Here is a 57671-nt window from a genome sequence, read left to right on the forward strand (position 1 = left end):
GGCGGCGGCGGCGGCGGCGGTGGTGGCGGCGGCGGAGCGTCGACCAGCGTCACCATGACATTGCGTTCCTTCTCCGCAGCGGCCTTCGGGGCCACGGCAGGAATCAGAAGCATCATCAGGGCTGCCAAGTGCAGTGCGATTACAAATGCGATACCAGCGATACGGGGCCAGCTCAGACCCTTATCCTTCTGGCTGTCGTCATACCTGTGGTGGAAGACCAGTTGTTCCGTCATGCGCCAAGAACTCTTTAGTGGGGTCGGGGTGGTGGTGGTGGCCACCCCTGATTCAGCGGTGCATGACACCGCAGGAACCTCCAAGCTTATACCAATCCTGACCAGCTGCGCATCTTAAATACAGCTGTTCAGGCGTTATTCCTGCTTACTTCAGGTTGATGATTTTGTTTGCATCTGCCGGGTTTTTGACACCCTTGGCCAATGCGTCACGGGCTGCCTGCTTGGCTTCCGGGATGCGCCCTTCCGAGTGCAGCACCTTGGCCAGATTCAGGTAGGTTTCACCATCCTTGGACAGCGGTGCGGCCTGACGCCATGCCTCGATCGCCTGCGGGATCTGCTCGCTGTAATAGTACGACTGTGCCAGTGCCAGGTAGGTCTGGTAATCCGGCTTGAGGATGCCCTTGGACATGCCCTCGTTGATCACCGCAATGACGTCCCGTTCCTTGTTGTCGGTGTTTGCGTAGATCGAGTACAGCTGCTTGTACTCGCGCTCTTCGGTGAGCTGTCCAGCCGCGCGCAGCTTGTCCATCACTGCTGCAGCCTTGTCCATCTGGTCGGCCTGCATGTACATGCTGGCCAGGTTGAGCTGGGCCTTCTTGTCCGCCGGGTTCTTGGCGGCCAGGGCCTCGGCTTCCTTGACCGCTTCACCGGTCTGGCCGGCTTCGGCATAGGAGGCCATCAGCAGTTGGTTCCAGTTGTCCTTGGGCTCGGGCGAGGCGGCGATGGCCGCCTTCAGCACCGGGATGGCCTCGGCGTACTTTTCGGTCTGGTACAGGGCCTGGCCCTTGATGATCAGTTCTTCCGGCTTGTTCGACTTGGACTCGGCGAAGTACTTGTCCAGGTTGGCCAGGCCTTCGGCGTACTGCTCGTCCTGCAACTGCAGCTGGGCCAGCATCAACAGCGCCTGGTAGTGGCCGTTGTTGTCCAGCTGGTTCAACGTCAGCGCCTGCTGCAGGTACTGCTTGGCACCGGCGTTGTCATCCAGGTTGTAGGCGGCCTGCGAAGCCAGCTGGTTGGCAACGGCCTTGTCGTAATCGTTGGCATCAGCGGCAGCGATGATTTCATCGGCCAGCGTGCGGGTTTCTTCGAATTCCTGCTTGTTGTAGGCGGCGAACAGCTTGTTGAGCTTGCTGCCCATCTTGGACGAAGCCTTGCCCTTGGGATCTTCACGGGTTGCTTCCGGGAACAGCACTTCCGCCTTCTCGCTGCCACGGTTGCCACGGCGCTCGCTACGGTCGGAGGAACGCGACTGGGCCACGGCGTCGGCCACCACCACACCACCCAGGGAGGCGGCGATGAGGACAGAAAGCACGGCTTGCTTATGGCTGCGGAAGATCATGGTTCACCTCGATGGAACCGCCGTGGCGGCAGAATTCGGACTATTCGGAAAGAAACCGAGCACGCAAACGTAGCAGAAATTATTTGACGGAGAAATCACTTCCGTTGGTGTACTGCAACATTTTCCGCTGTTCAACCACACCGAGGCACGATGCCGGACTGCCTAGCCTGCTGATAGACAGGCTGCAAAGCACCTACATCGCGCTGCAATTCGCGGATACGGTTGGCGGGATCCGGGTGGGTGGAAAGCCATTGCGGGGAGCGATTTCCGCTGGCGGCCATCATGTTCTGCCACAGGTTCACCGCCTGTGAGGGGTCGAAACCCGCGCTGGCCATCAGCCGCTGGCCGACCACGTCGGCCTCGCTTTCCTGGGTACGCGAGCCCGGTAACAGGAAAGCCGCCTGCGCGCCCATGCCACCCAACTGGTTGACCGCGCTGGCAGCGGTGTCGCCATAGGCCGCGCCTGCGAGCGCTCCCAGCACGGACAGACCTGTCTGGGCACCCATCTGGCGGGTGATGCGTTCTTCGTGGTGACGGGAGATGACATGGCCGATCTCATGGCCAATCACCGCAGCCAACTGGTCCTGGTTCTTTGCCACGGTGAAAATGCCGGTATTCACTCCCACCTTGCCGCCAGGCAGGGCAAAGGCATTGGGTTCCTTGTCGGCGAAGACCGCCGTTTCCCAACGTACGCCACGGTATTGTTGCGGCAGCTGTGCCACCAGCGCGTTCACCACGCACTGCACATAGGCATTCTGCTTGCCGTCACGGCTGAGGGTTTCCTTGGCCTTGGTTTCCGCGAACGCCTGGGCCCCTAGCTGGTCGAGCTGTTGCTGGCTCACGCCGCCGACAACCTGCTTGCGCCCGGTGGGCGAGGTGGTGGTCGCACAGGCGGCAACCAGCAATGTCATTGCAATGGCCAAGCCAACTGTCTTCATGGCGGATCCCCCAAGGTTCATGGCTGCAGTGTGCGATTGCCTTGCTTAATTTTTCGTCAATCGCTGAACGGGCCTACTGCATGCCGAACAGGATCAGCGCAGCCAACGCGATGGCGTTGTTGATGGCATGCGCGGCAATGGCCGCCCACAGCGTGCCGGTCTTGCGGTAGACCCATGCGAACGCCGCGCCCATGCCGCCGTACACCAGCCAGAGCTGCAGCATTTCCGGCAGGCCATTGGGGCTGGTACCAGGGATCTCATGCACCAGCGCAAATGCGGCGCTGCTCAGCACAATGCCCAGCCCCGGCTTGCCTGCCGCCCATAGGCGCCCGAACAACACACGGCGGAACAGCAACTCTTCGTAGGCAGGCGCCAGCACCACCGCAAACAGCAGCAGGAACAGCGGATAGCCCGCCCAGGCCTGCTGCATCAGATGCAGGTTGGTCGGTTCGGGCTCTATGCCCAGTTGCTTGGCCAGCAGGCTTGCGCCACTGGTGCCGGCAAACACGCAGCCGGCCACCAGCACGATCCAGCCCCAGGTCGAGGCGCGCCGGATGGCCTGCAGCGACTGGCTGCGCTCGGCCGCGCTGGCACGGCGGCGCAGGAAATACAGCGCCAGCGCCGCTCCGCCGGTGGCCACAAGGGCGATCAACATCTGCGCCAACGCACCCGGCGCCCCCATGGCTGAAACCAGCGCCTCGCCGGCCGGCATTGGCAGGCCGTTCTGCTTGGCCTCGCGCACCACTTCCACGCCACGCCACATGCCCCAGACCAGGCTGGAAGCCAGGCTCAACGCCAGCAGGATGCCGACGCCCATCACCAGGTCAAGCAGGAATCCCCCTATCGGCGAACCCGGGCGGGAAGGTGGCAGTGCAGGGGATGCGGCGGTAGCGTTCTGGAGGGGAGTGGAAATCGGCGGAGGTGTGGACATCGCGGATCCGGAGGAGAACAGCAGTGAAAAGAAAACGGGCGCCGGTTGAGGGCGCCCGCTTCGGCTCTTGCCTGGCTCAGATATCCAGGTTCATGACCTTCAACGCGTTGGTTTCGATGAAGTCGCGGCGCGGCTCCACCACATCGCCCATCAGCGTGCTGAAGATCTGGTCCGCTTCCACCGCATCTTCGATGCGGACCTGCAGCAGGCGGCGCGTATCCGGGTTCACCGTGGTATCCCACAGCTGCTCCGGGTTCATTTCACCCAGGCCCTTGAAGCGCTGGATCTGCCGGCCCTTCTTGGCTTCTTCCATCAACCAGGCCTGGGCCTGGGCGAAACCGGTGATCTCACTGCTCTTGTTGCCGCGGTTGATGGTGGCGCCTTCGCGCACCAGCCCATGCAGCAGCTGCGATGCCTGGTGCAGGGCACGCAGTTCACCGGATTCGAACGCGGCCAGCGGCAATACCTGGGTGTGCTCCTCGCCCATGTGGCGACGGGTGACCAACACGGCGGCCGGGCGATGGTCGTTCGGCTCCTGCAGGACCAGGCTGAAACGCGGCGTGCCCAGGCTGCCCTGATTCAGGCGTTTGGCCAGCGCGTCTAGGCCTTCACCTTCACCTGCATTGCGAAGGTGTTCCAGGTCCATCGGGGTGAAATCGACCAGCGCTTCAAGCAGGTTGCGGTCATAGCGGTGGGCGTTGCGCTCAATGGCATCCTGCGCCGAAGCGTAGGTCATCAGCAGCTTTTCCAGTGCCACGCCTTCGATCGGCGGTTCACCGGTGGCCGGGATCAGCGCTGCGTTCTCGACCGCGTTGTTGGCCAGGTAGGCGTCCAGCGCCGGGTCGTCCTTCAGGTACAACTCGGTCTTGCCCTGCTTGATCTTGTACAGCGGCGGCAGGCCGATATACACGTAGCCACGCTCGATCAGCTCCGGCATCTGCCGGTAGAAGAACGTCAACAGCAGCGTACGGATGTGCGCACCGTCGACGTCGGCGTCGGTCATGATGATGATCTTGTGGTAACGCAGCTTGTCCGGGTTGTACTCGTCACGGCCGATGCCGGTGCCCAGCGCGGTGATCAACGTACCCACCTGGTCGGAAGACAGCATGCGGTCGAAACGCGCACGTTCCACGTTGAGGATCTTGCCGCGCAGCGGCAGCACCGCCTGGTTCTTGCGGTTGCGGCCCTGCTTGGCCGAGCCACCTGCCGAGTCACCCTCGACGATGAACAGTTCGGACAGCGCGGGATCCTTTTCCTGGCAGTCGGCCAGCTTGCCCGGCAGGCCGGCGATATCCAGCGCGCCCTTGCGGCGGGTCAGGTCACGCGCCTTGCGCGCGGCTTCGCGCGCACGGGCGGCATCGACGATCTTGCCGGCAATGGCCTTGGCTTCGTTCGGGTTTTCCTGCAGGAACTCTTCGAGCTTCGCGCCGAAGGTGCTTTCCACCGCCGGTTTGACGTCGGAGCTGACCAGCTTTTCCTTGGTCTGGCTGGAGAAGCTGGGGTCGGGCACCTTCACCGACAGCACCGCGATCATGCCTTCGCGCATGTCATCGCCGGTCAGGCTGATCTTGGCCTGCTTGGCCACGCCGTTCTGCTCGATGTAGTTGTTGAGCGTACGGGTCAGCGCGGCACGGAAACCGGCCAGGTGGGTACCGCCGTCCTTCTGCGGAATATTGTTGGTGAAGCAGTACATCGTTTCCTGGTAGGAATCGGTCCACTGCAGCGCCGCCTCGACCACGATGCCGTTGGTTTCGCCGGTCACCGCGATCACGTTCGGATGCAGCGGGGTCTTCACCTGCGCCAGGTGCTCGACGAAGCTCTTGATGCCGCCTTCGTAGTGGTAGTCGTCGCGACGGCCTTCGCCGCGCTCATCGATCAAGGTGATGTTGACACCGGAGTTCAGGAACGACAGCTCGCGCAGGCGGCGGGCAAGGATCTCGTACTGGAACTCGGTGTTGCCGTGGAATGCTTTCTCCGACGGCCAGAAACGCACGGCGGTACCGCGCTTGTCGGTGGCTTCCAGCTTGTTCAACGGGGTGCGCGCTGCACCGTCGCCGTATTCCTGCTGGTAATGCGAGCCGCCCTGGTAGATGTCCAGCATCAGCTTCTGCGACAGCGCATTGACCACGCTGACACCCACGCCGTGCAGGCCGCCGGAAACCTTGTAGCTGTTGTCGTCGAACTTGCCGCCTGCGTGCAGGACGGTCATCACCACTTCGGCAGCAGAGACTTCGCGGTCGAGCTTCTGGCTCATCTGCGCATGCTTGCCGACCGGGATACCACGGCCGTTATCGGACACCGACACCGAGCCGTCAGCGTGGATGGTGACCACCACGTTGTCGGCATGGCCCGCCAGGGCTTCGTCGATGGAGTTGTCGACAACCTCGAACACCATGTGGTGCAGGCCTGTGCCGTCATGCACGTCGCCGATGTACATACCGGGACGCTTGCGAACAGCCTCCAGGCCTTCCAAGGCGGTAATGCTGTTGGCGTCGTAATTGCCGTTGTTGACCGGGGTGTTCTGTTCTTCGCTCATTGCGCTTGCCGTAGGCTCCGCAGGTCATGCGCCGTTCCGTGGAACGGGCATGAGAGATAGGGGATGACGTTCCGATTATACCTGCCGGGGGAACTTCCGCCCTGAAGGCTCAGTTCACCGCCGTGATTGCGCCATGTTCCACGTGGAACACTGCCGCCGGACGCAGTTCGTCCTGCAGCGCGGCCGGGGTTTCAGTAGCGGTGATGAAAATCTGCGCAGGCGTCGCCGACAGGTAGTGCAGCACGCGCTGCTGGTGGTTGCGGTCCAGCTCCGAGCCCAGGTCGTCCAGTGCAATCACCGGCCATTCCCCACGCTGGCTGGCGTAGTCATCGGCCTGGCCCAGCAGGCAGGCGAGGGCCGTGAGCTTGGCTTGGCCGCGCGACAGCGCATCCCGACCGGGAATGTGGGCGAAACCCACACTCCAATCGGCCCGGTGCGGTCCTACCGAGGTGTAGCCGGCATTGCGGTCCCGTTCGCGGGCCAGCAGCAGGGCGTCGCCCAGGGACATTTCGTGCCGGCGCCAGCCGGGCTGCAGCTCCAATGCGTTCAATTGCAGCCCCGGCGCCAGATCCGCCGCAATCGCGACCGCCCGGTCCTGCAGCCGCTCCAGATAGTGCTGGCGGCGGGACGTGAGGGGAGCGCCTGCTTCAGCCAGCTCCCAATCCCAGGCATCGAGCTGTTTTCCGGGCGCGCCCATCTTCAACAAAGCATTGCGTTGCTTCAAAGCGCGGGTATAGCGCCGCCACAGGGGAAGAAAGTCAGGTTCCACGTGGAACAATCCCCAATCAATGAAGCGGCGGCGCGGTTCGCTGCCCCCACTGACCAGGGCGTGGCTGCCGGGTTCAAAGGTCACCACCGCCAGCGCTGCGCAAAGATTGCCCAATTGCGGCACATCTTCCCCGTCCAAGCGGCCTTTCCAGGCCTGTCCGCTGTGGCGCAGGCCCGCCCGCCGGGTGGAAACGCCCAGTTCTGCGTCGTTGCGCTCCTGCCATTCGACAAAAACGTCCAGATCGTCGGCGCCATTCTGCACCAGGCCATCGCGAACGCGGCCGCGAAAGCTGCGGCCATAGGCCATCAGATGCAGGGCCTCCAGCACGCTGGTCTTGCCCGCGCCGTTGGCGCCGGTGATCAGATTGATGCCGGGGCGTGGAGCAAGCTCCACCGAATCGAACCGACGCAGGCGGTTCAAGGCAACACGGACGATATGCATTGAGGCTCGACAGAAAACGACGCAAGCACGGAGGCATGGCTGGCCCTGCGCAGCTTAAAGCATCCGTCGCCATCCATCAGCGAGCGTGCCACGTGGAACAAGCGCTCATTTCTTCAAATCTGAAGCGCGCACAGGGGGACTGCCCTGCAGATTTCAAGAAATCCGCGCTGTTTTTAGAACGGGATAGGTCGGGGCACAAACCCTGTGTATAAGTGGGGCAATCTGTGGATAAAAAGGGCTCATTTCTTCCAGAGCGTTCTTATCCCGAGATATCCACAGGCTGGAAGCCCACTTTTACAGGGGGTTTCAGCAACAATAATTCAAAGTAAAACAATAACTTAAGCTAGTTTTACATAAAATCTGCTCCTACCATCACCACCAAGCTTTTGATTTATTCTCAGATTTAAAGCATAGAGCTGAGAAAAACGGCAGCCAGAAACGGCCAAAAGCCGGGGCTTGGATTTCTCGAATTCTGGAGACGAGACGGCTGCCCTGGGTTTCAGATTTCACGAAATTCGCAGTGTGCTGCCGCCGGCTGACCGAGGGAGTGTGCTCACGCGTCTGGACGGTTGGCTCGCCAGGCCAGATTTCTTGAAATCTGATTAGCCTCCCAGGGATTAGTGCCGTGGATTTCACGGTTTGAACGCTGATTCCCATGCCCTTGATCCGTTGATGGCATGGATTCAAGCCAAGGACTGAGCCAACTGGGCCAGATGCAGGGAAGCCCTGGCCGCGGCGAAGGTGTTCAACAGCGCCGGCAACGAAAACCGTCACGAACTTGGAGGGCTGAAGCAAACCCGAGATAGCGAGACCCGCTGGCGGACAGGTGACTGGGATCTGGCAGATCTCCGAAAACGGATCCGAGATTCTGCCGGGCCTGCGTTATCCGAAGGGCAGGGCAGCCTTGGACTACGCGCCAGACTGCGGCATTGCCGGAAAGTCGAACGTACCCCGGGCTTTGCGCAGCAACTGCTTTCAACAGCTGCCGGCCCCGCTTCGCCAGAAGCTGGGAAACGCGGATAGGGAATACAAAGATCATGGCGCGACATGGTGGTTCCACGTGGAACCTGGCGCAGGATAGAGGCCACAAAAAAGCCCGGCATTGCGCCGGGCTTTCGTGTTCCACGTGGAACCTGCAGGTCAGAGACGCAGCGGCATCACCACATGACGCGACTTCTCGCTGCTGGCTTCGCGCACCAGCGCCGAGGAGTTGGAGTCGCGCAGCTGGATGACCACATGCTCGTCGCGCAATGCCGACAAGGCGTCCAGCAAGTAGTTCACGTTGAAGCCAATGGCCAGATCGCTGACCTGGGTGTCGGCTTCGATTTCTTCCTGGGCTTCTTCCTGCTCCGGGTTGTGCGCGCTGATCTTGAGCTGGCCCGGGGTCACTTCGACGCGAACGCCGCGGTACTTCTCGTTGGAGAGAATTGCCGCACGCTGTAGCGAAGCGCGCAGGGTTTCGCGCTCAACCTTCACTTCGCGATCGGCGCCGATCGGAATCACCGCCTCGTAATCCGGGAAACGGCCGTCGATCAGCTTCGAGGTGAAGGTGACATCGTCGCGCTTGACGCGGACATGGCTGCGGCCGACTTCCAGTTCGACTTCGCGGTCGCCGCCTTCCAGCAGGCGTTGCAGCTCGGTAACGCCCTTGCGCGGCACGATGATCTGGCGCTTGCCGGTGCCGTTTTCCAGTTCGGTCTCGCACAACGCGAGGCGGTGGCCATCGGTGGCCACGCAGCGCAGCGTCTTGTCGCGCAGATCGAACAACAGGCCGTTGAGGTAATAGCGGACGTCCTGCTGCGCCATTGCAAATGCAGTGCGCTCGATCAGCTCCTTCAACGCGGACTCGGCAACGGCCACACGCTCGGTGGCTTCAACCTCGTCTACCGACGGGAAATCATTGGCCGGCAAGGTGGCCAGGGTGAAGCGGCTGCGGCCGGCCTGGACGGTGATCTTTTCGCCCGTCTGCGAGACGGTGATGCGGCTGCCGTCGGGCAGGGCGCGGATGATCTCGAACAGCTTGCGGGCCGGAATCGTGGTTTCGCCATCCTGGGCATCTTCGACCGCAATGCGGGAGACCATTTCAACTTCCAGGTCGGTACCGGTCAGCGAAAGCTGGCCGCCCTGGACCTGGACGAGGAAATTGGCCAGAACCGGCAGAGTCTGGCGGCGTTCAACCACGTTGACGACCTGGGCCAACGGCTTGAGAAAGGCTTCGCGCTGCAGTGTGAAACGCATGTGGTTTCGTGCCCCTATGCTTTTAAAAGATGTGGGTTAAATCAAAAGCTTGGTGGTGCTGGTAGAGCCAGATTTGGTTTAAAACACACCCAAGTGTTTGTTTTCAAAGGGTTTAAATGCATCGAAACCCTCTGTATTACTGCCCCGGAAGGGGTGGGTGAAGCTGTGGATAAGTTTTCCGGTTTTGCAGGCCGCTTTTTTATCCACAACTTTCCCAACGTCTACCCCCGAATGATGCACCGTTTTGTGCGATGACGCCTGTGTGGCGTCGATGCATCATTCGTCCGGCTTCTTCCCACCCCGGTGTACCGATGGCTTATTCGCTGAGCTTCCTGATGAGCTTGTCCCAGTCCTCGCGCAGCTTGCCGTCGGTTTCCATCAGCGTGCGGATCTGGCGGCAGGCATGAAGCACCGTGGTGTGGTCACGGCCAGCAAAGGCGTCGCCGATTTCCGGCAGGCTGTGCTCGGTCAGCTCCTTGGTCAGCGCCATCGCCACCTGGCGCGGCCGCGCCAGCGAACGGGTGCGGCGCTTGGACAGCAGATCCTTGATCTGCAGGCCGTAGTAGTCGGCAACCGTTTTCTGGATGTTGGGGATACTGATGGCCTGCTGCTGGGCACGCAGCAGGTCGCGCAGGGTTTCCTGGGCAAACTCGGTGGTGATCGCGCGGCCGGTGAAATTGGCGCGGGCGGTCAGGGTGTTGAGGGCCCCTTCCAGGTCACGCACGTTGGAGCGCATCTTCTTTGCGATCAGGAAAGCCACGTCATCCGGGATCTCGGCACCGCGCTCGCGGGCCTTGGCCAGCACGATGGCAGCACGGGTCTCGAAATCGGGCGGCTCGATCGCCACCGACAGGCCCCAGGCCAGGCGCGATTTCAGGCGTGCTTCCAGACCTTCGACCTCACGCGGGTAGCGGTCGCAGGTCAGGATGATCTGCTGCTTGCCGTCGAACAGGGCATTGAAGGTGTGGAAGAACTCTTCCTGGGTGCGGTCCTTGCCGGCGAAGAACTGGATGTCGTCGATCAGCAGCGCGTCCACCTGCTGGAACTGGCGCTTGAACTGGTCCATGGTTTTTTCCTGCAGCGCACGGATCATCGCGCTGAAGAACTGTTCCGAACGCAGGTACAGCACCTTGGCCGCCGGGTTGGCCTGGCGCATCGCATTGCCGGCTGCCAGCATCAGGTGGGTCTTGCCCAGGCCGGTGCCGCCGTACAGCAGCAAGGGGTTGTGGGCACGGTCGCCGGGTTTCTGTGCCGCCTGGAAGGCAGCGGCCAGGCCCAGCTGGTTGCTGCGGCCTTCGACGAAATTGGTGAAGGTGTAGTGGGCGTCGAGGTTGCCGTTGAACGGCACCACCGGCGCCGATACCACAGCACTGCTCGAGGGGGCCGGGGCCGGCGGCGCCGGTTCGGGCGCGCGCGGTCGCGAACCGATTTCCAGCATTACCTCGCTGAAACCGGCGAAATGGGCAAGCAGTTCACTGATGCGGGACAGGTAGCGCTCGCGCACCTGCTCGACAATGAAGGCATTGGGCGCGTACAGCACCAGACTGTCGGCGCGTTGGTCGGCCTGTAGCGGCTTCAACCAGGTGTGGACATCTTCGGGCGGGAATTCCGCCTCGAGACGTTCTAGGCAAAGTGACCAGGCATCCATCAGAAATAATCGTCAAAGGCCTGTGCGCCGGGCGCGGAACGCCGCCTGGCCACAAGCCGGAAAAGGAAAAGTGGATGGCGCAGACTACCACCGCCGGGCCAAACCGGGAATGCTTGTCCCGAATTTATTCACAGGCTCATCCACAAGATGTACACCGGCCTGTGGATATCGTCCTCAGCCAATAGTTGACGGCACCCCGGATGGGTCTATAGAATTTCCGGTTCTTTCCGTCCACTTCATACAGGTGCCCCAATGGCCACCAAGCGCACGTTCCAGCCCAGCAACCTCAAGCGCAAGCGCGATCACGGTTTCCGTGCTCGTATGAAGACCGCCGACGGCCGCAAGATCCTGTCGCGTCGCCGCGCCAAGGGCCGCAAAGTCCTCAGCGCTTGATTGCGTTGCCGCGTGAAGCGGCAAGCGCAACACCGATCGTGATCAGTACCTGCCCGCGCAAGCGATTCCCTCGCTCTGCGCGGGTTCGTACGCGTGCCGAATATACAACGGTCTTCAACGGCGCCCGCCGTGTATCCGATCCCTTGATGACACTCCACTGGTTGAAAGGGGATAGCCCCGCTCGACTGGGTTTGGCTGTGTCGCGCAAGGTGGATACGCGTGCGGTCGGTCGTAACCGTATCAAGCGTGTGTTGCGGGATGCAACACGCCACCTGCGGTCGTGCCTGAAAGGTGGCGATTACGTCATCGTGGCCCGGTCGGCGGCCAAGACCGCCAGCAATCAACAGATCCGTGAGGCGTTCGAGCGCTTGCTGCGCCGCGCCGGCGCATTGCCCCCTGTAGCTGCGGGCGGCACAATGCCGCCGCACGAGGGCGCTGACGCCCCTCTTCCTTTGAACGTACCGGATACTTCTTCCGGTCGAGCCGAGCCTGCCTGCTGATGAACCAGACCCGCGTATTCCTGATTTTTGCCTGGCTGATGGTAGCCGTGCTGCTGTGGATGGAATGGGGTCGCGAGAAGAACGCGCCGGACCCGGCCACCGTTGCAGCCACCCAGCCCGCCGTACCTGCCGCCACCGATGCCGACCTGGCACCGCCGCCGGCGGGCAACGTGCCGCAGGCAAACGTGCCAGGGCAGGCCCCGGCCGCCACAGCCAGCGTTGAAGCGGCCACCGCCGCGCCGCGCGTGACGGTCACCACCGACGTGCTCAAGCTGGTGCTGGATGGTCGCAGCGTGCTCGACGCCGATCTGCTGCAGTTCCCGCAGACCAAGGCTGCCGGCAGCCCGCCGGTACAGCTGCTCACCGAAGACAAGGCCCATCCTTATAGTGCGACCGCCGGTTGGGCCAGCCAGTCCAACGCGCCGGTGCCGGGTGCCAGCGGCTTCCAGCCTGTGCAGGGCAGCACCGAGGTGGTGTTGGCTGAAGGCCAGGACCAGGTGCAGGTACCGTTTGTCTGGAGCGGCCCGAACGGCGTCAGCATCCATCGCACCTTTACCTTCAAGCGTGGCGATTACGCCATCGGCGTGAAGGATGAAGTCGTCAATGCCGGCACCGCGCCGTGGCAGGCCTATGTGTTCCGCAAGCTTGACCGCGTGCCGACCATTGTCACCCGCGGCATGACCAACCCGGATTCCTTCAGCTTCAACGGCGCCACCTGGTACAGCCCGGAAGAGGGCTATGAGCGCCGCGCGTTCAAGGACTACCTGGACGACGGCAACCTCAACCGCACCATCACCGGTGGTTGGGCGGCGATGCTGCAGCACCATTTCTTCACCGCGTGGATCCCGCAGGCCGACCAGGCCGCGCTGTACCTGCTCTCGCAGAACGGCCCGCGCAATGTGATTGAAACCCGTGGCCCCGGCTTCACCGTGGCGCCGGGCCAGAAGGTCAGCACCGAGGCGCGCCTGTGGGTGGGCCCGAAGCTGGTCAACCAGATTGCCAAGGAAGACGTGAAGGGCCTGGACCGCGTGGTCGATTACAGCCGCTTCTCGATCATGGCCATCATCGGCCAGGGCTTGTTCTGGGTGATGAACCAGGTGCACAAGCTGGTCGGCAACTGGGGCTGGGCCATCATCGGCCTGGTGATCCTGTTGAAGATGGCGTTGTTCCCGCTGGCCAATGCGCAGTTCAAGTCGCAGGCCAAGATGCGCAAGTTCCAGCCGCGCATCGCGCAGCTGAAGGAGCGCTACGGCGACGACAAGCAGAAGTTCCAGACCGCAATGATGGAGCTGTACAAGAAGGAGAAGATCAATCCGCTGGGTGGCTGCCTGCCGCTGCTGATCCAGATGCCGATCTTCTTCGCCCTGTACTGGGTGCTGGTGGAATCGGTGGAACTGCGCCAGGCACCGTGGCTGGGCTGGATCCAGGATCTGACCGCGCGTGACCCGTACTTCATCCTGCCGATCATCAACATCGCGGTGATGTGGTTCACCCAGAAGCTGACCCCGGCTGTGGGCATGGACCCGATGCAGCAGAAGATGATGCAGTTCATGCCGCTGGTATTCGGCGTGATGATGGCCTTCATGCCGTCCGGCCTGGTCCTGTACTGGGTGGTCAACGGCGGCCTGAGCCTGCTGCAGCAGTGGTGGATGATCAAGAAGCACGGCGAAGACGCGCCGAGCAAGGTGATCGAAGCCAAGTAAGCAAAAGCCCGCCGCAAGGCGGGCTTTTCGCATGTGGGGGAGGCGACCGTAGCCCGGGTAAGCGCAGCGCACCCGGGAAGCAGGAAGCAATGGATTTCGCCGGCGCCGCTCCAACAGTCCCGGGTGCGCTGTGCTTACCCGGGCTACGAGGCTGGGCCAGATCACGGGGAACCGGCCAGTTGGCCATCTGTAGGAGCCGCGCCGCAGAAGTCCTCGGTATTTGTGCCATCGGGTGTTGCACCTGCGTCGCGGCTGACGCCGCACCCCCACACAACGGAACCGTAGCCCGGGTAAGCGGAGCGCACCCGGGAAGCAGGAAACCAATGGATCTTGCCGGCGCCGCGTCAACAGCCCCGGGTGCGCTGCGCTTACCCGGGCTACGGTGCTACGTGCAACTGAAACGTGGACGCTGGCAGGTGGCGGTAGAATCACCACGTCTGCTGCACCTCCCACCCCGAGCCTGCCATGCCCCGTTCGTTGTCGCGCCGCCTGACCTTGCCTGCCGTGTTGCTTGCCGCGCTGACGCTCGTGGGTTGCTCCGATCAGAAGGAAGCAGCTACCGCCACGCCAACGCAGGCCAGTGCACAGGCCGCCGCCGCGGCAAATCCGGCGGCAGCGCCGTTGTTGACTGCATTGCAGAAACAGTTGGACGGGCACCGCCGTATCGTCGTGTTGCTGGCCGACGAAGCGCAGCAATCGCCGGCCGACCGCCAGACCTCCAGCCGCATTGGCCAGCAGCTGTTCCATGACGGGTTGGAGCAGCGTCAGGCCATCGCCGCGCAGTTCGACGCCTTGCTGCGCGATCCCAGCCCGCAGCGCTTCGCTACCCTGGGCACGGTGCTGGATTACATCGAATCCTCGCCCGAGCTCTACGATGCAGACCGCCTGGCTTTCCGCGAAATACTGCGCGAACTGCATCAACGCGTCGGCGCGGACTCCTCGCTACCAGCGGTAAAGCTGCACCAGCGTATCGGCGAAGACCTGGACGCACTCGACGAGATCGAGCGCAACTACAACCAGGAACTGACCCGTATCTTCAGCCGCTTCGAACGCACCCGTGCGGTCGAACTCAAGCGCGAGAAGTGGGACGACTATGTCGCCCACCTCAACACGCTGTACACCCGCGACGCCATCCTGCGCGACTTCGGCGTGATCGAGCCCTACCCGATGTCGATGCAGGACAGCGACCGCGAAATCTTCGGCCGCGACCTGCCCGCCAAGACCGTGGTGCTGACCTTCGACGATGGCCCGCACAAGGCCTATACCGATGAAGTCGTCGCCATCCTGCAGCGCTATGACGTGCCGGGCGTGTTCTTCGAAGTGGGCCGCAATCTCGGTGCGGTCGAGGCCGATGGCAAGGTCAAACTCGGGCCGATGGCCGGCATCAGCCGCAGCCTGATGGAGCATGGCTATGCGGTCGGCAATCACAGCCTGACCCACGCGCAGCTCTCGCGCACCACCGGCGATGCGCTGCGCCAGCAGGTGCTCGATACCGACACCTTGCTCAAGGGTGTGGATGCCAAGCGCGCACCGCTGTTCCGCTTTCCGTATGGCGCGCGCAATGCCGAAGGCCTACAGCTGCTCAACGAAGCCGGGCTGAAATCCATCATGTGGAACATCGACTCGATGGATTGGGCCGACCCGGTGCCCGAATCCATCGTGCAGCGCGTGGTCGACCAGGTGCAGAAGGAACAGCGCGGCATCATCCTGTTCCATGACATCCACGACCGCGCGGTGAAGGCGCTGCCGCAGATCCTCGACAAGCTGATTGCCGATGGCTACCAGTTCGCCGGCTGGAACGGCCGTGATTTCAGCGTCAGCCGTGCGCGCAAGGGCGCGGCCGCTGATACCACGGTCACCACCGGCTACGAAAAATCCTGGGCCATCGTCATTGGCATCGATGACTACGCCAAATGGCCCAAGCTCGAATATGCCGGCCGTGACGCGCAGTCCATTGCTGACACGCTGACCGGCCAGTTCGGCTTCCCGTCCTCGCAGGTGATCGTGCTGAAGAACCAGCAGGCCACCCGCAACAACATCCTGGCCGCCTTCCACGACCGCCTGGCCGATGAGCGCACCGGCAAGAACGACCGCGTGTTCGTGTTCTTCGCCGGCCACGGTGCCACCCGCCAGCTCGCCTCCGGCCGCGACCTCGGCTACATCATTCCGGTGGACTCGGACCCGAACGAATTCGCCACCGATGCGATCGCGATGACCGACATCCAGAACATCGCCGAGAGCATGCAGGCCAAGCACGTGCTGTTCGTGATGGATGCCTGCTACAGCGGCTTGGGGCTGACCCGCGGCGGCAGTTCGTCGTCCTTCCTGCGCGAGAACGCACGCCGCAGCGCGCGGCAGATGCTGACCGCCGGTGGTGCCGACCAGCAGGTCGCCGACAGCGGCCCGAACGGCCATTCGGTATTCACCTGGGTGCTGCTGCAGGCCCTGGCCGGCAAGGGCGACCTCAATGGCGATGGCCTGATCACCGGCACCGAGTTGGCTGCGTATGTGGCGCCGGCGGTGTCGGCGGTATCGCGGCAGACCCCGGCCTTTGGCAGCCTGCCCGGTTCGCAGGGCGGCGAGTTCGTGTTCCAGGTGCCGGACAGCCAGGAATTCCTCAACGCCGATACCCGCCAGCTCTCGGCTGACGCCATCGCCCTCAATACTCGTGTCGATGCCGTGCAGGATGCCAAGCCTGCAGGCAAGACAGAGGCGCCAGTGACGGTTGCCGATCTGCAGGGCGGCAAGAGCACCCTGGTGGTGCCGGCCGCGGTACCGACCTCGGACCGGCAGCGCGCGCAGCAGGCCAATGATCGCGGCCTGCAGCTCTACCGCGAGAAGCGCTACGACGAGGCGGTGGCGCAGTTCACCGAAGCCTTGAAGCTGCGTCCGGACTTCGCCCAGGCGGCGAACAACCTCGGCTTCGTCTATTACCGCCAGCAGCGCTATGCCGAAGCTGCACGCTGGCTGGAGAACACCTTGAAGATCGATCCCTCGCGCGCGGTGGCCTACCTGAATCTTGGCGACGCCTACTTCAATGCCGGCGACAAGGCCAAGGCCAAGCAGGCCTATACCACCTACCTGGAGTTGCAGCCGCAAGGCAGCGGCGCCGCCCAGGCCCGCGCGCAACTGCAGAAGCTGTAAGCCATGAGCGACGTGTCCACAGCCCAGACCATTGTTGCCATCGCCAGCGGCGCTGCTGCCGGCGGCGTTGGCATGCTGCGTGTCTCCGGTCCGCAGTCACTGCGGATTGCCGTTGCATTGGGTTGTGCACAGCTCAAGCCGCGTCACGCCCACTACGCCAGGTTCCGCGATGACGCAGGCGAGGTCATCGACGACGGCATTGCCCTGTACTTCCCCGGCCCGCGCAGCTTTACCGGCGAGGACGTGGTGGAGCTGCAGGGCCACGGCAGCCCGGTGGTGCTGCGCCAGCTGCTGGCCCGCTGCATCGAACTGGGCGCGCGCCAGGCCCGCGCCGGTGAGTTCAGCGAGCGGGCCTTCCTCAACGGCAAGCTCGACCTGGCCCAGGCCGAAGCCATCGCCGACCTGATTTCCGCTGGCGACGTACGCGCCGCCCGCGCCGCTCGCCGCTCGCTCGATGGCGTGTTCTCACACCGTGTGGAAGAAGTAGGCGAGCAACTGGTGCGGCTGCGCATCCATGTTGAAGCTGCCATCGACTTCGCCGACGAACCGCTGGACACGTTGGGCGGCGCGCAGGTGCGCGCCGGCATCGAACAGGCCAAGGCTTTGCTGGCGCAGCTGCGCATCGACGCCGAGCGCGGCCGCAAGCTGCGCGATGGCCTGCATGCGGTGCTGATCGGGCCGCCGAATGCCGGCAAGAGCTCGCTGCTCAATGCATTGGCTGGCAGCGAGCGGGCAATCGTCACCGATATCGCCGGCACTACCCGCGACACCTTGCGCGAGACCATCCGCATCGACGGCCTGGAGCTGGAACTGGTCGACACCGCTGGCCTGCGCGAAGGCGGTGACGCCATCGAACGCGAAGGCATGCGCCGCGCCCGCGCCGAGATGCAGCGCGCCGACCTGGCCATCGTCGTGCTCGATGCCCGTGATCCGGAGGCGGGCAGGGCCGCGATTGGCGATGCCGCCGCACAGGCCACTCGCCAACTGTGGATACACAACAAGTCCGATCTGCTGTCGCAGTGGCCGCAGGAGTTGGGCGAAGACAGCATTGCCCTGTCTGCTGCCAACGGCCAGGGCCTGGAGCAGCTGCATGCACGCCTGCGCGAGATCGCCAGCCACGGTGCGGGCGAGGGCATGCAGGGCGAGTTCTCCGCGCGCCTGCGCCATGTCGAAGCGCTGGCCCTGGCCAGCGAACACCTCGACGCGGCCGATGGGCAACTGCACTACGACCAGCTGGAACTGGCTGCCGAGGAACTGCGGCTGGCGCATGATGCGCTCGGCGAAATCACCGGCCGCATGACCGCTGATGATCTGCTGGGCAGGATTTTTTCGAGCTTCTGTATCGGCAAATGATGCTGGCCTGAAGTGAACGGCCCGCAGGGGCCAGGCAACGCAATAGTCAGGAGGTAGTTGATGTTTTCGCACATCGTGGTGGGGGCAAATGACATCGAAGCGTCCAAGGCGTTCTACGACGCGCTGCTTGCCACGCTCGGCGCCAAGCCGGGCTTCATCGATCCCAAGGGCAATATCGTGTATCGCCACGGCGGCGCGCTGTTGATCGTCGGCCACCCGCGCAATGGCGAACCGGCCACGCATGCCAACGGCGGCACGATCGGCTTCAGCTGTGCCAGCGCGGACGTCGTGGATGCCTGGCACGCGGCAGGTGTCGGCAATGGCGGGGTGAGCGTGGAAGACCCGCCGGGGCCGCGGCAAAGCCCGTTCGGCCCGCTCTACCTGGCCTATCTGCGTGATCCGGCCGGCAACAAGCTGTGCGCCACCCACCGCCCGGCGCAGGCCTGAGCATGGTTTTCCCCACTGGCGGCGCGGCTGTGGACGCGCCGTCAGTTACTGACAGTTCGGTCTGCCCCCGGTAGTCTTGGCGCCGTTACGGGATTCCCCCGCCAACGGAGTCGGTCCAATGCGCCATTGATGCCACCGTCTTGAAGACGGTCCCAATCACTCCCTGCTGCCGATGGCGGCCGGGTGCTTCGGGCATCGATGGAAAACCGCATGACAACTCCCCTCTCGGTGACGCTGGACAGCGTCGCGTGGCACACGCCCGATGGGCGCTGCCTGTTCTCCAACCTCACGGCACAGTTCGACAACCGCATTACCGCGCTGGTCGGGCGCAATGGCGTGGGCAAAAGCGTGCTGGCCCAGTTGTTGGCCGGGCAGCGCACACCCAGCGCCGGCCGCTGCCGGCGTATTGGCCGCGTCCACTATCTGGCCCAACAGGTGCAGGTACTGCCGGGGCAACGCGTTGCAGAGCTGGCGGGAGTGGCCGGGGTGCTGGATGCCTTGGCCCGTATCCGCGCAGGCAGCACGGCACAGGTGGACTTCGACCAGGTGGGCGAGCAATGGACGCTGGCTGAAACCCTGCAGCAGGCGCTGGCCGATGCCGGGCTGGAGGGCGTGGATGCCGACACGCCGGTGGATCACCTCAGTGGTGGCCAATGCATGCGCGTAGCCCTGGTGGGAGCGCTGCTGCAGCCGGCCGAGCTGCTGATCCTGGATGAGCCCAGCAACCATCTGGATCTGGCCGGCCGGGAGTGGTTGCTGGCACAGCTGTTGGCGCGCGGGCAGGGCGTATTGCTGGTCAGCCATGACCGCCTGTTGCTGCAGCATGTGCAACGGGTGCTGGAGCTGGGCCCGCAGGGGCTGCGCAGTTATGGCGGCAACCACGCCTTCCATGCCGCGGTGCGCGAGGCAGAGCAGGCCGCCGCCGCCGAGCTGCTGCAGCAACGCCGGCATGCCCAGCGCAAGGGTGAACAGGTGCTGCGTGAGCAGCGGCAGCGGCTGGAACAACGCAGCGCGCGTAGCAGCCGCGCCGCTGCCAATGCCAACCAAGCGCCGATCCTGCTGGGCCTGCAACAGCAACGCGCCGAGGCCAACACCGGCAGGGCCAGGCAGGCCTTGCAGGAGCGCCAGCAACAGTTGCAGGCCGCCACCGTCGCGGCACTGGCCGGTATCGAGGCGGCCGCGCCGGTACTGCTGCAACCCGCGCTCGACGGCAACGGGCCGGAGTGGGTCCTGCGCTGCGACAACCTGCAGTTGCCGCATGTTGCCGGGCCGCTGCGTACGCTGGACTTCGCATTGCGGCGCGGTGAACGGATGGCGATCACTGGCGCCAACGGCAGTGGCAAATCGACCCTGTTGAAGGTGATTGCCGGGCAGCTGCCCGCCGTGGCTGGCAGCTGCAGCGTGCAGGTACCGCTGGCCGTGCTTGACCAGAATCTGCAGCAATTGGCGCCCGCCCACAAGGCCGTGCAGGCATTGCGGGAGCGCAATCCGCTGCTGCCCGAGGGCGAGCTGCGCAGTCGTCTTGCCCTGCTGGGGCTGGATGCGGCCCTGGTGCAGCTGCCCAATGTCCAGCTCAGTGGCGGCCAGCGCCTGAAGCTGGCGCTGGCCTGCGCACTGTACGCAGAACCTCCGGCACAGCTGCTGCTGCTCGATGAACCCGGCAACCACTTGGACCTGCCTGCCCTGCGCGCGCTGGAGCAGCTGCTTTGCCAGTACCGGGGCAGCCTGCTGGTGGTCTCGCATGACGAGGCCTTCCTGCAGGCCATCGGCGTGCACAGCCGGCTGCATGCCGGTGACCAGGGCTGGCGGCTGCAGCGCGACTGAGGGCGTCTTTCTTCGCGCGGTCACATGCGGCGGTCACACTGGGCACCTTTCGTGATTGGAGTAACGGCAGTGCGAAGCTGGGCGTGGTTGGTGGCGGTAGGCGTGGGCGTGGCATCCTGCTGGGCAATGGAAACCTCGGCCGCCCCTGCCTATCCCAACGTGCCGGTGTATGCACATCGCGGTGCCAGCGCGCTGCTGCCGGAACACACCCTGGCCGCTTATGCACAGGCCATCAGCGACGGCGCCGATTACATCGAGCCGGACCTGGTGATGAGCAAGGACGGGGTGATGGTGGCCCGGCATGAGAACGAGATCGGCTCGACCACCGATGTGGCCAGCCATCCGGAGTTTGCGGATCGCCACACCCGCAAGCAGATCGACGGGCAGACGGTGGAAGGCTGGTTCACCGAAGACTTCACCGTTGCCGAGCTCAAGACCCTGTACGCGCGCGAGCGCCTGCCGCAGATCCGCAGCACCGCCTTTGATGGCCAGTTCCGCATCGCCACCCTGGACGAGATCATCAGCTTCCTGGTGCAGCAGGCTGGCCGCGCCAAGCGCGGCATCGGCCTGGCGCCGGAGATCAAGCACGGCAGCTACTTCCAGGGCATCGGCCTGCCGATGGAAGACAAGCTGCTGGCCAGCCTGCAGGGCAACAGCTACACCAAGGTCGCGCCGATCCTGCTGCAATCCTTTGAAACGGCGAACCTGCGACAGATCCGCGGCAAGCTGGGCAGCACCAGCAACATCCGCCTGCTGCAGCTGATCGATGCCGGCGACGACCGACCGGCCGACGTGGCACTGGCCGGCGGCAGCCTGACCTATGCACAGATGATGACCCCGGCCGGGCTGCGCGACATCGCCGGCTACGCCGATGCGATCGGGGTGGAACGACGCGCGCTGCTGCCCCTGGATGCCCAAGGCCAACTGGGCACGCCCACGCCGCTGATTGCCGACGCGCATACCGCTGGCCTGCAGGTGGTCGCCTACAGTTTCCGCCCGGAGAATCCGTTCCTGCCGCCGGCCCTGCGCCAGGGGGCGGAGAACGCCCGCAACCCGGAGGCCGCCGTGACTGAAATGCGGGCCTACCTGCAGGCCGGCATCGATGCCTTCTTCACCGATGACCCGGCGCTGGGGCGGCGCGCGGTGGACGGGACCTGAGCGAGGCGTAACATCGTTGCCTGCCATGCACAGCGAGGGGGCAGATGATGCGCATCCACTGCAAGCGCGTCTATGAACCGGCCAGTGGCAGCGATGGCCAGCGTTTCCTGGTGGACCGGTTGTGGCCGCGCGGGGTCAGCCGCCAGGCCCTGCAGGCCAGCTGGTTGAAGGAGGTGGCCCCCAGCGACGCGCTGCGCCGCTGGTTCGACCACCGTCCCGAGCGCTGGGAAGAATTCCGCCGGCGCTACTGGCAGGAACTGGCCGCACACGCCCGTTTGCTGGCACCCCTGCGGGATGCGCTGGACGCCGGTACGGTCACCCTGGTGTTTGCCGCACACGATGAACAGCACAACCAGGCGCTGGCCTTGCGCGATTACCTGCTGGCCCATCCCCGGCGCCGCCGCTGAGACGTCAGGTTTTATGCCGAATTCGGCAAATTGACACCTGTTCGCTGCAAAACCCCCTGCATTGGCGGGTTTTTCTGGATTTGCTGCACTGCGTTACGCCACACTCGGGCGCTTCCTGAATCATCACGAACCGAGAGGTCCGCATGCAGTCCTGGCTCCGGCGCAAGCCCATCGACCAGCTTACCGAACACGAGGAAGGGCGCCGCCTGATCCCGTCGTTGAGCTGGCCCCATCTGGTCGCACTGGGCATTGGCGCCATTGTCGGTACCGGCATCTATACGCTGATCGGCGTGGGCGCGGACAAGGCCGGCCCGGCCGTGCTGCTGTCCTTCATCATCGCCGGCGTGATCTGCGCCTGTGCGGCACTGGCTTATGCCGAGCTGTCGACGATGATGCCGGCTGCCGGCAGCGCCTACACCTACAGCTACAGCGCGCTGGGCGAGACCATTGCCTGGGTGGTGGGCTGGAGCCTGATCCTGGAATACTCGCTGGTGGTGAGCACGGTGGCGGTCGGCTGGTCCGGCTATTTCGTCGGCTTCCTGGAATGGCTGCACACTTCCTTTGGCTGGAACGTGGTGTTGCCGCAGGCGCTGGCGGCCGGCCCGCACGTGGAAGGCGGCTTCCTCAACGTGCCGGCCATCGTCATCACCTTCGTGGTGGCCGGCATGCTGATGCTTGGTACCCGCGAGAGCGCGACGGTCAACGCCATCCTGGTGGTATTCAAGCTGATCGCACTGGCGGTGTTCGTGGCGGTTGCGTTGCCGGCCTTCAACGCCGAGAACCTGCAGCCGTTCATGCCCTATGGCTTCCCCAAGTCGATCAGCGCCGATGGCGTCGAACGCGGCGTGATGGCGGCGGCGGCGATCATCTTCTTCGCCTTCTATGGCTTCGATGCGATCTCCACTGCGGCCGAGGAAACCAAGAACCCCAAGCGTGACCTGTCGATCGGCATCATCGGTTCGATGATCGGCTGCACCATCATCTACCTGCTGGTGGCGTTGGCTGCGGTCGGTGCGATGAGCTACACGGTGTTCGGCAAGAGCGCTGAGCCGTTGGCGCTGATCATGCGCGAACTCGGCCACGGCACTGCCGCGCTGGTGATCGGCATCGTCGCCATCATCGCCCTGCCGACCGTGTTGCTGGCCTTCTTCTACGGCCAGAGCCGCATTTTCTTCGTGATGTCGCGTGATGGCCTGCTGCCGCGTGGCCTGTCCAAGGTCAACCAGCGCACCGGCACGCCGGTGGTCATCACCCTGTTCACCGCCGTGCTGGTTGCTGCGCTGGCCGGTGTGGCGCGGCTGGATGAAATCGCCGCGCTGGCCAATGCCGGCACCCTGGCTGCATTCACCGCCGTGGGCCTGTGCCTGCTGGTGCTGCGCAAGCGCGAGCCGGGCAGGGCACGCACCTTCCGCACGCCGTTGGCCTGGGTGGTGGCCCCGGTGGCGATCCTGGGCTGCATCTACCTGTTCGTCAGCCTGCCGTCGCGGACCCAGCTGTGGTTCCTGGCCTGGAACCTGCTGGGGCTGGTGGTGTATGCGCTGTACAGCCGCCGCAACGCGGTGCTCGGACGCAGCAAGTAATCCACAGGCTGTTGTGGATAAGGCAGGGAGCGGGCTTCGGCCCGCTTTTTTTTTTGGGGTTTGTGGGTTCTGCTTGAAGAGCACCCCTCCCCAACCCTCCCCTTGCCTGCGGCAAAGGGAGGGAGCCGCTTTTCCCCCTCCCTTGCGCGCAGCGCAGGGGAGGGTTGGGGAGGGGTGCCTTTGCCTTTGTCTTAACGCTTCAAAGCCTTGAAGCTCCCCCTGTGGATAACCCACTTGTCCCCAACCAAGTTGTGGATAAAAACAAAGCGGGCACCAAGCCCGCTTCGTCATTCCACTTGTCCACCAGCGTGCGCTCAGGATTTCTTCTGTGCCGCCGCATAGTCCTGCGCCTGGCGCATCACCCGCAGCACGTTGCCGCTCCAGATGTTGGCGATCTGCGCGTCACTCAGGCCACGGCGCTGCATCCACGCGGTGATCTTGGGCAGGTCGGCCGCATCTTCCATGCCGGTCACGCCGCCGCCGCCGTCCCAGTCCATGCCGATGCCGACATGGTCCGGGCCCACCACGTCGAGCATGTGGCCGAAGTGCTGGAAGAAATCATCAAGTGTGGCCTTGCGCCGCGGGTACTTCTGGTCGAGCTCGGCCATGGCCTTGCGCAGTTCCACGCCCTTGGCCATGGTCATGTTTTCCCACCCGCCCAGGCGCTTCTCCAGTTCCTCTTCGGCCTGCTTGCGCTCGGCGCTCTTGGTCTCGTCGACCAGGTAACCACCGTAGGCATTGGCCTGTACCACGCCACCCTTGGCGGCCAACTGGCGCAGGCGCGCGTCGTCCAGGTTGCGCGGGTGGTTGAATACCGCCTTGGCCGAGCTGTGCGACAGGATGAAGGGCACCGGCATCATCTCGATCAGGTTGTCGAACACCGCGTCCGAAGCATGCGACTGGTCGATCACGATGCCCAGCTTCACTGCCTCGTTGACCAGCGCCTTGCCGGCGGGGCTCAGGCCGTTCCACTCGGCACCCTTGGGATCGGTGGCCGAGTCGGCGAACTCGTTGTTGGCGAAATGCACCGTCGACATCAGCCGCAGGCCGGCTTTGTAGTAGTAGCTCAGCAAGGTGGGATCGGCGACCAGCGGGCTGCCGTTCTCCATGCTGATATAGACCACACGCTTGCCGGCCGCCTTGATCCGCGCGGCATCGTCAGCGGTCAGGGCCAGCTGGAACTTGTCCGGGTTGGCGGCCAGCATCTCGTGGATTTCCTGCATGCGCTGCAGGCCGTGGTCGCGCTCGGCGATATGCGCGGCCGGGCTGCGGTCGCCCTGGTCGGTGTAGATGGCGAAGAAGCCGCCATCCAGCGCGCCTTCGACCATGCGTGGGTAGTCCACCTGTGACAGCGCGTTGTGGTCATGCCGCTGCATGATGTTGAAGCCGGCGCGGCCAAAGTTGGCCGGCGTGTCCAGGTGCGAATCCAGCGTGAGCAGTTTCTGCTGCAGGGCGGTGGCCTTGCCCAGCTCAGCCTGGCTGAACTCCACCGCCGAGGCAGCCAGGGGCAAGCACAGCGACAGCGATACCAACACGGACAGGGGACGCAGGGTCATGGAGCCTCACCGGATTCGGAAAAAACCGACCTTAACGCCAGGCGCGTGGCGGCAGCCAGTGACCTACGGCACGGACCGCAATCCGTGCGCTCAAGGATCGTCTTCGCCCGCCTGTGTATAAGCGGTCCTGCTTACTGCACCTCGCACTGCACCTGCAGCTGCAGCTGTGCATTGACCGGAAAGGCGCCCAGGTTGAGCCCGGCAGGCAGGAACACATCGGACGTTGTCGCCGGACAGGTTGCGCCATTGCTGGCACTGCAGCTGCTGACGCTGCAGTTCTTCAGGCCGGCACCAGGGGTGTCGCGCAGGATGGCGCCGCTGCCATCGCCAGGCCCGGCGTTGCTGGCCACCACGGTGTAACGCGTGGCGGTTCCCGAAACCAGCGAGGTCGCCGCATTGGTCTTGCGTACCGCCAGGTTGGCGCCAGCCTTGTTGGTGAACGTACAGACGATGTTGGCCCCTGGTACCGCCGCCGTTGCCGGCAGGGTCAAGCGGCGATTGGCCAGATCCACGTTGGGAGCGACACCTGCGGGCAACCCCGCGCACTGCACATCCGCCAAGCTGTATCCCGCTGTCTGCGCTTCGGTGACAGTCGTGGCGGTGTTCAGGCTGGCGAATACCTGCGGGGGGCCGGCGATGGCCTGGCCGGCAGCGGTAGTGGTGATGCTGTGGGCGTTTATGCCGTTGTTGCCGGTAAAGCTGAAAGCACCCACGCCGCCCTCGCTGATCTTGCGCAGGGTGAGCGCCGGCTGCGGCGTATTGGTTATCGTGCAGGTGTACTGCGTGTTGGCAGCAACGTTCAGGCTCCAGTCCGGGCCACTGCCCGTGGGTGTCACGGACTGTTCCGAGCCGTTCAACACATAGGCGGTGCAGCTGATGTTCTTGCTGTAGTTGCCGATGGCCGCAGCGCTGCCGGCGGCCATGGCGTCGCGCAGCGTATGTGCCCCGGTGTTCACCTGGGCGGCGCCGGTGCTGGCCTGCTGGCCAGTGCCGGCACCGCTGGTGGAGGCAGCACGTACCACCGAGTTGCCCTGCAGGATGGAAACGGTGAACTGATCGTCGCTGGAAATACGACCCGCCACGTTCTTGTTGATCATGATGGCCGGCACCGGGAACACCACCGAGCCTTGGCAACCGGCCGAGCTTGCCGCTGCTGCGGGGTCACGGAACTGGGCGGCAGGGATGACGTCCGCCGCTCCGCCATTGATGGAAGCGTGCTGCCAGCGCAGACGGTTGAAGGTCAGGCCGCCGGCATTGACCCAGTAAACGCGTATCAGGGCGCAGCTGTCAGGTGTTGCTGCGTTGAAGCTACCGATGGTGCGATAGGTGGTTTCGCCGGCCGTATAGCTGCTGAGTGCACCGACAGGGACGTCATAGGTGGCGCCGCGGTAATTGGTATTGGTGTAGCTGGAGGACAGATTGACCTCCACCGCGTCGTCATGGGCGACGCCCAAGGTGTAAGTGCCAGCATAGGGAAAGCGGATCAGTGAATAGATCACCTTGCCCATGGCGTGGTTACGGCAGGCAGCGCTGGCTTGCCCAGCGGTGGTGCGGTTGTCGCACAGCCCATTGCCGTCGATCACATTGCGGAAATCGATGTTGCTGGAACTGCCAGTGCGTACCGCATTGCCTGCGTTGACAGAGACTGCGCGCAGGGCGTTGACGCCAGCCAGGGTGTGATCGAAGGTAGGTGCCGAGGCGGGGCCACTATAGGTTGTGTTGGCCAGGCCGCTGCTGTTGGCGATGCCGCGGTAGTCCTCCCAGCGCACGCTCTGGGCGGCCGCAGGCAAGGTGAGAAACAGCAATATCAGCACCAGGCCGGAGCCGAGGCTGTGCAGGTTGGAAGAGGCGGATACGGCCATTGCCAAGGTCCTTGTCGCGACAGGCGCGGGGACCATCCAACAGGCAAACCAGGGCACAGGAAAACCACGGCGCAGTGCCGTGGTTGGTCGCTTGCTCCCCCCGGGCCCGCAGATTGCAGTCCACCGCAAGTGGCGTCAGTGTCCGACAGGGAGTGTGATGAAAGTATCAAAACATGGCGGCGTCCGCGGGCGGAGCCGCCCCCGCCGCGCCCCGTGCTGGGGCCGGTGGGGACATCGCAATGGTGGGCGCGGCGACCGGTTATCAGTCGAGCACGCGGCAGAATACCGCCTTGAGGTAACGCGATTCCTGCACGTGGGCCATGAACGGATGGTCCGGGCCGGCGCCGGCCACCTTCAGGATCTGGATGGTGCGGCCGGAGAAATACGCGGCGCGGCGCAGCATGTCCAGGAACTGGTCCTCGGCCACCAGACCGGTGCAGGAGAAGGTGGCGAACAGGCCGCCGGGCTTGACCACGCCCAGGGCCAGCTTGTTCATGTCCAGGTACTTCTTCAGCGCGGTGATGACCTGGTCGCGGTCGCGGGTCATCTTGGCCGGGTCCAGGATCACCACGTCGTACTGGTCGCCGCGGTTGGCTGCATCACGCAGCCACGGGAAGATGTCGGCCTGCACGAACCTGGGCCTGGCGTTGTTCAAACGCGCATTGCCCTTGGCGATCTGGATCACGTCCTGGTCGATGTCCACGCCCAGCACCTCGGCGGCACCGCGGGCGGCGGCATACACCGCAAAGCCACCGGTGTTGCAGCACAGGTCGAGCACGGTCTTGCCTTCCACCTGCCGGCTCAGCCACTCACGGTTCTCGCGCTGGTCGGCGAAGAAACCGGTCTTGTGCGCGCCGGCCGGGTCGGCGCGGAATTTGATGCCGTACTCGGTGATGACGGCCGGTTCGGTGGTGGTATTGCCGTGGAAATCGAAGCTTTCCTGCTTCTGCACGTGTTCGTCGGCGAAGCTGTGGAAACGGCAGCCCGGGAATTGCTCGCGCAGCGCCTCGTAGATCCACTCGCGGTGGCGGAACATGCCGGCGGCGAAGAACTCGACCACGATCAGGTCGTCGTAGCGGTCCACCACCAGGCCGGACAGGCCGTCGCCTTCGCTGTGGACAACACGCCAGGCATTGGAGATGGCATCCAGCTTGAGCACGTCACGACGCAGCGACACTGCCTGCGCGATCTTCTGCATGAACCAGGCCTGGTCCACCGCCACGTCCGGGTGGGTTTCCAGGATACGCACGGCAATGCGCGAATGGCCGTTGTAGAAGCCGCGGCCAATCCACTCGCCGTCCACCCCGACCACGTCGACGATGGTGCCGGACTTGGGCTTGACGGTCGGCTTCTCGACCAGTTTCTGGAAAATCCACGGGTGGCTGGAGCGCCACGCGTTCTTCAGGCGTACGACGGGAAGTGGGGTATTCATGGCGCTATTGTAGCCGGGCGGCGGGCCGCTCCCGCAGACAGTTCATTGACTGTAACGGCCGCAGGCGGCAATATTTGCCGCAGAAGGGGAGTAGCTCCCAGACGTTGTCGCCGTCAATTCGAGCCGCAAGGCTCCGGTGCAACGGCAGTCCCACCCATCGGGACTGTGAGCAAGACCTTCGCCGCATTGGCGAAGCTCTGTCCCCGGTCTCCCCGATTCCGTGTCCAGCTCTTGGCCTTTGTGGTTCCGAGATACCCCCGTTCACGACCGGAATTTCCCCATGATGCAGACAATTGGTAATCCCTGGCTGTGGGGCGGCTTCATTGCCGTCGTCATCGCCGCGCTGTTGATCGACCTGGTGCTGATGCGCCATGGCGGCCCCCACAAGGTCACCTTCAAGGAGGCCGTGTACTGGTCGCTGGGCTGGGTGGCGCTGGCCCTGGCCTTCAATGCCGGCCTCTGGTACTACCTGCACGAAACCGCCGGCGCGGCGGTGGCCAATGAAGTCGGCCTGCAGTTCCTGACCGGTTACCTGATCGAAAAAGCCCTGGCGGTGGACAACATCTTTGTCTTCCTGCTGATCATGGGCTACTTCGCAGTGCCTGAGACCCAGCGCCAACGTGTGCTTATCATCGGCATCCTGGGTGCCATCGTGCTGCGTACGATCATGATCTTTGCCGGTTCGGTACTGGTTACCCAGTTCCATTGGCTGCTCTACGTGTTCGGCGCCTTCCTGCTGTTCACCGGCTGGAAGATGTGGTTCGCCGCCGGCGAGGAGCCCAGCCTGGACAACAACCCGGCGCTGAAGTTCATGCGCAAGCACCTGCGCATCAGCCACGAGTACAACGGCAACCGCCTGGTCACCGAGAAGAACGGCGTGCGCTGGTTCACCCCGATGTTCGTGGTGCTGATCCTGATCGCGGTCACCGACGTGATCTTCGCGGTGGACTCGATTCCGGCCATCTTCGCCATCACCACCGACCCGTTCATCGTGCTGACCTCCAACGTGTTCGCGGTGCTGGGCCTGCGCGCGATGTTCTTCCTGCTGGCCGGCATGGCCGACCGCTTCCACCTGCTGCCCTACGGCCTGGCCGTCATCCTGGCCTTCATCGGTACCAAGATGCTGCTGATCGACATCTTCAAGATCCCGGTGCCGGTGTCGCTGGGCGTGGTCGCGGCTATCCTGACGGTCACCGTGATCCTGAGCCTGAAGATCCCGCCCAAGGGCGGGCACAAGGCCTGATGTGAGCCCCACCGGCGGGATTGTCCCGCCGGTGGCACGCCGGTTCCCACCGGCGGCGCCCTTGCATTCGCCGGGGCTGCCGCAATCCCTTGATCATGGACACGCCAACCTTGCCCGATGCCGGCCAGACGCCGGCCACCATCGCCCGCAACGACCGCAGCCGCGTGCTGCGTGCGTTCAACCTGAGCCTGGGTTTCGTGCTGCTGCTGGTGGCGATGTTCGCCCTGCAGCGCAGTGGCTGGGACTGGCGGCCCTGGGCGGTGGCACCGCTGGAAACCGGTGGCCTGTGGGGCCTGCTGGGCGCACCTTTGCTGCATGGCTCGATCGAACACCTGGGCGCCAACGCAGTAGCCCTGCTGATCCTGGGTACCTTGGCCGGCAGCGTCTATCCGAAGGCAACCCTGCGCGCGCTGCCCCTGCTCTGGGTTGGTTCCGGACTGGGCGCCTGGCTCTTGGGTGATATCGGCACACGCCACCTGGGGGCCAGTGGCGTGACCCATGGGTTGATGTTCCTGGTCTTCGTGCTGGGCCTGCTGCGGCGTGACCGCCCGGCCATCGCCGCCAGCCTGATCGGCTTCCTGTTCTACGGCAGCATGTTGATCACCATCCTGCCGCATGAGCCGGGCGTTTCCTGGCAGTCGCATATGGGCGGTGCCGCGGCCGGCGTGATTGCCGCCCTGCTGTTCCGCAATGCCGACCCCAAGGCACCGCGCAAGCGTTACAGCTGGGAGGACGAGGAAGAAGAGCAGCTGGCGCAGGACGCCGCCGAGCTGGAGCCGCCGTCACCGCAGAACGTGCCGGTATTGTGGGAACCGCGCGAAGGCCGCGATTACGTGGTGCTGCAGTTCCCGCCGCGCGAGGGCCAGCGCCCGCGCGAGTAGCGGGTGTGGGCTCAGGCCCCGTCCAGGCCCAGGCGAACGCCGAACACCACCAGGCAGACGCCGACCGCACGCCGCAGCCACACGCCTACGCGCGGGTAGCCGGCCAGGCGGCGGGCAATGAACTGCCCACCGAAGATCAGCACCGAACACCAGCCGACGCTGAGGAGGGCGATCAGCACCGCCATCGTCGCCAGGGTCAGCGCACCGCGTTGCCGCAGCGGGTCGATGAACAGCGGGAAGAAGGCCATGTAGAACAGGATGGCCTTGGGATTGAGCACACCGACCAGCAAGGCCTGGCGGAACCAGCGTCGCCCGTGCTGTACCGGCGCAGCCTCGCCAGCGGCTGCCGCCGGCTCCCGCAGCAGGTTGATGCCGACCCAGATCAGATAGGCCGCACCCACGTAACGCAGCCCGGCAAACAGCAGTGGATGCGCCTGCAGCAGCGCGGCCACACCGGTGGCGGCAATGGCGATGAGGATCTGGTCGCCCAGCATCAACCCGGCCAGGGTGGCGTAGCCGGCACGCACGCCACCGCGCGCGGTGGCGGTGAGCAGGGTGAAGGTGCCGGGCCCCGGCAACATCAGGAACAGGATGACGGCCACCACGAAGGTGCCCAGGTCGTTGATGCCCATCCACGGCATGGCGGTTCTCCGTGGGGCTCAGTGCGCGCGCTGGTCGGCGATGCGCTGCTTCACTGCGGCGATCAGCGCTGGCAGGTCATCAAAACGCGGCACACCGTAGCGGTCACCGGTGATGTCCAGGTTGCCCTTGCGCCAGTAACCGGCCGGCGCCGCCACCAGCAGTTTGCCCGAGCGTGCATACAGGCCGAATTCGAGCAGGGTGATCGGGCTCTGGGTGCGGGGGGCGAAGTACATCAGCACGATGTCGGACTGCTCCAGCGCGGCCAGTTCCCACTCCACCTGGCGGCGGAACTCGGGCTCATCGGCCTCGGCGCGCCAGGCTGGGTTCCAGTCGGCGCGGCGCGGGTTGAGCATCAGCACGCCTTGGTCGGCCAGCGCCGCCTGCACCTGCTGCTGCCAATCACCGGCCTTGCCCATCTCGATGCTGCCAGCCACGAATACCTTGGGCCGCGCGTCATTGGCAGGCAGGGCGTGGGGCGAGGTGATGGTCTGTGAATCCGCTGCCAGCGCTGCCAGGGGCAGCAGGCACAACAGGCTCGACAACAGCAGCGACAGCGACTTCATGAGGGGGTGGACAGCGGGTGGGGGTGCCCATGATCGCAGATGCGTGCCGACGGCGGTTCTCGCTGCCGGTCGGCTGGCGCCGGATCAGCTTCTGAGACAGGCAGGGCTACACTTCTCCCCATGCAAACCGAAACCCTGATCCTTGGCGGCCTGCTGGTCGTCGTCCTGGTGCTGCAGTTGTTGCTGCTGTTGCGCCGTACCGACAATTCCGCGCTGGAAAACACCTTGCGCGAAGAACAGCGCAACGGCCGTGGCGAACTGCGCGAACAGCTGGAAAGCATGGCGCGCCAGCAGGACACCCGCATCGACGGCTTTGGCCGCAACCTCACCGACCTGTCCACCCGCACCGACCAGCGCCTGGACCAGCTGCGCGACAGCCTCAACGACGATGCCCGCAAGGGCCGCGAGGAAACCGCCAACGCCCAGCAGTTGCTGGCCCAGTTGCTGGGCACGCGGCTGCAGGATGTGCGTGGCCAGCTCGACGTGTTCGGCCAGCAGCAGGAAGCGCGCATGGAAGCCTTTGCGCGCCAGCTGGCCGGCCTGCAGCAGAGCCTGGTCGAGGAAACCCGCAAGGGCCGCGAAGAAGGCGCACAGGTCCAGCTGCGCTTCGGCGAGACCCTCAACCAGAAGCTGGGCGAGCTGACCCAGCGCAACGAACAGCGCATCACCGAGATGCGCCAGACCCTGGAAGCGCGGCTGAAGGATCTGCAGGGCGACAACGCGGCCAAGCTCGAGCTGATGCGCCAGACCGTGGACGAGAAACTGCAGAGCACGCTCAACACCCGCCTGGATTCCTCGTTCAAGCTGGTCTCCGAGCGGCTGGAGCAGGTGCAGCGCGGGCTGGGCGAGATGCAGCAGCTGGCCACCGGCGTGGGCGACCTCAAGCGTGTGCTGAGCAACGTCAAGAACCGTGGCGGCTGGGGCGAAGTGCAGCTGGACAACATCCTGGAGCAGACCCTGACCGCCGAGCAGTACGCGCGCGGGGTGAAGCTGCGCGCCGATAGTGGCGAGATGGTCGACTTCGCCGTGCGCCTGCCTGGCCGTGGCGATGGCGATACCCCGGTGTGGCTGCCGATCGATTCCAAATTCCCGCGCGAGGACTACGAGCGCCTGCTCGATGCGCAGGAAGCCGGCGACGTGGAGGCGGTGCGCAACAGTGGCAACCAGCTGGAGCGGGCGATCCGCATCCAGGCCAAGTCGATCAGCGACAAGTACATCGTGCCGCCGCACAGCACCGACTTCGCGGTGATGTTCCTGCCCACCGAGGGGCTGTATGCCGAGATCATCCGCCGTGCCGGCCTGGTGGACGCGCTGCAGCGCGAGCATCGCGTGGTGATTGCCGGCCCGACCACGGTCACCGCCCTGCTCAACAGCCTGCAGATGGGCTTCCGCACACTGGCCATCGAACAGCGCTCGTCGGAGGTATGGAGCCTGCTGGGTGCGGTGAAGAGCGAGTTCGGCAAGTTTGCGGGCATCCTCGAGAAGGCCGAGAAGCAGATCAACACCGTCGGCAAGAGCCTGGGCGACGCCAGCCGCAAGACCCGCACCATCGAGCGCAAGCTGCGCGGCGTGGAGTCGCTGTCCAGTGACGCCTCGCAGGCCATGCTGGGGACGGACGACGACGGCGAGGAAGACAGCCCCGAAAGCAGCGAAAGCTGATGTAGTGCCGAGCCATGCTCGGCAGAGGCCTTCCAGGCAAACCCCAATGCAGTGCCGAGCGATGCTTCTGCTCCCTCCCTTTGCCGCAGGCAAGGGGAGGGTTGGGGAGGGGTACGCTGTTTGCACGTTGGCGTAGTGCCGAGCCATGCTCGGCAGAGGCTCTACCGGGAAAGCCCCTGCCGAGCATGGCTCGGCACTACACGTGGGTGCTCGCTGCATGGGAACGGCACCCCTGCGGAACCCAGCGTTACAACCTGATGGTCGTGCCAGCGCCGACGGCGCCGTTTATGCTTGGCTTTTCCACAACCCCCAGCAGGCAACCGCATGACCGCTTCTGTTTACGACACCGCGCTGACCACCATCGACGGCGCTCCTGCATCGCTGGGCGACTATCGCGGCAAGGTGCTGCTGCTGGTCAACACCGCCTCCAAGTGCGGCCTTACCCCGCAGTACGAAGGCCTGGAAAAGCTGTATCGCGAAAAGAAGGACGCCGGCCTGGAAGTACTGGGTTTCCCGGCCAACAACTTCAACGGCCAGGAGCCGGGCAGCGAGGAAGAGATCAAGCAGTTCTGCGCCCTGACCTATGACGTCAGCTTCCCGATGTTCTCCAAGATCAGCGTCGCCGGTGCCGACATCCACCCGCTTTACCAGCAACTGACCGCTGCCCAGCCGGCCGCCATCGGCGAAGGCCCGATGCGCGAGAAGCTGGTTGGTTTCGGCATCGAGGCCAACCCGGCCCCGGCCGTGCTGTGGAACTTCGAGAAATTCCTGATCGGCAAGGACGGCAGTGTCGTTGCCCGCTTCGCCCCGGACACCAGCGCCGACGACGAAGGCCTGCGCAAGGCCATCGACGCTGCCTTGGCTGCGTAAAGCCCCGGTTGTTGCAGGAGCGGCATAAGTCGCGAAGCTGACATTGCCGACGGATCGGATCACTCATCGATCCGTTGATCCACTCGCCTTGCGGCCACCGCCGCCCTGCAGAATCTGCGGGGAGAAAAAAGCCCGGGTTTCCCCGGGCTTTTTTCATGCAGCGGCAATCAGGATCAATCGCCCCAGTTCGGCATCGGCATCGCGTCCACTGGAATCGTGGGCTGGCCGTCGTCGTCGTACTTGCCACCGTGGCGCAGGTCTTTCTCGATCTGGTAGCTGCGGCGCTGCAGCCAGGCATCGCGGGTCAGTGCGTATTCGTCAACAGCGCTGTCGCGCAGTGAGTCCACCGCCATCAACTGCGCTCGCATATCCACCAGCTGCAGGCCCTGCAGGCCGATGCGGACCTTGTCCATCTCGATCTGCCGCATGGGCGAGAGCGGGATATCGCCAGCCAGTCCGAATACGTCACGCACGGTACGCGGGCCGAAGAACGGCAACTCCACGTAACGCGAACGGCGCCAACCCCAAGCCCCCAGGGTCTGGCCGAAATCTTCGCTGCGCTTGGGCACCATGGCCTTGCTGGCCGGGTCGAACAGGCCGCCAATACCGAAGGTGGAGTTCATCAGGAAGCGGCCCAGCGTGTCCCAGGCGTCGTCGGCATGGCCCTGCAACAGTTGGTTGACCATGGTCAGCGGCGAGCGCAGGTTGCTGAAGAAGTTGCTGACGCCAGTGCGGGCGAACTGCGGCACCACGTTCACATATGCCGTGGCCAGCGGGCGTGCGACGGTGCGGTCAACCGCGTTGTTGAAGCGGTGCACGCCGCGGTTGTACTTCTCCCAAGGGTCGTAGGCAGGTGCGCCTTCCGGTCCGTTGCCTGCTTCGCCGGCACTGGGGGCCGGGCCGCCATACAGGGCAGCGAAATCGTCCTCGGCGTCAGTCGGGGCGGCACCGGTGTCTGCGGTGGCGGCAGTACTGCTGTCCTGCGCTGCCGCGTTGTCGGCCACAGCAGGTGCTTCAGTGGCGCCGGCAGCATCGCCGTCATCAGCATTGGCAGCGACCTGCGTGCTGGCCTGCGGAGCGACCACCGTGCTGGCGGGCACGGCATCGCGGGCCGGCTTGCCCGCACAGGCGGCAAGCAGGGTGACGACGGCAAGAAGGGGGAGGGTGCGGAAAATCGTCATGTCAGCTTCCTGCTGAAGAGGCATTGAAATCGAGGGAAGGCGACAAACGGTAGGCGGTGCTCAGCTCATCCAGCCCGGCGGGAGTACCCACGATGCCACCGCCGCCCTGTGCGCGCAGGCGCGCGGCCAGTTCAGCCAGCAGGGCCAGACCGGCGCTGTCCACGCGTTCCACGGCCTGCAGGTCGAGCTGACGCACGGGCCCAAGCCCGCGCGCCAGTTGCGGCCACAGCGTGGTTACCGCTGCGCGGTCGAGCACGCCGGCCAGCCGCAGGCTGTCGCCCTCGCTGCGGCAGCTGGCGTTACTTGCCACGGGGAGCGGCCGGGCCCGCATTGGCCTGGATGCTGCCGCTGCGCAGTTCGGTGGCCACCTGCTTGATCGACTTCTGCCGCAGCGGGGCATCGAACTGGTTCTTGAAGGTCTGCACGTAGGAGATGCCTTCGATCATCACGTCGAAGATCTTCCACTGGCCGTCGACATTGCGCATCAGGTACTCGACCGGGGTCGGCTCGCTGCCGGCGCGCACCAGCTCGGTGGACACCTTGACGCCGCGGTTGCCCGGCAGCGGCTGCTCGCTCTTGTAGCGGAAGCTGGGCCGGCCCTGGATATCGAGCAGGGCCGAGCCATAACGCGACATCAGGTTGTCGGACATCGCTTCGGCAAACAGCTTGACGTCGGCATCGGCGGCACCGCGGCCATGCACACCCAGCACCAGGCGGGCGGCGTAGTCGCGGTCGAAGCCACGGCTCAGCTCGCCGTCGATGAAGCTGCGCAGGGCGGCCGGGTTGGCGCGGAACTCGGCGCGGCGGGTCTGCAGGGCATTGATGATGCGGGTGCTGGCATCCAGCACGGTGCGGCCGGCGGCCGACGGCTGCGCGGTAGCGGCGGCCGGGCGCGTCTGCGCCAGCGTGACCGACGGCGCGGTGGCCAGCAGGGCGGAAGCGAGCACGGCGGTAAGCAGTTTCACTTTCATGGTTGGGGTTCCGTAGCGGGCGCGTCTGCGCCGGGGGTTTCGTTGGCAGCACCGGCGCTGTTGCCGCCGCCGCTGAACATGTACTTGCCGACCAGCTGGATCAGGTCCACCGCCGGCTGGGTGAAGACAATCTCGTCGCCGGACTTGAGTGGCTCCGGATCACCACCGGGCTGCAGGCCGATGTAGCTTTCGCCCAGCAGGCCGCTGGTGAAGATGCCGGCGGAGGTATCGGCGGGCAGGTCCTTGAACTTGTTGTCCAGTGCCAGGGTGACGATGGAGTCGTATTTAACGGGGTCCAGCTGAATGTCAGCCACTTGGCCAATGGTCACGCCGCCGACCTTCACTGGCGCCTGCGGGCGCAGCTGGCCGATCTGGGTGAAACGGGCCTTGAGCACGTAGTCACCGCCGCCCATGCCGAAGCGCTGGTTGGTGGAGGCCACGGCCAGCACCAGCAGCGAGGCCAGGGCCAGCAGCAGGAAGGCGCCGACGGAAAATTCGAGTCTGGGTCCACGGATGGCCATGTTGTGTCTCACTCCTGATCCATCTGGTGCTTCGCAGGGCGAAGCGGGTTGTTCGGTTGTTTGTCTGGTGCCCGCACATCGCTGTGCGGGCGTGGGCGAGGGACTCGCCTCATTGGAACAGCAGTGCCGACAGCACGAAGTTGAACATCAGCACCAGCAACGAGGCGTTCACCACCGCACGGGTGGTGGCCACCGAGGTGCCTTCGATGGTCGGTTCAGCGTGGAAGCCGACGTAGGCGGCCACCAGCGCTGCGGTACCGCCGAAGATCGCCGATTTCAGCAGGGCCACGGCAAAATCGTCCCAGAAGTCGACGCTGCCACGCAGCCCTGACCAGAACGTGCCGTTGTCCTGGCCCAGCACATGCACGGCTTCGAAATAGCCGCCGGCAATGGCCAGCGAGCAGAAGATGCCGGTCAGCAGCGGCACGGTCAGCACCGCCGCCCAGAAGCGTGGTGCCACCGCCTTGGCCACCGGATCGATGGCCATCAGCTCCAGCGCCTTGATCTGGTCGGTGGCACGCATCAGGCCCAGTTCGGCAGCGATCGAGCTGCCGGCACGGCCGATGAACAGCAGCGCCGTCAGCACCGGCGCCAGTTCGCGGTACAGCGACAGGCCGAGCAGGGTGGACAAGGCATCGGAGGCACCGAAGGTGGTGAGCGTGCGGTAGCCCTGAAGGGTCAGTACCAGGCCAACGAACGCGCCGCCAACAGCAATGATCGGTAGCGAACGTGCGCCGATCTTGTAGATTTCGCGGGTCAGTTCGGCCAGGAAGTCACGCGTCGGCAGCGAGCCACGCAGCACAGTCAGCGAGAACAGCCCGGCACGGCCCAGCGAGCGGATGGAGGAGGTGAAGGGCATCAGGAAGCTGCTCCAGAAGCGCTGATCACGCTGGACGAGACATCCTTCTCCCGCGTGCGGGAGAAGGTGCCCGAAGGGCGGATGAGGGGAGCTTTTGCTCTACGTGCTTTAAAAGCGCCCTCACCCCAGCCCTCTCCCGCCATGCGGGAGAGGGGGCAGGAATCACGCATTTCGCGCAGCGTCGTCATCACGCGTTCTCCAGCCCATAGTTGCGCGTCGGCGCATCGAAGGGGATAGGGCCGTCCGGCTGCCCGTGCAGGAACTGCCGCACCAGCGGGTCGGTGCTGGCCTGCAGTTCGTCTGGCGTGCCGGAGAACACGATGCCGCCATTGGCGATCACCACCGCCTGGTCGCTGATTGGCAGGGTTTCATGCACATGGTGGCTGACGATGATGCTGGTGAGCCCCAGGCTGTCGTTCAGACGCTGGATGAGGCTCATGATCACGCCCGAGGCGATGGGGTCCAGCCCGGTCAGCGGCTCGTCGTAGATCATCAGCGGCGGGTCCAGGGCCAGGGCACGGGCCAGCGCCACGCGTCGTGCCATGCCGCCGGACAGCTCGCGCGGCCAGGCATCGGCAGCGGCCAGCAGGCCCACCGCATGCAGCTTCATCTGTACCAGCCGTTGCAGCACCGGCTCGGGCAGCCGGGTATGGGCGCGCAGCGGCAGGGCGACGTTGTCGGCCACGCTCAGGTCGGTCAGCAGGCCATTACCCTGCAGCAATACGCCGACGTTCTTGCGCATCTCCAGCAGGTCGCGGTTGCCGTGCGGGATCTCGCGGCCAAACAGCTGGACGCTGCCTGTTACCGGCCGCAGCTCACCGGTCAGCGCCGCCAACATCGTCGACTTGCCGCTGCCCGATGGGCCGAGCACGGCGGTGATGCTGCCTTGCGGCACCTGCAGCGAAACATCGCGCAGGATGGTGCGTCCGCCGCGGTCGATGCGCACGTTGGACAACTGCACCAAGGGAGTCCGAGCTGAGGGCATGGTGGCCTTTAACGGAAAACCAACGTTCTAGGATTGCCAGCAGCGCCTGAACATAAGCGTACTGGACCGTCCAGTATTGTCGCATTGCCAGCGCCCGGCGCCATGCACAGCATGCAGGCTTGGGAGCAACACAGTGTGCACGGGATGGGAGAGTAAGCCTGCGCAAAGTGTGCGCAATCCATTCAGGTCTCGCCGCCTGCGATACCACTGCGGCAAGATGGCGCGATGAGCAATGCCCCCGATTTCCGCCTGTACCACTCCAATGCCCTGGACGTGTTGGCCCAGCTGTTGGCCCACGCGCTGCGTGAGCCGGCGCCCGGCCAGCCCTTGCTGGCCGCCGATATCGTGCTGATCCCGCAGGTGGCGATGCGGCGCTGGCTGCAATCGACGCTGGCCGCCGAATATGGCGTGTCGGCCAACCTGGAGTTCCTGACCCCTGGCGAGTTTGTCGCCAAGGCGCTGAAGGCCAACGTGCCCGGCGAGCGCGATGACCTGGGCGCCAGCGGCCTTCACTGGCGGCTTTATGGGGCGTTGACCGACAGCGCGCTGATGCAGAAACCGGCGATGGCCGGGCTGCGCGCCTACCTGGATCGAGACGATCCGCTGCGCCCCTGGGCGCTGGCGGCCGAGCTGGGTGGGGTGTTCGAGAAATACCAGGCCTGGCGCCGCGACTGGCTGCTGCGCTGGGAAGACGGAGCCGAGCCGGATGACCCGCAGGCCATCCTGTGGCGTTACATCGCCGGCGGCCAGAACTACCGCGCGCGCCGCATCAACGACTACCTGGCCCGCTTCGAAGGCGTGCACCAGCCCTTGCCGCAGGGCCTGCCGCAGCGGCTGTTCGCCTTTGCCACGCTCAATGTCTCGCCGGACGTGCTGCGGGTGATCGCCACCCAGGCGCGGGTCGGCACGCTGCACTTCTATATGCCGACGCCGACCCGCTCGTACTGGGGCGATCTGCAGACGCTGAAGGAAAAGCTGCGCAGCGGCCTGGCCGAGCCGTTCGGCATCGAGGCCGGCGAAAACCCCTTGCTGCAGGCCTGGGGCGAGGCCGGCCGCGATTTCATGGCAGTGCTCGGTGACTACGAAGTGGTCCACCCCAGCGGTGAAATCGCCGCCTATGTGGACCCGGAAAGCGTGCCGGTGCCGGGCCTGGACGACGGCGGTCTCGGCGACAGCCTGCTGCACCGCCTGCAGGCGGACCTGTTCCACCGCCGCGCGCTGCCCTCGCCACCCTTGCGGGAAGCGTTGCGCCTGGACGACCCCAGCATCCAGATCCACGCCTGCCACACCCGCCTGCGCGAGATGCAGGTGCTGCACGACCAGCTGCGCGCGCTGCTGGAAGACCCGCGCTTCGACCCGCCGCTGCAGCCGCGCGAGATCGCAGTGCTGGCGCCGGACATCGATCCCTACGTGCCCTACCTGGAGTCGGTGTTCGGCGGCCGCGGTGGCAACGACGCACATATTCCCTGGGCGCTGGCCGATGCCAGCCCACTGCAGGGCGAGCCGCTGGCCGAGGTATTCGTACAGTTGCTGGGCCTGCCGGTATCGCGCTTTGGCCTCAATGAAATCCTCGACCTGCTGGCCAGCGCGCCACTGGCATCGGCCTCCGGCCTGGATGCGGCCGCCTTCGAACGCCTGCACGCCTGGTTGCAGGCGGCGGGCGCGCGCTGGGGCCTGGATGCCGGCCACCGCAAGCAGCACCTGGCACCGGCCGATGACGCCTACACCTGGCAATTCGCGCTGGACCGGCTGCTGCTCGGCCACGCCAGCGGCAGCGACGAGGACATCGGCGGTGTCGCGCCGTGGCCGGAGCTGGAAGGTGGCGGCCTGGCCGCGCTCGATGCGCTGATCCGCCTGTTGCGGGTCTTGGCCCGCCACCAGAAGACCCTGGCCGAAGCGCTGAGCCCCAACCAATGGCGCGAGCGCCTGCTCGGCCTGCTGTTGGCGTTGCTGCCGGAGACACCAACCGAACCGTCCGCGGTGCGCGCACTGGATCGCCTGCGCAAGCTGGTCAACGAATTCGCCGAGGAAGCCAGCAGCGCCGGCTTCGACGCGCCGGTACCGGCGGAAGTAGTACGCGCGCATTTCGCCTCGGTGCTGTCCGAGGCAGATACCCGCGCACCGCTGCTGACCGGCGGCATCAGCTTCGGCCGCATGGTGCCGATGCGCCTGCTGCCGTTCCGGGTGATCTGCGTGCTGGGCTTGAACGACGGCGACTTCCCGCGCCGCGACCCGGCCGCCGGCCTCAGCCGACTCACCGCCGAGCTCGGCACCGACCGTCGCCGTTACGGCGACCGCTCGCTGCGCGAGGACGATCGCTTCCTGTTCCTGCAGCTGTTCGCCTCGGCCCAGGAGGTGTTCTACCTGAGCTATCTGGGTGCCGATGCCCGCGACGGCAGCGTGCGCGAGCCCTCGGTACTGGTCAGCGAACTGGTCAATGCGGCCGCCGCCTACCACCAGGATTCCACCGCAGCGCGCAAGCAACTGGTGGTGCGGCACCCGCTGCAACCATTCGCCCCGGCGGCATTTGGCGGCGATGGCGAGCCGCGCCGCTTCAGCTACCGGCGCCAGTGGCACCCGGCCGCCAGCGCAGTGGGGGGCAGCCGGCAACGGCTGGCGCCGTGGTTCGATGGCCCGCTGGCCGCACCGCTACCGGCCGCGCTCAATGACGACAGCCTGTCGCTGGATGCGCTGCGGCGTTTCATCAGTGACCCCGCCGGGCAGTTCCTCAGCCAACGCCTGGGCCTGCGCCTGGCGGGCGAAATCGACGACAGCGAAGACATCGAACCGCTGCTGGTGCCCGGCGGCGGCCGACTGCACTCCTCCCTGCAGCAACACGTGCTCAGCGCCTTGTTGCAGGGCCAGGAAGCCGGCCTGTACCAGCGCCTGCGCGCGCGCGCGCTGCTGCCCTCCGGTGCGCTGGGGCGGCAGCAGTTCGAGCGCATGCTCGGCCGCATCCGGCCCTGCGCGGAGGCGTTTTCGCAGTGGTACGACGGCCAGCCGCTGGACTCGCAGCGCTACGAGGTAGAGGTGGATGGCGTGCGCCTGCACGGGCGTGTCGATCAAATTCATCCACAGGGCCTGATCCGTCTCCAGGCCGGTGCACCCGGGATGGCGTATGTGCTGCGCGGCGGACTGGATTGGCTGTTGCGCAACGCCGCCGGGGTGCCCACCGCGCTGCTGCAGTTCCATGACAACGGGCAGGCCGGCTATGGCCCACATCGTTTGCCGGAGCTGTCTCCGGAAGCGGCAAAAACAGCCTTGAAAGCCTTGCTGCGCCTACGTTCCGAAGGCATGCAGGCACCGCTGCTGTTTGCCCCTTACACCGGCTGGGAGGTCTATAACGCCGACCCGGACAAGCGCGAAAACGCCGCGCAGTCGCGCTGGTTCGGCAGCGAACACAGCTGGGGCGAGCGCAACGGCGAAGCCCTGCAACTGGCCTTGCGCGGCAGCGATCCGTTCGCATCGCCAATCACTACTCACAGATTTATCCACAACGCCTTGTTGGTATTCACCGCCCTGCGCGAGGGCCGCGTATTGCCCGATTTCGATGCTGAAACCGCTGTCGCCAGCGGAGGTGCCGCATGAGCGCCGAGCTGCAGCAGGACCCGTATCTGCACCTGCCGCTGGACGGCCTGCGCCTGATCGAGGCCAGTGCCGGCACCGGCAAAACCTTCACCCTGGCCACGCTGTTCACCCGGTTGGTGGTGGAGCAGGGCCTGCGCATGGGCCAGATCCTGGCGGTGACCTTCACCGACGCCGCCACCCAGGAGCTGCGCAAGCGTATCCGCGAGCGCCTGGAGCTGGCCGCGCGCGTGGTCGACAGCCATCCCGCAGAGGATGACAGCCCGGAAACCACGCTCACCCGCGCCATCCTGCAACGCCACCTGCAGCAGGGCAGCGAGAGCGCCGCGCAGCTGGGCCGGCGCCTGCGCATTGCCGCCGAAGAAACCGACCTGGCCTCGATCTTCACCATCCACGGCTTCTGCACCCGCGTGCTGGGCGAGTACGCACTGGAAAGCGGCCACACCTTCGCCGCGCCAGAGCTGCTGGCCAATACCCGTGCGCTGCATGACGAACTGGCAGCCGACCTGTGGCGCCTGCACGCAGGGCAGGGCGAGCACCTGGAGGCGCTGCTGGGGCTGTGGAAAAGTCCCGATGCATTGGCCCGCGATCTGCCCGCCCTGGCCGCCGAGCTGCCGCTTTATCCACAGCCGCCGCAAACTCTGCTCGAAGACCCGCGCCACTTCCGCGACGGCGCGGCACAGCGTCTGGCCGCCGGCATAACCGAGCACGGCGAAAGCTATCTGCAGCAGCTTCGCGGCGCGCTGGAAGGCGGCATCCTCAACAGGTCCAGCTACAAGTCCGACTGGATCGAGCCGTTGTTCCAGCAACTGCTGCAGTGGAGCCGGCATCCGGACCCGGGCGCTGAACTGGACGAACGGCTGGAGCGGCTGACCCTGGAGGCGCTTACCGCCAAGACCAACAAGGCCAAGGCCGGCAGCACCCCGCAATCGCCGTTGCAGCCATTGATCGCTGATTACCTGCAGTCGCTGGTGCAGGTGACGCAGTGGCAGCGCCAGCAGTCCATCGTGCTGCTGCACCAGTTGCGCGGCGAGGTCCGCCAGCGTCTGGCCCAGCTCAAGCAGCTGCGCCGCCAGCAGACCTATGACGACCTGATCGACAATGTCGCCAATGCCTTGCACGGGCCGCATGGCGCGCATCTGGCCGAACGCCTGCGCGCGCAGTACCGCTTCGCCCTGGTCGACGAGTTCCAGGACACCGACCAGCGCCAGTGGGACATCTTCCGCCGTGTGTTCGCCGCCGATGATGGCGACGCTGCGCTGTTCCTGATCGGCGACCCCAAGCAGGCCATCTACGGCTTCCGTGGTGGCGACGTGCACACCTATCTGCAGGCCAAGGCACTCGCCGAAGCCGCGCCGGCACTGGACCGCAACTTCCGCTCACGCCCCGGTGTGCTGCGCGCGATCCAGGCGCTGTACGACAACGCCGGCCCCGAGGCCTTCCTCGACGAGCGCATCCAGTTCGAGCCGGTATTGCCGGGCAGCAAGCGCAGCGACGCTGACTACCTGTTCGACGGCAAGGCCGCGCCGGCCCTCACCCTGCAGCTGATTGCGGGCGACGCCGATGGCAAACCGCTGAAAGCCGACGCCTCGCGCGATGCCGCCACCGCCGCCTGCGTGGCAGATATCCACAGGGTGCTCAGCGCCGCCCGCGAGGGCCGTGCGCTGGTCGATGGCATGCCGGTGCAGCCGGGCGATATCGCCGTGCTGGTGCGCTCGCACAAGGAGGCCTCGCGCGTGCAGCAGGCCCTGGCCGCGCTCGGCATTCCGGCCGTCGCCGCAGGCAAGCAGAGCCTGTTTGCCAGTACCGAGGCGCATGAACTGCGGCTGCTGTTGCTGGCCCTGCTGCAACCGGCCGACGAAGGCCGTCTGCGCGCCGCGCTGGCCACGGTGCTGCTGGGCGAAAGTGCCGCCGCCATCGCCGCGATGGAACACGAGGGCGAACAACAGCGCCTGCACCAGGAGCGCCTGCTGCAATGGCGCGAACGCTGGCAGCGTGGTGGTGTGCTCGCCCTGCTGTCGGACCTGTGCGCCGAACAGGCCGAACGCCTGTTGCTGCTGATTGACGGCGAGCGCCGCCTGACCAACTACCTGCAGCTGGCCGAAGCCCTGCAGGAAGCCAGCAATCGCAGCATCGGCCTGCATGGCTTGCTGGACTGGCTGCAGACCCAGATCGCCCACGCCGATGAAGGCGACGAGGCGCAGCTGCTGCGGCTGGAATCGGATGCCCGCCGCGTGCAGATCATCACCCTGCACAAGAGCAAGGGCCTGGAATACCCGCTGGTCTACCTGCCCTTTGTCGGCATCGCCACCAATGCGCCGGACAGCAGCAACCACCGCACCGTGCATGACGGTGAGCAACGCGTACTGCACTGGAAGATCGACAAGGAAGACCCGGCCTGGAAGGCCGTCGGCCAGCAGGTCAGTGACGATGAAGAGGCCGAAACCGCGCGCCTGCTCTATGTCGGCCTGACCCGCGCCGAACATGCCTTGTGGATAAGTGGCGGTGCCTTGACTGGCTTGGCCAGCTCGCGGCTCGGACCGATGCTGCAGGGCTTGCCCGAGCACGCCGACATCCAGGTGATCGAAGGCGACAGCGGCCCGGCACCGACACGCTTGCCTCCCGAGCGCGAGCAGGCCTTGCCGCCGGTGCGCGAGGTACGCCGAAGCGTGCCGCACGACTGGTGGGTCTACAGCTTCACCCAGCTCGCCCATGCCGAGGGTGGCCACGACACCGCCGCCGCCGCCACCGAAGACAGCGGCGGCGCCGCCGACGAACCGGCGCAGGTCGATGTGGATGCCGAGCCGGCCCCCGAAGCTGCAGCTGCACAACCGGAAGTATTCGATCCGCGCTTTGCCGGCAGCCGCTTCGGCAACGTGCTGCATGCCGCGCTGGAGAACGTCGACTTCGGCATCTGGCGTGATTGGCAGCCCGGCGGACAGGCACCCGAAGGACAGGGCGAGATCATCGCCAAGGCAATGCGCGCCGATGGCTATATCGATGAAGAGATCGAGGACGGCGTGGCGCTGCTGACCGAGCTGATCGGCCAGACCCTGACCGTCACCCTGCCCGAGGGCGGGGCGCTGCATTCGCTGGGCGAGGGCGAGCGTCGCGCCGAAATCGAGTTCCACTTCGCCATGCAGCCAACCACGGTGCCGGCCCTGCTGCGCGTGCTGCATGCCCACGGGGTGGTGCGCGGCCGCAATGGTTTCGGCCTGCGTCGCCAGTTGGAAGGGCTGATGACCGGCAAGATCGACCTTACCTACGTCCGCGAAGGGCGTTGGTATGTGCTGGATTACAAATCCAATCGCTTGCCGGATTACGCCCCGGCGCAGCTGGACGCGGCCATGCGTCATAGCGAGTACGACCTGCAGGCGCTGATCTACACGGTGGCCCTGCACCGCTGGCTGCGCTTCCGCATCGGTGCCGGCTACGACTATGCGCGGGATTTCGGGGGCATTCGCTACCTGTTCTGCCGCGGGCTGGATGCAACGCGCCCGCAGTCGCCGGGTCTGTACGCACACAACTTCGCGCCGGAACTGGTGCATGCGGTGGATGAGTTGTTTGCCGGTGGCCGCGATGGCCATGCGGCCTTGTTGGCACGACTGGGAGGTGAGGCATGAGCCTGCTGGCCGCATTGAACAAAGCCGGCGCGCTGCGCGCGCTGGACCACGCCCTGGCGCAGAGCCTGCGGCGGCTGGATACGGAGACTCCGGACGCGGTGCTGGCTGCTTCGGCCTTGGCATCGCTGGCGGTATCACAGGGCCATGCCGGCTTTGATCCGACCCAGCCGCAGCGATTGGTGGATGCCGGCGTGGAATGGCCGGCTGCCGACGCGTGGATTGCACAGCTGGAGGCGTCGAAGTGGATATCCACAGTTGTGGATAACCGCGTGGAGTCGCCGCAGGCGCCGCTGGTGTGGGAGAACGGGCTGCTGTATCTGCGTCGGTACCGTGAGTACGAGCGCCGTTTGGCGAGTGGGCTGCAGAAGATCGGGCAGGCGCCGGTTGCGGGTGGTGATGTGGCTGGCTTGGCAGCGGTGTTTGCTCGGTTGTTCCCGGGGCAGGCGGCACCTGAAAGCCAGCAGGCAGACCTGTTCGACGCACCCTCACCCCAGCCCTCTCCCGGAGGGAGAGGGGGCAACAGCCCTGCAGCCGAGTTGGATCTCTCCCTTCTCCCGCCCGCGGGAGATCAAAGGGCCTGTCCCCGCGAAGGCGGGGATGCCCGAAGGGCGGATGAGGGGAAGCTTTTAGACCACCAAGCCCGCGCCGCAGCCACCGCCCTGCGCCACAACCTGCTGCTGATCACCGGCGGCCCCGGCACCGGCAAGACCACCACCATCACCCGCCTGCTGGTGCTGCTGGCCGCACAGGCACAGGCCACAAACCAACCAGCACCGCGTGTCGCCCTGGCCGCGCCAACCGGCCGCGCCGCCGAGCGCATGGCCGAAAGCCTGCGCCATGCCCTGCAGAAGCTTTCGGCGCAAGGCATCGACAGCGCTCTGTGCGAGCAACTGCCCAGCACCGGCACCACCTTGCACCGCCTGCTCGGCGTGATTCCGGATTCGCCGCGTTTCCGCCACCACGCCGACAACCCGCTGCCCTATGACGTCATCGTGGTCGACGAAGCCTCGATGATCGACCTGCCGCTGATGACCAAGCTGGTCGAGGCCATCGCCCCCGGCACCCGTCTGGTGCTGCTCGGCGATCCGGACCAGCTGCCTTCGGTGGAAGCCGGCGACGTGCTCAGTGCCATCCTGCGTGCCGCCGGCGAGGGCCAGCGCACGACGGCTACCGATGCGGATGCACTGCGCCCGCTGCTGGGCGAACTGCCCGCCGACGCCGTGGAAACCAACCCCAAGCACTTCGCCGGTGCCCGCGTGCAGCTGCAGCGCGGCTACCGGCAGAGCGAGGCCCTGCAGCTGGCGCCCCTGGCCAGCGCCATGCGCGACGGCGATGCGCTGCAGACCTTGCAGCTGCTGCGCGACGCGCAACTGACCGGGGTGCACTTCCACGAAGGTGATATCGACCCCCTGCAGGCCTGGCGCGAGCCGCTGCAGCAGTACTGGCAGGCCCTGGCCGATGCGCCCACACCGGCCGACGCGCTGGCCCTGGCCGGCCGCATGCGCCTGCTCACCGCTGTTCGCGAAGGCCCACAGGGCGCGCGTGGCCTCAACGCCCGCATCGAGGAACTGCTGGGTGGCAATCGTGGTCGCACGCTGGGCCCGGGCTGGTTCCACGGCCGCCTGCTGATCATTGGCGAAAACAGCTATCGGCACCGTCTGTTCAACGGCGATGTCGGCATCTGCCTGCGCGATGGCAGCGGCATCAGCGCCTGGTTCCCCGGCGACGACCCGGCCAACCCGCGTGCGTTCCACCCGGCGGCGCTGCCGCTGCACGAAAGTGCGTTCGCGATGACCGTGCACAAGGCGCAGGGTTCGGAGTTCGACCAGGTCTGGCTGCAGCTGCCACGCCGCGACAACCGCGTGCTCAGCCGCGAGCTGCTGTACACCGGCATCACCCGCGCCCGTAATGGCCTGCACCTGGCCGGCAGCGCCGAGGTCATCGAGGCCGCCCTGGCCCGCCATGCCAGCCGTTGGTCAGGCCTGGCGCAGCGGCTGTCACCGTAGTCGACGTAGCCCGGGTAAGCGCAGCGCACCCGGGAGACGGGCTCTCGGCGTCTTTCAGGCGGTCAGCCAACAGCCCCGGGTGCGCAGCGCTTACCCGGGCTACGGTGTTGCGCCAAAGGGAGGGGGCGCAGCGCTTGTCTCCCTCCCTTTCGCCGTAGGCGAAGGGGAGGGCTGGGGAGGGGTTGGCTCTGCAGCCTTTGCTTTCCCCAACAGCCCCGCCTAAAAAGACCCGATCACAGAACACCGCAAGGACGCCCATGAAAGCCCTGATCGCCACAACGCTGCTGCTGGCCCTGACTGCCTGCAACAAGGATGCCCCCGTCAGCGCCACGCCAGAACCCAACCCGGCAGCGGCCAGTACCAGCGCCGATGACATCCGTTCCGCCCGCGCATTCCTTAGCCACATCTACGCCGGCTACCACCCGGATGCGGGGCTGGACGCCATCCTGCCCGACGAAGAGGTCTACACGCCGGCCCTGATCGCCGCGATGCAGGCCAATAGCGACGCGTACGCTGGCGAAGTTGGCTATCTGGACGGCGATCCGCTCTGCGACTGCCAGGACACCGCCCAGGACCTGCGCCAGCTCAGCTTCGACATCCAGCCACTGGCAGACGGCCAGCTGCGTGCCAGCACCCAGCTCGACGACCCCCAGTACCCCTTGCAGCTGCAGTTGACCCTGCAGCGCCAGGGCAGCAGCTGGCGCATTGCCGACATCGCCACCTCGCGTGCGCCCAGCCTGTTGCAGGCACTACAGCGCGACACCCAGGGTGTTATGGGAAGAAAATAAAGTCTGCTTTAGTTTTCGTGAGTATTTGATGCTTCTGAAGGGATATATAACGTACACGTTAGATTTCCGCGCTGCGACGGCCCGAAAGGGATATTTCTAATGTTTGCTTTAGATTTTTCTTGAGCTGGAGGCTTTCATAGAGCAATCTAAAGCCTGCTTTATATTTCAGAGGGCCAGCCATGCAGGTGCAGATCGACCAGGCGTCAGACATCGGCCGATACGTCCGCGCTGTACGCAAGGCGCAGGGCCTGCGCCAGGATGATCTGGCAGCAATGGCGGGTACCAGTCACGTGGTCCTGGGCAATGTGGAGCGGGGCAAGGACACCGTGCAGATCGGCCGGGTATTCGAATTGCTGCGCCAACTGGGCATTCGCGTGCAGCTTGATCTGCCTGTGGAGCTGCCGCCGCCGGAGCGCGGCTGATGGTGACCGAGATCGAGATCGAACCGCGTCAGCTCGATGTGTGGCTGGAACACCAGCGCATCGGTGAGCTGTACGAACAGGGCAACCTGTGGGCGTTCCATTACGATCCGGTCTGGCGCGACAACGGTTTCGACCTGTCGCCGGCCCTGCCGCGCACTGCGGGCGAGATCCAGGACGGTGGCAGCCAGCGTCCTGTGCAGTGGTTCTTCGACAATCTGCTGCCGGAGGAGGGCGGGCGCCAACTGGTTGCCGCCGATGCCGGTATCAATGCCGCCGACGCATTCGGCCTGCTGCAGCGTTTTGGCCCGGAATCGGCAGGCGCATTGACCTTGTTGTCGCCCGGGCAGCAGTTGCCGCCGCCGGATCTGCGGCCCTTGCCTGATGCCGAGCTCTCTGCACGTATCCAGGCGCTGCCAAGGCAGCCGCTGTCCCATGGCGCGCCAAAGCGCATGTCGCTGGCCGGCGCGCAGCACAAGCTGGCCGTGGTGTTAGACCACAACCAGCTGTGGGAACCGATCGGGCAGGCCGCCTCTACCCACATCCTCAAGCCAGACCACGAGCAGGTGGATGACTACCCGCACAGCGTGGTCAATGAGTGGTTCTGCATGCGCCTGGCTGCCGCTTGTGGCTTGCCGGTACCGGAGGTGCAGGTGCGGCGGGTGCCGGAGCCGGTCTATCTGGTACGTCGTTTCGACCGTGTAGGCGAGGGGCTGCAAGTTCGGCGCCGTTATGCGCTTGATGGCTGCCAGTTGCTGTCGCTGGACGCGGCGTTCAAATACCAACAAGCCAGCAGCCCGGCCCTGCGGCAGCTGTTGGATATCACCCGAACACCGGCCGCTACACGGTTGTCGCTGCTGCGCTGGCAGTTGTTCAACTTCTTTATTGGCAATGCCGACGCCCATCTGAAGAATCTCAGCTTCCTGTGGGGTCAGAACGGCTGGGAGCTGGCGCCGCATTACGACCTGCTCAGCACCACGGTGTACCGGGCACCCGAGTGGGGTGCCGAAACCCTGGTGTTCCCAATGGGCAGTGCCGCGCGCTTTGCCGATGTCACCAAGGCGGAGGTGGGGGCGTTTGGCCAGAGCATCGGGATTCCGGTGGGCCTGACGCTGCGGGAGCTGGAACGTCTGGCCAAGGACCTGTGGCGGGAGGCGCAGGCACTGTTGCAGGCCTATGAGCAGGGCATCACCCATCAGGTAGATCCGGGTGAGGCGCGGCTGTTGCGGCAAATCGTGTACGGCCCCATCACCGACGCGCTGGCCTGGGCGTCCCGATGGAGCCGCCCCTGAGGTGTGCCGCATGTTCAGAGATAATTTAATTAAAAACAATAACTTGCAATAACTCCGGAATGAGCGGGCAGGCGCGTTGCCGGCCTCTCCATGCCCTCCACACCCCCGGCTGGTAGCATGTCTACCCCGTAATCCAAGCGCAGTTCTGTAATGGCCGATTCCAAGAACCCGTCCGTCACCCAAGCCCAGGCCGAAGAGGCCGTGCGCACCCTGTTGCGCTGGGCCGGTGAAGATCCCACCCGCGAAGGCCTGCTCGATACCCCGCGCCGGGTAGCCGAGGCCTATGGCGACTGGTTCAAGGGCTATAATGACGACCCGCGTGAGTACCTGGCCCGCACCTTCGAGGAAGTGGCCGGCTACGACGAGATGATCGTGCTGCGCGACATCGAATACGAAAGCCATTGCGAGCACCACATGGCGCCGATCATCGGCCGCGTGCATGTCGGCTACGTGCCCAACGGCCGCGTGGTCGGCATCTCCAAGCTGGCGCGCGTGGTCGAGGCCTATGCGCGCCGCTTCCAGGTGCAGGAAAAGATGACCGCGCAGATCGCCGACGTGATCCAGGACGTGCTGCAGCCCATGGGCGTAGGCATCGTGGTGGAAGGCGCGCACGAGTGCATGACCACCCGTGGCATCCACAAGCGTGGCGTCAGCATGGTCACCTCGCGTATGCGCGGCACTTTCCATGACGACGCGCGTACCCGCGCCGAGTTCCTGCGTTTCATCGAAGTCGGCCACGCCCGACGCTGAGCCCAGGGAACGCGCGCGCTCGATGAAGTACCGCCAACGTATCGCCAGCTACCAGCGCCTGCGCGAGCAGCCGCTATGGAAACTGCTGGCCTCCGACCGTGCGCCCGTCCTGGTCGGCCTGTTGCAGGGCCTGCTGTTGGAGGCGGACCGTCGCATCCCCGGCTCCATCCTTGCCGAGCGCCTGCAGCAGCAGCTGGATGCGCTCAATGGCGAAGAGCTGGATGTGGAGCTGCCGCGCACCGCACAGGCCTACATTGCGTACTGGCTGGCCCAGGGCTGGTTGGAGCGGCGCCTGCCGGAAGGGGCCAGCGAAGAGGAATACGAGCTGTCGCGGCAGGCCACGCAGGCCATCCGCTTCATCGCCGGTATCGAACACAACGCCAGCCTGGCTACCGAGAGCCGGTTGGCGATGGTCATGCAGCAGTTGTCGCAGCTGGCCCAGCAGACCGAATCCGATCCGGAAGCACGCCTGGCCGCACTCAAGGCCGAGCGCGACCGCATCGACGCCGAGATTGCCCAGGTCGGTACCGGCAAGGTCAGTGCGCTGGATGGCAAGCGCGCGCTGGAGCGCACCCGTGACGTGATCCGCCTGGCTGATGACCTGGCCGAGGATTTCCGCCGCGTGCGCGACGACTTCGAGCAGCTCAACCGCCGCTTCCGCGAGCGCATCATCGACGACGAGGGCGCGCGCGGCGATGTCCTCGATCGCTTGTTCAATGGCGTCGATGTGATCGGCGAGTCCGATGCCGGGCGCAGCTTCCAGGCGTTCTGGGACCTGCTCAACGATCCGCAGCGCAGTGCCGAGCTCGATGCCGCGCTGGACACCGTGCTCAACCGTGGCTTCACCCGCAAGCTGGACCGCAACGAGCGCACCTTCCTGCGCAACTTCACCAGCACGCTGCTGGAGCGCGGTGGCCAGGTGCATGAGGTGATGCAGCATTTTGCCCGCAGCCTGCGTGGCTTCGTGCAGAGCCGTGGCTACCTGGAGCAGCGCCGCCTCAACCAGCTGCTCAAGCAGGCCCAGGGCCAGGCCCTGTTGCTGCGCGACGAGGTTCGGCCCACCGCGCCCACCGGCTTCGTGCTGCCGTTGTCCTCCACCCGCGTGCGTTCGATCGGCCAATGGCGCCTGCACGACCCACGCAGCCACCAGGTGGACACGGCTATCTACTACGCCGAGGCCGCCGAGATCAGCCTGGACAGCGTGGGCGATCTGGTCGCGCAGTCGGAAATCGACGTGCGCACCCTCAAGGACAATCTTTTCATGCTGCTGGGCAACCGCCCGCGCCTGAGCATCTCGCAGGTACTGCGCGAGCGCCCGGCGCGGCAGGGCCTGGGCAGCGTGATCGGCTATCTCTCCATCGGCACCCGCCACGGCAAGGTGATGGCCGACCAACTGGAAACCGTGGAATGGACCGGCGGCGATGGCGTGGTGCGCCGCGCCCGCGTGCCGCTGGTCTGGTTCCTCAAGGAAAGACGCGATGAACTGGTCTGAGACCGAAACCGAAAACGACATCGAGGCAACGCCGGCCCCGGCTGCGCCGGTATTGAGCGGCGGCGCCCTGTTTGTCGGCGACACCGGCAGCCTGCCGCTGGAGGCACGCCGCGCGCTGTGCCTGCTGCTGGCCGGCCCCAGCGTCGACGCCCAGCGCCAGCCGGCGCAGTGGGCGGCATTGCTGCGCAATGAAGACGACGTGCGCAGCCTGCTGTGCGAGCTGTTCCTGGAGCTGGTGCTGGACCGCGACGGTGGCGTCGCCTTCACCCGCCAGTACGACACCGCCGAACTCGACTCGCCCACGCTGCTGCGTTCGGCGCCGCTGACCTTCATCGAGTCGGTGCTGCTGCTGTTCCTGCGCCAGCAGTTGGCCGAGGCCGATACCCGCGGCGAACGCGCGGTGGTGGCCGAGTTCCAGTTGGTGGAGGCGATGAGCGTCTACCAGAAGAACGTGTCCACCGACCAGGCCGGTTACGGCAAGCGCGTGGCCGCCGCCATCGCCAAGATGCGCGAGAACCAGCTGCTGTCCAAGCTGCGTGGCAGCGAGGACCGCTACGAAGTATCGCCGGCACTCAAGCTGCTGTTCTCGGCTGAGGACGTGCAGGCCCTGGGCGAGGCTTACCGGCAGCTGCGCGAAGGCGACAGCTCGCTGTTTGCCGCCAGCGACGACGCCGACGAATGAGGCGCGGCGCTCGCGCCACGTTGACCAAGAATGACCGCCGCCGCGCCCGGCGCGGCGGTTGAAGGATTAGCCGCATGGACACCACTTCCAAAACCCTGCTCCCCACTGCCGCGTTGTTCAACGACCCGGCCAGCGATGCGCGCGCCAGCCAGTTCCGCATGCGCCGCCTGCAGGTGCTCAACTGGGGTACGTTCTCGGGCCTGACCGAAGTGCCGATCGCCGAGCGCGGTTTCCTGTTCGTCGGCCGCTCCGGCTCGGGCAAATCCACCCTGCTCGATGGCATGAGCGCGCTGCTGACGCCGCCCAGCATCGTCGACTTCAATGCTGCCGCCCGCGAAGCCGAGCGCTCCGGCCGCGACCGCTCGCTGGTGTCCTATGTGCGCGGTGCCTGGGCCGACCAGCAGGACAGCGAGTCCGGCGAAATCGCCACCCAGTACCTGCGCAAGGGCGCCACCTGGAGCGCGTTGGCGCTGGAGTACCACAATGCCCGCGGCGACGCGGTGTCGATCGTGCGCCTGTTCTGGATCGCCGGTGCCGGTACCTCGGCCAACGACGTGCGCAAGCACTACATGGTCATCCCGCGCCGCTTCGACCTGGCCAGCGAGCTGGATGGCTTCGACCTGGACCTGCGCAAGCTGCGCGCGCGGCTGGCCGACGACGTTGCCCACTTCGATACCTTCACCGGATATGCCGAGCGCTTCCGTCATCTGCTGGGCATCGGCAACGACATGGCGCTGCGCCTGCTGCACAAGACCCAGTCGGCCAAGAACCTGGGCGACCTCAACGGCTTCCTGCGTGGTTTCATGCTGGAAGAGCCGCGCACCTTCGAGGCCGCCGACCGCCTGGTCGATGACTTCGCCGAACTCGATGGCGCCCACCATGCCGTGGTCACGGCCCGCCGCCAGGTCGAGACGCTGACCCCGGCCCGTGACTTCCACCACAACCTGATGGAGCTGCGCAAAGGCGTGGCCACGCTGCGTGACCTGCAGATCGGCATCGACGGCTTCCGCGAAGAGAAGCGCCTGGCCCTGGTCAACGAGCGGCTCAAGGAAGTGGAGATGCTCGACCGCGGCCTGATGGGCGAGGAAGGGCAACGCCGCCAGGCTTTGGACAACCACGAACAGAAGCTGGTCGACCTGGAGCGCCAGCAGCGCGAGCAGGGCGGCGAGCGCGTCGAGGAGATGGAGCGCGAGCGCGCCCGCCTGGAACGCGAAGTGGAAGAGCGCGGCCGCCGCCGCAAGCAGTTGGAGCTGGCCTGCCGACACCTCGGCATGTCCCTGGCCGACACCGCCAGCGGCTTCTCCGAGCAGGTGGAGCAGGCGCGGGCGCTGATCGATGGCAGCCGCGATGGTGCCGGCACCGTCGATGACGCCATCGCCGAGCGCATGGCCGAACGCCGTGATGACGAGAAGCGGTTTGCCGCCCTGCGGGTGGAGCTGGAATCGCTCAAGGCTGCGCCCAGCTCGATCCCGGCGCCGCTGCAGCAGATGCGCTCGCGCCTGTGCGAGGACACCGGCCTGTCCGAAGCAGCGGTGCCGTTTGTGGGTGAGCTGATCCAGGTGCGTGAGGACCAGATCGGCTGGCGCGGTTCGATTGAACGTGTGCTGCATGGCTTCGCGCAGTCGCTGCTGGTGGACGAAAAGAACCACCAGCAGGTGGCCGAATGGGCCAACCGCACCCATCTGGGCACCAAGCTGGTGTACTTCCGCGTGCGCGACAACGAGTTGCTGCATGCCCGTGAGCCGGACAAGCGCTCGCTGATCCACAAGCTGCAGCTGCGCGACCACGCTTACGGCGACTGGGTCTACAACGAGTTGCTGCGCCGCTTTGATTACACGTGCGTGGAGAACGCCGGGCAGCTGCGCAACGAAGACCGCGCGATCACCCGCGAGGGCCAGATCAAGCACCCGGGCGACCGCTACGAGAAAGACGACCGCCATGCCGTCAACGACCGCAAGCGCTGGATGCTGGGTCACGACAATCGTGACAAGCGCCGCGTCTACGAGCGTGAGGCACAGGAACTGGCGCAGCGCATCGCGCGCAGCGAGGCCGACGTGGCGATGCTGCGCAAGCAGCGCGAGAGCGGCCAGGAAAAGCAGTTGGCCGCGCACTCGCTGGTCGAGCGCGAGTGGGATGAGATCGATGTCAGCGCCCGCCTGCAGCGCATGGCCGACATCGACGAGCAGCTGATCGATCTGCGCGAAGGCGACAGCGCACTGGCCCGTATCGGCCAGCAGATCGAATTGACCCGCGGCCTGCGTGACCAGGGCAAGCGTACCTATGAGGACGTACGCCTGGAGCGCGGCCAGTTCGCGCGCGAGCGTGCCCGCCTGGAACAGCTGCGCGACAACGGCCAGGCGCGTGTCGCCAGCGCACCGTTGACCGAACAGCAACGCGAAGGCCTGGAAGCGCGCCTGCAGATCCTGCCGGGCTTGAACCTGGACAGCCTGGAAAGTCACTTCCGCGTCATCGAGCGCGGTCTGGCCGAAGAGCTGGGGCAGAGCCAGGGCCGCGACGCCAAGCTGAGCCAGCACCTGCTGGACTGCTTCCGCAAATACATCCAGCAGTGGCCGGAGGACTCGGGCGATTTCACCGTGTCGCTGACCAGTGCCGATGATTTCCTCGCCCGTCTGGCGCGCCTGGAGAGCGACGGCCTGCCGCGCCATGAGGGCCGCTTCTTCGAGCTGCTGCAGACCCAGAGCAAGAACAACCTGCTGGCCCTGCAGCGGCACACCGCCGAAGCGCACAAGGCCATCAAGCAACGCATGGACGAGGTCAACGCCTCGCTGGAACAGGTGGCGTTCAACCGTGGCACCGTGCTGGCGATCGACGTCAGCGACCGTCGCCTGCCGGAAGTGCAGGATTTCCAGCTGCAGCTGCGCGCGGTGCTGACCCACCAGCAGACCGACGACCGCTCGCTGGCCGAGTCGCAGTTCAACGTGTTGCGCGAGCTGGTGCGGCGGTTGGGTGCACAGGAGCCGGAGCTGCGGCGCTGGCGCGAGCAGGTACTGGACGTGCGCATGCACGTGGAGTTCATCGGCGTCGAGCTGGACGCCGAAACCCGTGAGCAGGTCGAGATCTATCGCAGTGGCGCTGGCAAGTCCGGCGGCCAGCGGCAGAAGCTGGCCACTACCTGCCTTGCGGCGGCGCTGCGTTACCAGCTGGGCGGTGAGGACGGCGAACTGCCGCGCTACGCAGCGGTGGTGCTGGACGAAGCCTTCGACAAGGCCGACAACGAGTTCACCGCACTGGCGATGAACATCTTCGAGAACTTCGGCTTCCAGATGGTGGTGGCCACGCCGTTGAAGTCGGTGATGACGCTGGAGCCGTTCATCGGCGGCGCCTGCTTTGTCGAGATCAGTGGCCGGCACGATTCGGGCGTGCTGCTGATCGAGTACGACGACGAAGGCAACCGTCTGAAGCTGCCGGCACGCGCACGTGGCGCGATGGCGCAGGCAACGGCTGAAGAGGGGGTGGATGCGGCAGCGGCCGAGGCGACGGCAGTAGCCGGTGATGCGGTGGCTGAAGCACCGGTTGCCGAGGCCACCGTGGAAGTGGAAGCCGAGCCGGTGGCGAAGAAGGCCAGCAAGAAGGCTGCAGCGAAGAAAAACATTCCGGCCTGAGGGGGCCGGCGGGAACGCCGGAACCATCGCGAATATCGGAGCCATCCCCTCTCCCGCCTGCGGGGGAGGGGGCCCCGGAAGGGGGCGGGTGGGGGCGCTTTTGCTGTTGCAGGTAGCACCAAGCCGTAGTGCCAAAGCACCCCTCCCCAACCCTCCCCTATGCTGCGCATAAGGGAGGGCGCAGGTAGCCGCTGTTTGCGGAGGCTGAGACTGCGCCATGACATGACGCGCCAGCCAGGCCGCTTTTCCCCTCTCCCGCCTGCGGGGGAGGGTGCCCCGAATGGGCGGGTGGGGGCGCTTTTGCTGTTGCAGGTAGCACCAAGCCGTAGTGCCAAAGCACCCCTCCTCAACCCTCCTCTATGCTGCGCATAAGGGAGGGCGCAGGTAGCCGCTGTTTGCGGGGGCTGAGACAACGTCACGACGCACCAGCCAAGCCACTTGTCCCCTCTCCCGCCTGCGGGGGAGGGTGCCCCGAAGGGGCGGGTGGGGGGCGCTTTTGACCTTGCTCGCAGGCAAGGCAAGAGCCGGAGCGATTCCCACCTTTGCGGGATTGACGGTAAAAGATCAAAGCCAAAGCCGCCCGTCGCGCTCATCAACTGCCGGC

General features: G+C 65.5%; 41 protein-coding genes and 2 pseudogenes. 24 read left to right on the forward strand and 19 right to left on the reverse strand.

The window, feature by feature from the left end; genetic code table 11:
* The 8 genes and pseudogenes from B2527_RS10760 to dnaA form a co-directional block, all read right to left on the reverse strand.
* Nucleotides 1-233, reverse strand: a pseudogene (locus tag B2527_RS10760) (energy transducer TonB); the annotation flags it as partial.
* Between the two features lie 145 nt (nt 234-378).
* A complete protein-coding gene (locus tag B2527_RS10765; RefSeq protein WP_293711828.1) occupies nt 379-1572 on the reverse strand; it encodes a tetratricopeptide repeat protein in 1194 nt (397 codons plus the stop codon).
* A 131-nt stretch (nt 1573-1703) separates the two neighbouring features.
* The gene (locus B2527_RS10770; RefSeq protein WP_293711830.1) at nt 1704-2510 is read right to left on the reverse strand and encodes a M48 family metallopeptidase; all 807 of its coding nucleotides are present in this window, start codon (nt 2508-2510) and stop codon (nt 1704-1706) included.
* Nucleotides 2511-2583: 73 nt separating this feature from the next.
* Nucleotides 2584-3441: a CPBP family intramembrane glutamic endopeptidase gene (locus tag B2527_RS10775; RefSeq protein WP_293711833.1), complete on the reverse strand. Its 858-nt coding sequence runs from the start codon at nt 3439-3441 to the stop codon at nt 2584-2586.
* 76 nt (nt 3442-3517) lie between these two features.
* Entirely contained in the window at nt 3518-5977 is a 2460-nt protein-coding gene (gene gyrB / locus B2527_RS10780; protein WP_293711835.1) for a DNA topoisomerase (ATP-hydrolyzing) subunit B, read from the reverse strand.
* A gap of 109 nt (nt 5978-6086) precedes the next feature.
* On the reverse strand, nt 6087-7187 hold the full coding sequence (recF, locus tag B2527_RS10785) for a DNA replication/repair protein RecF (protein ID WP_293711837.1): 1101 nt from the start codon (nt 7185-7187) through the stop codon (nt 6087-6089).
* A gap of 1140 nt (nt 7188-8327) precedes the next feature.
* Nucleotides 8328-9425 carry a DNA polymerase III subunit beta gene (gene dnaN / locus B2527_RS10790; protein ID WP_293711840.1) on the reverse strand — a complete coding sequence of 366 codons (1098 nt, stop codon included), beginning with the start codon at nt 9423-9425 and terminating at the stop codon, nt 8328-8330.
* A gap of 316 nt (nt 9426-9741) precedes the next feature.
* Nucleotides 9742-11073, reverse strand: a complete 1332-nt coding sequence (dnaA, locus tag B2527_RS10795; RefSeq protein WP_293711843.1) for a chromosomal replication initiator protein DnaA — start codon at nt 11071-11073, stop codon at nt 9742-9744.
* 252 nt (nt 11074-11325) lie between these two features.
* On the opposite strand from dnaA, the gene rpmH reads away from it, so the two are divergent.
* The 10 genes from rpmH to B2527_RS10845 all read left to right on the forward strand — a co-directional run bounded on the left by rpmH (nt 11326) and on the right by B2527_RS10845 (nt 23582).
* On the forward strand, nt 11326-11466 hold the full coding sequence (gene rpmH / locus B2527_RS10800; RefSeq protein WP_006404565.1) for a 50S ribosomal protein L34: 141 nt from the start codon (nt 11326-11328) through the stop codon (nt 11464-11466).
* Between the two features lie 5 nt (nt 11467-11471).
* Nucleotides 11472-11966, forward strand: a complete 495-nt coding sequence (gene rnpA, locus B2527_RS10805) for a ribonuclease P protein component (RefSeq protein ID WP_414717071.1) — start codon at nt 11472-11474, stop codon at nt 11964-11966.
* Nucleotides 11966-13669 carry a membrane protein insertase YidC gene (gene yidC, locus B2527_RS10810; RefSeq protein WP_293711946.1) on the forward strand — a complete coding sequence of 568 codons (1704 nt, stop codon included), beginning with the start codon at nt 11966-11968 and terminating at the stop codon, nt 13667-13669. Before rnpA ends, yidC begins: the two co-directional genes overlap by 1 nt.
* Before the next feature lie 465 nt (nt 13670-14134).
* A complete protein-coding gene (locus tag B2527_RS10815; RefSeq protein ID WP_293711949.1) occupies nt 14135-16813 on the forward strand; it encodes a polysaccharide deacetylase family protein in 2679 nt (892 codons plus the stop codon).
* A gap of 3 nt (nt 16814-16816) precedes the next feature.
* The gene (gene mnmE / locus B2527_RS10820) at nt 16817-18166 is read left to right on the forward strand and encodes a tRNA uridine-5-carboxymethylaminomethyl(34) synthesis GTPase MnmE (protein ID WP_293711952.1); all 1350 of its coding nucleotides are present in this window, start codon (nt 16817-16819) and stop codon (nt 18164-18166) included.
* 60 nt (nt 18167-18226) lie between these two features.
* Nucleotides 18227-18613, forward strand: coding sequence for a VOC family protein (locus B2527_RS10825; RefSeq protein WP_293711955.1), 387 nt, complete (start codon nt 18227-18229; stop codon nt 18611-18613).
* Nucleotides 18614-18823: 210 nt separating this feature from the next.
* A complete protein-coding gene (locus B2527_RS10830; protein WP_293711958.1) occupies nt 18824-20437 on the forward strand; it encodes an ATP-binding cassette domain-containing protein in 1614 nt (537 codons plus the stop codon).
* Nucleotides 20438-20506: 69 nt separating this feature from the next.
* Complete coding sequence (locus tag B2527_RS10835) at nt 20507-21595, forward strand: glycerophosphodiester phosphodiesterase (RefSeq protein ID WP_414717070.1); 1089 nt, start codon at nt 20507-20509, stop codon at nt 21593-21595.
* A gap of 47 nt (nt 21596-21642) precedes the next feature.
* A complete protein-coding gene (locus tag B2527_RS10840) occupies nt 21643-22002 on the forward strand; it encodes a DUF488 domain-containing protein (protein ID WP_293711961.1) in 360 nt (119 codons plus the stop codon).
* 143 nt (nt 22003-22145) lie between these two features.
* Nucleotides 22146-23582, forward strand: coding sequence for an amino acid permease (locus B2527_RS10845; RefSeq protein WP_293711964.1), 1437 nt, complete (start codon nt 22146-22148; stop codon nt 23580-23582).
* A gap of 314 nt (nt 23583-23896) precedes the next feature.
* Here the strand turns inward: B2527_RS10845 and B2527_RS10850 are convergent, their stop codons facing one another.
* From B2527_RS10850 to B2527_RS10860, 3 genes are all read right to left on the reverse strand, one after another.
* Nucleotides 23897-25138: a dipeptidase gene (locus tag B2527_RS10850; protein WP_293711967.1), complete on the reverse strand. Its 1242-nt coding sequence runs from the start codon at nt 25136-25138 to the stop codon at nt 23897-23899.
* 131 nt (nt 25139-25269) lie between these two features.
* The gene (locus tag B2527_RS10855; RefSeq protein WP_293711969.1) at nt 25270-27000 is read right to left on the reverse strand and encodes a prealbumin-like fold domain-containing protein; all 1731 of its coding nucleotides are present in this window, start codon (nt 26998-27000) and stop codon (nt 25270-25272) included.
* A 262-nt stretch (nt 27001-27262) separates the two neighbouring features.
* On the reverse strand, nt 27263-28432 hold the full coding sequence (locus B2527_RS10860; protein WP_293711973.1) for a class I SAM-dependent rRNA methyltransferase: 1170 nt from the start codon (nt 28430-28432) through the stop codon (nt 27263-27265).
* Between the two features lie 283 nt (nt 28433-28715).
* Between B2527_RS10860 and B2527_RS10865 the strand changes: the two genes are divergently transcribed.
* The gene (locus B2527_RS10865) at nt 28716-29675 is read left to right on the forward strand and encodes a TerC family protein (protein ID WP_293712057.1); all 960 of its coding nucleotides are present in this window, start codon (nt 28716-28718) and stop codon (nt 29673-29675) included.
* Between the two features lie 95 nt (nt 29676-29770).
* Nucleotides 29771-30556, forward strand: a complete 786-nt coding sequence (locus tag B2527_RS10870; protein ID WP_293711976.1) for a rhomboid family intramembrane serine protease — start codon at nt 29771-29773, stop codon at nt 30554-30556.
* A gap of 11 nt (nt 30557-30567) precedes the next feature.
* On the opposite strand, the gene leuE is transcribed toward B2527_RS10870, so the two are convergent.
* Nucleotides 30568-31197 (reverse strand): leucine efflux protein LeuE, encoded by a 630-nt coding sequence (gene leuE, locus B2527_RS10875; RefSeq protein WP_293711978.1) that lies wholly within the window; start codon nt 31195-31197, stop codon nt 30568-30570.
* An 18-nt stretch (nt 31198-31215) separates the two neighbouring features.
* A complete protein-coding gene (locus tag B2527_RS10880; RefSeq protein ID WP_293711981.1) occupies nt 31216-31761 on the reverse strand; it encodes a nucleoside 2-deoxyribosyltransferase domain-containing protein in 546 nt (181 codons plus the stop codon).
* A 120-nt stretch (nt 31762-31881) separates the two neighbouring features.
* Here B2527_RS10880 and rmuC point away from each other — a divergent pair, with 120 nt between their 5' ends.
* Together rmuC and B2527_RS10890 are read left to right on the forward strand one after the other, a co-directional pair.
* Nucleotides 31882-33420 (forward strand): DNA recombination protein RmuC, encoded by a 1539-nt coding sequence (gene rmuC / locus B2527_RS10885; protein ID WP_293711984.1) that lies wholly within the window; start codon nt 31882-31884, stop codon nt 33418-33420.
* 324 nt (nt 33421-33744) lie between these two features.
* Nucleotides 33745-34290 carry a glutathione peroxidase gene (locus tag B2527_RS10890; RefSeq protein ID WP_293711987.1) on the forward strand — a complete coding sequence of 182 codons (546 nt, stop codon included), beginning with the start codon at nt 33745-33747 and terminating at the stop codon, nt 34288-34290.
* Nucleotides 34291-34463: 173 nt separating this feature from the next.
* On the opposite strand, the gene B2527_RS10895 is transcribed toward B2527_RS10890, so the two are convergent.
* From B2527_RS10895 to B2527_RS10920, 6 genes are all read right to left on the reverse strand, one after another.
* Nucleotides 34464-35471 carry an MlaA family lipoprotein gene (locus B2527_RS10895; protein WP_293711990.1) on the reverse strand — a complete coding sequence of 336 codons (1008 nt, stop codon included), beginning with the start codon at nt 35469-35471 and terminating at the stop codon, nt 34464-34466.
* 1 nt (nt 35472) lies between these two features.
* Entirely contained in the window at nt 35473-35802 is a 330-nt protein-coding gene (locus tag B2527_RS10900; RefSeq protein ID WP_293711993.1) for an STAS domain-containing protein, read from the reverse strand.
* Nucleotides 35771-36442 (reverse strand): MlaC/ttg2D family ABC transporter substrate-binding protein, encoded by a 672-nt coding sequence (locus B2527_RS10905; protein WP_293711996.1) that lies wholly within the window; start codon nt 36440-36442, stop codon nt 35771-35773. The genes B2527_RS10900 and B2527_RS10905 overlap by 32 nt, the downstream gene beginning before the upstream one ends.
* Nucleotides 36439-36963: an outer membrane lipid asymmetry maintenance protein MlaD gene (mlaD, locus tag B2527_RS10910; protein ID WP_293711999.1), complete on the reverse strand. Its 525-nt coding sequence runs from the start codon at nt 36961-36963 to the stop codon at nt 36439-36441. The genes B2527_RS10905 and mlaD overlap by 4 nt, the downstream gene beginning before the upstream one ends.
* Before the next feature lie 109 nt (nt 36964-37072).
* Nucleotides 37073-37822, reverse strand: a complete 750-nt coding sequence (locus tag B2527_RS10915) for an MlaE family lipid ABC transporter permease subunit (RefSeq protein ID WP_293712001.1) — start codon at nt 37820-37822, stop codon at nt 37073-37075.
* A gap of 187 nt (nt 37823-38009) precedes the next feature.
* Entirely contained in the window at nt 38010-38807 is a 798-nt protein-coding gene (locus tag B2527_RS10920; RefSeq protein ID WP_293712004.1) for an ABC transporter ATP-binding protein, read from the reverse strand.
* 225 nt (nt 38808-39032) lie between these two features.
* Here B2527_RS10920 and recC point away from each other — a divergent pair, with 225 nt between their 5' ends.
* The 10 genes and pseudogenes from recC to B2527_RS10970 all read left to right on the forward strand — a co-directional run.
* Complete coding sequence (recC, locus tag B2527_RS10925) at nt 39033-42395, forward strand: exodeoxyribonuclease V subunit gamma (protein ID WP_293712007.1); 3363 nt, start codon at nt 39033-39035, stop codon at nt 42393-42395.
* On the forward strand, nt 42392-46015 hold the full coding sequence (gene recB, locus B2527_RS10930; RefSeq protein WP_293712009.1) for an exodeoxyribonuclease V subunit beta: 3624 nt from the start codon (nt 42392-42394) through the stop codon (nt 46013-46015). The genes recC and recB overlap by 4 nt, the downstream gene beginning before the upstream one ends.
* Nucleotides 46012-48021, forward strand: coding sequence for an exodeoxyribonuclease V subunit alpha (gene recD / locus B2527_RS10935; protein ID WP_293712012.1), 2010 nt, complete (start codon nt 46012-46014; stop codon nt 48019-48021). The genes recB and recD overlap by 4 nt, the downstream gene beginning before the upstream one ends.
* Nucleotides 48022-48278: 257 nt before the next feature.
* The gene (locus B2527_RS10940) at nt 48279-48809 is read left to right on the forward strand and encodes a DUF3828 domain-containing protein (protein ID WP_293712015.1); all 531 of its coding nucleotides are present in this window, start codon (nt 48279-48281) and stop codon (nt 48807-48809) included.
* A 179-nt stretch (nt 48810-48988) separates the two neighbouring features.
* Entirely contained in the window at nt 48989-49231 is a 243-nt protein-coding gene (locus B2527_RS10945) for a helix-turn-helix domain-containing protein (protein WP_293712018.1), read from the forward strand.
* On the forward strand, nt 49231-50520 hold the full coding sequence (locus B2527_RS10950; protein WP_293712021.1) for a HipA domain-containing protein: 1290 nt from the start codon (nt 49231-49233) through the stop codon (nt 50518-50520). Before B2527_RS10945 ends, B2527_RS10950 begins: the two co-directional genes overlap by 1 nt.
* Before the next feature lie 150 nt (nt 50521-50670).
* Nucleotides 50671-51270, forward strand: coding sequence for a GTP cyclohydrolase I FolE (folE, locus tag B2527_RS10955; RefSeq protein ID WP_293712024.1), 600 nt, complete (start codon nt 50671-50673; stop codon nt 51268-51270).
* A gap of 22 nt (nt 51271-51292) precedes the next feature.
* On the forward strand, nt 51293-52762 hold the full coding sequence (locus B2527_RS10960) for a DUF3375 domain-containing protein (RefSeq protein WP_293712027.1): 1470 nt from the start codon (nt 51293-51295) through the stop codon (nt 52760-52762).
* A complete protein-coding gene (locus B2527_RS10965) occupies nt 52749-53444 on the forward strand; it encodes a DUF4194 domain-containing protein (RefSeq protein WP_293712030.1) in 696 nt (231 codons plus the stop codon). The genes B2527_RS10960 and B2527_RS10965 overlap by 14 nt, the downstream gene beginning before the upstream one ends.
* A gap of 74 nt (nt 53445-53518) precedes the next feature.
* Nucleotides 53519-57049 (forward strand): annotated as a pseudogene (locus B2527_RS10970) (ATP-binding protein); the annotation flags it as partial.
* Between the last annotated feature and the right edge of the window lie 622 nt (nt 57050-57671).

It is taken from the genome of Stenotrophomonas sp. UBA7606, from assembly GCF_002477705.1.
GTDB lineage: Bacteria > Pseudomonadota > Gammaproteobacteria > Xanthomonadales > Xanthomonadaceae > Stenotrophomonas.

What these genes read in the sequence shown, in the direction of transcription:
- B2527_RS10765 (WP_293711828.1), bottom strand. Translation starts at nt 1,572, where the DNA reads ATGATCTTCCGCAGCCATAAGCAAGCCGTGCTTTCTGTCCTCATCGCC.
- B2527_RS10770 (WP_293711830.1), bottom strand. Translation starts at nt 2,510, where the DNA reads ATGAAGACAGTTGGCTTGGCCATTGCAATGACATTGCTGGTTGCCGCC.
- B2527_RS10775 (WP_293711833.1), bottom strand. Translation starts at nt 3,441, where the DNA reads ATGTCCACACCTCCGCCGATTTCCACTCCCCTCCAGAACGCTACCGCC.
- gyrB (WP_293711835.1), bottom strand. Translation starts at nt 5,977, where the DNA reads ATGAGCGAAGAACAGAACACCCCGGTCAACAACGGCAATTACGACGCC.
- recF (WP_293711837.1), bottom strand. Translation starts at nt 7,187, where the DNA reads ATGCATATCGTCCGTGTTGCCTTGAACCGCCTGCGTCGGTTCGATTCG.
- dnaN (WP_293711840.1), bottom strand. Translation starts at nt 9,425, where the DNA reads ATGCGTTTCACACTGCAGCGCGAAGCCTTTCTCAAGCCGTTGGCCCAG.
- dnaA (WP_293711843.1), bottom strand. Translation starts at nt 11,073, where the DNA reads ATGGATGCCTGGTCACTTTGCCTAGAACGTCTCGAGGCGGAATTCCCG.
- rpmH (WP_006404565.1), top strand. Translation starts at nt 11,326, where the DNA reads ATGGCCACCAAGCGCACGTTCCAGCCCAGCAACCTCAAGCGCAAGCGC.
- yidC (WP_293711946.1), top strand. Translation starts at nt 11,966, where the DNA reads ATGAACCAGACCCGCGTATTCCTGATTTTTGCCTGGCTGATGGTAGCC.
- B2527_RS10815 (WP_293711949.1), top strand. Translation starts at nt 14,135, where the DNA reads ATGCCCCGTTCGTTGTCGCGCCGCCTGACCTTGCCTGCCGTGTTGCTT.
- mnmE (WP_293711952.1), top strand. Translation starts at nt 16,817, where the DNA reads ATGAGCGACGTGTCCACAGCCCAGACCATTGTTGCCATCGCCAGCGGC.
- B2527_RS10825 (WP_293711955.1), top strand. Translation starts at nt 18,227, where the DNA reads ATGTTTTCGCACATCGTGGTGGGGGCAAATGACATCGAAGCGTCCAAG.
- B2527_RS10830 (WP_293711958.1), top strand. Translation starts at nt 18,824, where the DNA reads ATGACAACTCCCCTCTCGGTGACGCTGGACAGCGTCGCGTGGCACACG.
- B2527_RS10840 (WP_293711961.1), top strand. Translation starts at nt 21,643, where the DNA reads ATGCGCATCCACTGCAAGCGCGTCTATGAACCGGCCAGTGGCAGCGAT.
- B2527_RS10845 (WP_293711964.1), top strand. Translation starts at nt 22,146, where the DNA reads ATGCAGTCCTGGCTCCGGCGCAAGCCCATCGACCAGCTTACCGAACAC.
- B2527_RS10850 (WP_293711967.1), bottom strand. Translation starts at nt 25,138, where the DNA reads ATGACCCTGCGTCCCCTGTCCGTGTTGGTATCGCTGTCGCTGTGCTTG.
- B2527_RS10855 (WP_293711969.1), bottom strand. Translation starts at nt 27,000, where the DNA reads ATGGCCGTATCCGCCTCTTCCAACCTGCACAGCCTCGGCTCCGGCCTG.
- B2527_RS10860 (WP_293711973.1), bottom strand. Translation starts at nt 28,432, where the DNA reads ATGAATACCCCACTTCCCGTCGTACGCCTGAAGAACGCGTGGCGCTCC.
- B2527_RS10865 (WP_293712057.1), top strand. Translation starts at nt 28,716, where the DNA reads ATGCAGACAATTGGTAATCCCTGGCTGTGGGGCGGCTTCATTGCCGTC.
- B2527_RS10870 (WP_293711976.1), top strand. Translation starts at nt 29,771, where the DNA reads ATGGACACGCCAACCTTGCCCGATGCCGGCCAGACGCCGGCCACCATC.
- leuE (WP_293711978.1), bottom strand. Translation starts at nt 31,197, where the DNA reads ATGCCGTGGATGGGCATCAACGACCTGGGCACCTTCGTGGTGGCCGTC.
- B2527_RS10880 (WP_293711981.1), bottom strand. Translation starts at nt 31,761, where the DNA reads ATGAAGTCGCTGTCGCTGCTGTTGTCGAGCCTGTTGTGCCTGCTGCCC.
- rmuC (WP_293711984.1), top strand. Translation starts at nt 31,882, where the DNA reads ATGCAAACCGAAACCCTGATCCTTGGCGGCCTGCTGGTCGTCGTCCTG.
- B2527_RS10890 (WP_293711987.1), top strand. Translation starts at nt 33,745, where the DNA reads ATGACCGCTTCTGTTTACGACACCGCGCTGACCACCATCGACGGCGCT.
- B2527_RS10895 (WP_293711990.1), bottom strand. Translation starts at nt 35,471, where the DNA reads ATGACGATTTTCCGCACCCTCCCCCTTCTTGCCGTCGTCACCCTGCTT.
- B2527_RS10900 (WP_293711993.1), bottom strand. Translation starts at nt 35,802, where the DNA reads ATGCGGGCCCGGCCGCTCCCCGTGGCAAGTAACGCCAGCTGCCGCAGC.
- B2527_RS10905 (WP_293711996.1), bottom strand. Translation starts at nt 36,442, where the DNA reads ATGAAAGTGAAACTGCTTACCGCCGTGCTCGCTTCCGCCCTGCTGGCC.
- mlaD (WP_293711999.1), bottom strand. Translation starts at nt 36,963, where the DNA reads ATGGCCATCCGTGGACCCAGACTCGAATTTTCCGTCGGCGCCTTCCTG.
- B2527_RS10915 (WP_293712001.1), bottom strand. Translation starts at nt 37,822, where the DNA reads ATGCCCTTCACCTCCTCCATCCGCTCGCTGGGCCGTGCCGGGCTGTTC.
- B2527_RS10920 (WP_293712004.1), bottom strand. Translation starts at nt 38,807, where the DNA reads ATGCCCTCAGCTCGGACTCCCTTGGTGCAGTTGTCCAACGTGCGCATC.
- recC (WP_293712007.1), top strand. Translation starts at nt 39,033, where the DNA reads ATGAGCAATGCCCCCGATTTCCGCCTGTACCACTCCAATGCCCTGGAC.
- recB (WP_293712009.1), top strand. Translation starts at nt 42,392, where the DNA reads ATGAGCGCCGAGCTGCAGCAGGACCCGTATCTGCACCTGCCGCTGGAC.
- recD (WP_293712012.1), top strand. Translation starts at nt 46,012, where the DNA reads ATGAGCCTGCTGGCCGCATTGAACAAAGCCGGCGCGCTGCGCGCGCTG.
- B2527_RS10940 (WP_293712015.1), top strand. Translation starts at nt 48,279, where the DNA reads ATGAAAGCCCTGATCGCCACAACGCTGCTGCTGGCCCTGACTGCCTGC.
- B2527_RS10945 (WP_293712018.1), top strand. Translation starts at nt 48,989, where the DNA reads ATGCAGGTGCAGATCGACCAGGCGTCAGACATCGGCCGATACGTCCGC.
- B2527_RS10950 (WP_293712021.1), top strand. Translation starts at nt 49,231, where the DNA reads ATGGTGACCGAGATCGAGATCGAACCGCGTCAGCTCGATGTGTGGCTG.
- folE (WP_293712024.1), top strand. Translation starts at nt 50,671, where the DNA reads ATGGCCGATTCCAAGAACCCGTCCGTCACCCAAGCCCAGGCCGAAGAG.
- B2527_RS10960 (WP_293712027.1), top strand. Translation starts at nt 51,293, where the DNA reads ATGAAGTACCGCCAACGTATCGCCAGCTACCAGCGCCTGCGCGAGCAG.
- B2527_RS10965 (WP_293712030.1), top strand. Translation starts at nt 52,749, where the DNA reads ATGAACTGGTCTGAGACCGAAACCGAAAACGACATCGAGGCAACGCCG.